This is a genomic window from Flavobacterium sufflavum (assembly GCF_004016525.1).
GTDB lineage: Bacteria > Bacteroidota > Bacteroidia > Flavobacteriales > Flavobacteriaceae > Flavobacterium > Flavobacterium sufflavum.
The window spans coordinates 1-57,671 of record NZ_SACJ01000010.1 but is presented as its reverse complement, the minus strand read 5'-3'; the positions used below and the strand labels follow the sequence as shown (position 1 = coordinate 57,671).

The 57,671-nt window shown below is 33.6% G+C and carries 52 protein-coding genes (1 of these 52 running past the window's edge); 27 read left to right on the top strand and 25 right to left on the bottom strand.

What is annotated here, in order from left to right:
* The 11 genes from dapA to EOD40_RS14110 form a co-directional block, all read left to right on the top strand.
* Nucleotides 1-521: the 3' portion of a 4-hydroxy-tetrahydrodipicolinate synthase gene (dapA, locus tag EOD40_RS14160; RefSeq protein WP_128196632.1), read on the top strand. It extends 361 nt beyond the left edge of the window; the window shows 521 of its 882 coding nt (coding positions 362-882); the start codon falls outside the window, past its left edge; the stop codon is at nt 519-521.
* A gap of 134 nt (nt 522-655) precedes the next feature.
* A complete protein-coding gene (locus EOD40_RS14155) occupies nt 656-1,450 on the top strand; it encodes an outer membrane protein assembly factor BamD (RefSeq protein ID WP_128196631.1) in 795 nt (264 codons plus the stop codon).
* An 8-nt stretch (nt 1,451-1,458) separates the two neighbouring features.
* Nucleotides 1,459-1,776 carry a DNA-directed RNA polymerase subunit omega gene (locus EOD40_RS14150; RefSeq protein WP_035657230.1) on the top strand — a complete coding sequence of 106 codons (318 nt, stop codon included), beginning with the start codon at nt 1,459-1,461 and terminating at the stop codon, nt 1,774-1,776.
* 6 nt (nt 1,777-1,782) lie between these two features.
* The gene (gene coaBC / locus EOD40_RS14145) at nt 1,783-2,994 is read left to right on the top strand and encodes a bifunctional phosphopantothenoylcysteine decarboxylase/phosphopantothenate--cysteine ligase CoaBC (protein ID WP_128196629.1); all 1,212 of its coding nucleotides are present in this window, start codon (nt 1,783-1,785) and stop codon (nt 2,992-2,994) included.
* Nucleotides 2,987-3,871, top strand: coding sequence for a type IX secretion system protein PorD (gene porD / locus EOD40_RS14140; protein ID WP_128196627.1), 885 nt, complete (start codon nt 2,987-2,989; stop codon nt 3,869-3,871). Before coaBC ends, porD begins: the two co-directional genes overlap by 8 nt.
* A 54-nt stretch (nt 3,872-3,925) precedes the next feature.
* Nucleotides 3,926-5,578, top strand: coding sequence for a DNA repair protein RecN (gene recN / locus EOD40_RS14135; RefSeq protein ID WP_128196625.1), 1,653 nt, complete (start codon nt 3,926-3,928; stop codon nt 5,576-5,578).
* Nucleotides 5,579-5,678: 100 nt separating this feature from the next.
* The gene (fabV, locus tag EOD40_RS14130) at nt 5,679-6,869 is read left to right on the top strand and encodes an enoyl-ACP reductase FabV (RefSeq protein ID WP_128196623.1); all 1,191 of its coding nucleotides are present in this window, start codon (nt 5,679-5,681) and stop codon (nt 6,867-6,869) included.
* 154 nt (nt 6,870-7,023) lie between these two features.
* Nucleotides 7,024-8,022 (top strand): glycosyltransferase, encoded by a 999-nt coding sequence (locus EOD40_RS14125; protein ID WP_128196621.1) that lies wholly within the window; start codon nt 7,024-7,026, stop codon nt 8,020-8,022.
* Between the two features lie 2 nt (nt 8,023-8,024).
* On the top strand, nt 8,025-8,612 hold the full coding sequence (coaE, locus tag EOD40_RS14120; RefSeq protein WP_128196619.1) for a dephospho-CoA kinase: 588 nt from the start codon (nt 8,025-8,027) through the stop codon (nt 8,610-8,612).
* 68 nt (nt 8,613-8,680) lie between these two features.
* Nucleotides 8,681-10,270, top strand: a complete 1,590-nt coding sequence (locus tag EOD40_RS14115; protein ID WP_128196617.1) for a sensor histidine kinase — start codon at nt 8,681-8,683, stop codon at nt 10,268-10,270.
* Nucleotides 10,271-10,273: 3 nt separating this feature from the next.
* Nucleotides 10,274-10,984, top strand: coding sequence for a response regulator transcription factor (locus EOD40_RS14110; RefSeq protein ID WP_071185897.1), 711 nt, complete (start codon nt 10,274-10,276; stop codon nt 10,982-10,984).
* A gap of 92 nt (nt 10,985-11,076) precedes the next feature.
* Here the strand turns inward: EOD40_RS14110 and EOD40_RS14105 are convergent, their stop codons facing one another.
* The 9 genes from EOD40_RS14105 to EOD40_RS14065 all read right to left on the bottom strand — a co-directional run bounded on the left by EOD40_RS14105 (nt 11,077) and on the right by EOD40_RS14065 (nt 25,740).
* A complete protein-coding gene (locus EOD40_RS14105; protein WP_128196615.1) occupies nt 11,077-13,485 on the bottom strand; it encodes an alpha-ketoacid dehydrogenase subunit alpha/beta in 2,409 nt (802 codons plus the stop codon).
* A 184-nt stretch (nt 13,486-13,669) separates the two neighbouring features.
* Entirely contained in the window at nt 13,670-16,501 is a 2,832-nt protein-coding gene (locus EOD40_RS14100; RefSeq protein ID WP_231129634.1) for a gluzincin family metallopeptidase, read from the bottom strand.
* 91 nt (nt 16,502-16,592) lie between these two features.
* On the bottom strand, nt 16,593-17,321 hold the full coding sequence (locus EOD40_RS14095) for an LOG family protein (RefSeq protein WP_128196756.1): 729 nt from the start codon (nt 17,319-17,321) through the stop codon (nt 16,593-16,595).
* 201 nt (nt 17,322-17,522) lie between these two features.
* Nucleotides 17,523-18,410: an alpha/beta hydrolase gene (locus tag EOD40_RS14090; RefSeq protein ID WP_128196613.1), complete on the bottom strand. Its 888-nt coding sequence runs from the start codon at nt 18,408-18,410 to the stop codon at nt 17,523-17,525.
* A gap of 199 nt (nt 18,411-18,609) precedes the next feature.
* Complete coding sequence (gene uvrA, locus EOD40_RS14085) at nt 18,610-21,441, bottom strand: excinuclease ABC subunit UvrA (protein WP_128196611.1); 2,832 nt, start codon at nt 21,439-21,441, stop codon at nt 18,610-18,612.
* 108 nt (nt 21,442-21,549) lie between these two features.
* Nucleotides 21,550-22,512 (bottom strand): tetratricopeptide repeat protein, encoded by a 963-nt coding sequence (locus tag EOD40_RS14080; RefSeq protein WP_128196610.1) that lies wholly within the window; start codon nt 22,510-22,512, stop codon nt 21,550-21,552.
* 147 nt (nt 22,513-22,659) lie between these two features.
* Entirely contained in the window at nt 22,660-24,444 is a 1,785-nt protein-coding gene (locus EOD40_RS14075; RefSeq protein ID WP_128196608.1) for a chloride channel protein, read from the bottom strand.
* A gap of 37 nt (nt 24,445-24,481) precedes the next feature.
* Nucleotides 24,482-25,153: a DNA alkylation repair protein gene (locus tag EOD40_RS14070; protein ID WP_128196606.1), complete on the bottom strand. Its 672-nt coding sequence runs from the start codon at nt 25,151-25,153 to the stop codon at nt 24,482-24,484.
* 2 nt (nt 25,154-25,155) lie between these two features.
* Entirely contained in the window at nt 25,156-25,740 is a 585-nt protein-coding gene (locus tag EOD40_RS14065) for an acyl carrier protein phosphodiesterase (RefSeq protein ID WP_128196604.1), read from the bottom strand.
* Between the two features lie 99 nt (nt 25,741-25,839).
* Between EOD40_RS14065 and glmM the strand changes: the two genes are divergently transcribed.
* Nucleotides 25,840-27,234, top strand: a complete 1,395-nt coding sequence (glmM, locus tag EOD40_RS14060; RefSeq protein WP_128196602.1) for a phosphoglucosamine mutase — start codon at nt 25,840-25,842, stop codon at nt 27,232-27,234.
* A gap of 318 nt (nt 27,235-27,552) precedes the next feature.
* On the opposite strand, the gene EOD40_RS14055 is transcribed toward glmM, so the two are convergent.
* Genes EOD40_RS14055 through EOD40_RS14045 form a run of 3 tightly spaced genes read right to left on the bottom strand, consistent with a single transcriptional unit; the run spans nt 27,553 to nt 31,562 of the window.
* Nucleotides 27,553-30,060 carry a TonB-dependent receptor domain-containing protein gene (locus tag EOD40_RS14055; RefSeq protein ID WP_231129633.1) on the bottom strand — a complete coding sequence of 836 codons (2,508 nt, stop codon included), beginning with the start codon at nt 30,058-30,060 and terminating at the stop codon, nt 27,553-27,555.
* Between the two features lie 13 nt (nt 30,061-30,073).
* On the bottom strand, nt 30,074-30,988 hold the full coding sequence (locus EOD40_RS14050; RefSeq protein WP_128196599.1) for a FecR family protein: 915 nt from the start codon (nt 30,986-30,988) through the stop codon (nt 30,074-30,076).
* A 58-nt stretch (nt 30,989-31,046) separates the two neighbouring features.
* Nucleotides 31,047-31,562 (bottom strand): RNA polymerase sigma factor, encoded by a 516-nt coding sequence (locus EOD40_RS14045; protein WP_128196597.1) that lies wholly within the window; start codon nt 31,560-31,562, stop codon nt 31,047-31,049.
* 240 nt (nt 31,563-31,802) lie between these two features.
* On the opposite strand from EOD40_RS14045, the gene EOD40_RS14040 reads away from it, so the two are divergent.
* From EOD40_RS14040 to EOD40_RS14030, 3 genes are read left to right on the top strand one after another with little or no spacing between them, the layout of a single operon-like run.
* On the top strand, nt 31,803-32,843 hold the full coding sequence (locus tag EOD40_RS14040) for a hypothetical protein (protein WP_128196595.1): 1,041 nt from the start codon (nt 31,803-31,805) through the stop codon (nt 32,841-32,843).
* A gap of 60 nt (nt 32,844-32,903) precedes the next feature.
* A complete protein-coding gene (locus EOD40_RS14035; protein WP_128196594.1) occupies nt 32,904-33,644 on the top strand; it encodes a membrane metalloprotease in 741 nt (246 codons plus the stop codon).
* Between the two features lie 15 nt (nt 33,645-33,659).
* Nucleotides 33,660-34,244, top strand: a complete 585-nt coding sequence (locus EOD40_RS14030) for a porin family protein (RefSeq protein ID WP_128196592.1) — start codon at nt 33,660-33,662, stop codon at nt 34,242-34,244.
* A 133-nt stretch (nt 34,245-34,377) separates the two neighbouring features.
* Here EOD40_RS14030 and EOD40_RS14025 read toward each other — a convergent pair whose 3' ends face one another.
* Nucleotides 34,378-35,499: a protein kinase family protein gene (locus EOD40_RS14025; RefSeq protein ID WP_128196590.1), complete on the bottom strand. Its 1,122-nt coding sequence runs from the start codon at nt 35,497-35,499 to the stop codon at nt 34,378-34,380.
* Between the two features lie 325 nt (nt 35,500-35,824).
* Here EOD40_RS14025 and EOD40_RS14020 point away from each other — a divergent pair, with 325 nt between their 5' ends.
* Both EOD40_RS14020 and EOD40_RS14015 read left to right on the top strand, forming a co-directional pair.
* On the top strand, nt 35,825-36,463 hold the full coding sequence (locus EOD40_RS14020; RefSeq protein WP_128196589.1) for a rhomboid family intramembrane serine protease: 639 nt from the start codon (nt 35,825-35,827) through the stop codon (nt 36,461-36,463).
* A 48-nt stretch (nt 36,464-36,511) separates the two neighbouring features.
* Nucleotides 36,512-37,198, top strand: a complete 687-nt coding sequence (locus EOD40_RS14015; protein WP_128196587.1) for an SIMPL domain-containing protein — start codon at nt 36,512-36,514, stop codon at nt 37,196-37,198.
* Nucleotides 37,199-37,402: 204 nt separating this feature from the next.
* Here EOD40_RS14015 and EOD40_RS14010 read toward each other — a convergent pair whose 3' ends face one another.
* Nucleotides 37,403-37,843, bottom strand: coding sequence for a KTSC domain-containing protein (locus EOD40_RS14010; RefSeq protein ID WP_128196585.1), 441 nt, complete (start codon nt 37,841-37,843; stop codon nt 37,403-37,405).
* A 161-nt stretch (nt 37,844-38,004) separates the two neighbouring features.
* On the bottom strand, nt 38,005-38,253 hold the full coding sequence (locus tag EOD40_RS14005) for a hypothetical protein (RefSeq protein WP_128196583.1): 249 nt from the start codon (nt 38,251-38,253) through the stop codon (nt 38,005-38,007).
* Between the two features lie 88 nt (nt 38,254-38,341).
* On the opposite strand from EOD40_RS14005, the gene EOD40_RS14000 reads away from it, so the two are divergent.
* Nucleotides 38,342-38,902: a hypothetical protein gene (locus EOD40_RS14000; RefSeq protein ID WP_128196581.1), complete on the top strand. Its 561-nt coding sequence runs from the start codon at nt 38,342-38,344 to the stop codon at nt 38,900-38,902.
* Here EOD40_RS14000 and EOD40_RS13995 read toward each other — a convergent pair.
* Together EOD40_RS13995 and EOD40_RS13990 are read right to left on the bottom strand one after the other, a co-directional pair.
* Complete coding sequence (locus EOD40_RS13995) at nt 38,899-39,291, bottom strand: response regulator (RefSeq protein WP_128196580.1); 393 nt, start codon at nt 39,289-39,291, stop codon at nt 38,899-38,901. The genes EOD40_RS14000 and EOD40_RS13995 overlap by 4 nt on opposite strands.
* On the bottom strand, nt 39,288-41,645 hold the full coding sequence (locus tag EOD40_RS13990) for a sensor histidine kinase (RefSeq protein ID WP_128196578.1): 2,358 nt from the start codon (nt 41,643-41,645) through the stop codon (nt 39,288-39,290). The genes EOD40_RS13995 and EOD40_RS13990 overlap by 4 nt, the downstream gene beginning before the upstream one ends.
* Nucleotides 41,646-41,999: 354 nt before the next feature.
* Between EOD40_RS13990 and EOD40_RS17980 the strand changes: the two genes are divergently transcribed.
* From EOD40_RS17980 to EOD40_RS13965, 6 genes are all read left to right on the top strand, one after another.
* The gene (locus EOD40_RS17980) at nt 42,000-42,152 is read left to right on the top strand and encodes a hypothetical protein (RefSeq protein WP_164905487.1); all 153 of its coding nucleotides are present in this window, start codon (nt 42,000-42,002) and stop codon (nt 42,150-42,152) included.
* Between the two features lie 10 nt (nt 42,153-42,162).
* Nucleotides 42,163-42,393 carry a hypothetical protein gene (locus tag EOD40_RS13985; protein WP_128196576.1) on the top strand — a complete coding sequence of 77 codons (231 nt, stop codon included), beginning with the start codon at nt 42,163-42,165 and terminating at the stop codon, nt 42,391-42,393.
* Nucleotides 42,394-42,405: 12 nt separating this feature from the next.
* The gene (locus EOD40_RS13980; RefSeq protein ID WP_128196575.1) at nt 42,406-42,780 is read left to right on the top strand and encodes a YchJ family protein; all 375 of its coding nucleotides are present in this window, start codon (nt 42,406-42,408) and stop codon (nt 42,778-42,780) included.
* 135 nt (nt 42,781-42,915) lie between these two features.
* The gene (locus EOD40_RS13975; RefSeq protein ID WP_128196573.1) at nt 42,916-44,034 is read left to right on the top strand and encodes a vWA domain-containing protein; all 1,119 of its coding nucleotides are present in this window, start codon (nt 42,916-42,918) and stop codon (nt 44,032-44,034) included.
* A gap of 131 nt (nt 44,035-44,165) precedes the next feature.
* Nucleotides 44,166-45,629 carry a sigma 54-interacting transcriptional regulator gene (locus tag EOD40_RS13970; RefSeq protein ID WP_128196571.1) on the top strand — a complete coding sequence of 488 codons (1,464 nt, stop codon included), beginning with the start codon at nt 44,166-44,168 and terminating at the stop codon, nt 45,627-45,629.
* Between the two features lie 140 nt (nt 45,630-45,769).
* Nucleotides 45,770-46,363 carry a 2OG-Fe(II) oxygenase gene (locus EOD40_RS13965; protein ID WP_128196569.1) on the top strand — a complete coding sequence of 198 codons (594 nt, stop codon included), beginning with the start codon at nt 45,770-45,772 and terminating at the stop codon, nt 46,361-46,363.
* A gap of 65 nt (nt 46,364-46,428) precedes the next feature.
* On the opposite strand, the gene EOD40_RS13960 is transcribed toward EOD40_RS13965, so the two are convergent.
* The 3 genes from EOD40_RS13960 to EOD40_RS13950 are packed head-to-tail and all read right to left on the bottom strand — an operon-like array spanning nt 46,429 to nt 49,069.
* The gene (locus EOD40_RS13960; protein ID WP_128196568.1) at nt 46,429-47,220 is read right to left on the bottom strand and encodes an SDR family oxidoreductase; all 792 of its coding nucleotides are present in this window, start codon (nt 47,218-47,220) and stop codon (nt 46,429-46,431) included.
* 3 nt (nt 47,221-47,223) lie between these two features.
* Nucleotides 47,224-48,051: an amidohydrolase family protein gene (locus EOD40_RS13955; protein ID WP_128196566.1), complete on the bottom strand. Its 828-nt coding sequence runs from the start codon at nt 48,049-48,051 to the stop codon at nt 47,224-47,226.
* Between the two features lies 1 nt (nt 48,052).
* Nucleotides 48,053-49,069 carry a zinc-binding alcohol dehydrogenase family protein gene (locus tag EOD40_RS13950; RefSeq protein WP_128196565.1) on the bottom strand — a complete coding sequence of 339 codons (1,017 nt, stop codon included), beginning with the start codon at nt 49,067-49,069 and terminating at the stop codon, nt 48,053-48,055.
* Nucleotides 49,070-49,200: 131 nt separating this feature from the next.
* Here EOD40_RS13950 and EOD40_RS13945 point away from each other — a divergent pair, with 131 nt between their 5' ends.
* Nucleotides 49,201-50,229 carry a LacI family DNA-binding transcriptional regulator gene (locus tag EOD40_RS13945; protein WP_128196563.1) on the top strand — a complete coding sequence of 343 codons (1,029 nt, stop codon included), beginning with the start codon at nt 49,201-49,203 and terminating at the stop codon, nt 50,227-50,229.
* 105 nt (nt 50,230-50,334) lie between these two features.
* Here EOD40_RS13945 and EOD40_RS13940 read toward each other — a convergent pair whose 3' ends face one another.
* From EOD40_RS13940 to EOD40_RS13920, 5 genes are all read right to left on the bottom strand, one after another.
* Complete coding sequence (locus EOD40_RS13940; protein WP_128196561.1) at nt 50,335-51,480, bottom strand: saccharopine dehydrogenase family protein; 1,146 nt, start codon at nt 51,478-51,480, stop codon at nt 50,335-50,337.
* A 78-nt stretch (nt 51,481-51,558) separates the two neighbouring features.
* Complete coding sequence (locus EOD40_RS13935; RefSeq protein WP_128196559.1) at nt 51,559-52,122, bottom strand: 2'-5' RNA ligase family protein; 564 nt, start codon at nt 52,120-52,122, stop codon at nt 51,559-51,561.
* A gap of 53 nt (nt 52,123-52,175) precedes the next feature.
* Complete coding sequence (locus EOD40_RS13930) at nt 52,176-52,934, bottom strand: DUF4339 domain-containing protein (protein ID WP_128196558.1); 759 nt, start codon at nt 52,932-52,934, stop codon at nt 52,176-52,178.
* 120 nt (nt 52,935-53,054) lie between these two features.
* The gene (locus EOD40_RS13925; protein ID WP_128196754.1) at nt 53,055-53,618 is read right to left on the bottom strand and encodes a DUF6642 family protein; all 564 of its coding nucleotides are present in this window, start codon (nt 53,616-53,618) and stop codon (nt 53,055-53,057) included.
* 77 nt (nt 53,619-53,695) lie between these two features.
* Nucleotides 53,696-54,574, bottom strand: coding sequence for an AraC family transcriptional regulator (locus EOD40_RS13920; protein WP_128196556.1), 879 nt, complete (start codon nt 54,572-54,574; stop codon nt 53,696-53,698).
* 245 nt (nt 54,575-54,819) lie between these two features.
* Here EOD40_RS13920 and EOD40_RS13915 point away from each other — a divergent pair, with 245 nt between their 5' ends.
* The gene (locus tag EOD40_RS13915; RefSeq protein ID WP_128196554.1) at nt 54,820-57,258 is read left to right on the top strand and encodes a beta-galactosidase; all 2,439 of its coding nucleotides are present in this window, start codon (nt 54,820-54,822) and stop codon (nt 57,256-57,258) included.
* Between the two features lie 24 nt (nt 57,259-57,282).
* A partial coding sequence (locus EOD40_RS13910; RefSeq protein WP_196781454.1) for a beta-galactosidase occupies nt 57,283-57,671 on the top strand: 389 nt, incomplete at its 3' end.

Below are 57,671 nucleotides of genomic sequence, written 5' to 3'. Positions count from 1 at the left end.
TTAAAGCTGTTGCTGAGGCTTCTCCAATTCCGGTAATTGTTTATAATGTTCCTGGAAGAACATCAAGTAATATGTTGCCAAAAACAGTTTTGCGTTTAGCAAATGATTTCAAAAACATTGTTGCTATTAAAGAAGCAGCCGGCGATATTGTTCAGGCAATGCAATTGTTGAAAGACAAACCAAAAGATTTTCATGTAATTTCTGGGGATGATATGACTGCATTGGCAACTGTATTAGCAGGAGGTTCTGGTGTGATTTCGGTTATTGCGCAAGGTTTTCCAAAAGAATTTTCAGAGATGATTCGTTTAGGATTGAATCGCAAAGTTGATGAAGCATTCAAATCACAATATTTATTGTTTGATTGTATTGATATGATTTTTGAACAGGGGAATCCTGCCGGAATCAAACAAGTTTTTCAGGCTTTGGGAATTGCTGATAATACCGTGCGTTTGCCATTGGTAAGTGTAGATGAAGATTTACAAAATAGAATAAGCGAATTTGTAAAGAAAATAGATAAATAAAGGCTTTTGCAAGTATTTTTTAAGCTAAGAAATATTTTGTAGTCGCTAAATTAATAACTAAATTTGCCACCGAAACTTCGGTATGATTTTTTATAGGCTGAAAAGGTCTGTATTTTAAAGACAAAAATAAAAAAATGAAGAAAATTGTATCCTTATTGCTTCTTGTTGCTCTTTTTAGTTCATGTAATGAATATCAAAAAGCATTAAAAAGCGAAGATGTTTCGAAAAAATTTGCTATGGCCGATACGTTATATGCACAGGCTAAATATACTAAAGCACTGCGTCTTTTTGAGCAAATTGCTCCTGAATACAGGGGGAAACCTCAGGCAGAAAAACTGTTTTATATGTATGCACAGTCTTATTACAAGACTAAACAATACCATTTGGCAGCTTATCAGTTTGAAAGTTTTGTTTCAGGATATCCAAAAAGTGTAAAAGCGGAAGAAGGAGCGTTTTTAGGAGCTAAAAGTTATGCTATTTTATCGCCAACATATAGTTTAGATCAGGCAGATACTTTTAAAGCCATTGAAAAAATGCAATCTTTTATTGATAGATATCCAAATTCACAATATTTGGCAGAGGCAAATGGATTGACTAAGTTGTTATCTGAAAAAATAGAACAAAAAGTATACGAGAACGCAAAAGGTTATAATACTATTTCTGATTTCAAATCGGCATTAGTTGCTTTTGATAATTTTATTGCTGATTATCCGGGGACTAAATTCAAAGAAGATGCGTTGTTTTATAAATTTGATTCAGCTTATCAGTTAGGAATTAATAGTGTACCTGCAAAAATGCAAGAACGATTGAATGTTGCTAAAATCTCGTATCAAAATTTGATTAAATTTAAAGCAGATACAAAATATAAAGAGCAGGCAAGCGATATGTATGCTCGTGTTGAACAAGAATTACAAAAATATACTAAATAAATAAAGTCATGGATTTAAAAAAGACGAATGCTCCAGTAAATACAATAACGTACAACAAAACGCTTATTGAACAACCTACTGGAAATGTGTATGAAGCAATTACCATTATGGCTAAAAGAGCGAACCAAATTAATTCTGAAATCAAAAAAGAATTGACAGAGAAATTGGAAGAGTTTGCTACATATAATGACAGTCTTGAAGAAGTTTTTGAAAATAAAGAGCAAATTGAGGTTTCTAAATTCTATGAAAAATTACCAAAACCACACGCTTTAGCTGTTCAGGAATGGTTAGATGGTAAAATTTATCACAGAGAATCAAATAAATAAAATACTATGTCAGTTTTAAGCGGTAAAAAGATTTTGCTAGGAGTTTCTGGCGGAATTGCCGCCTATAAAACAGCGTCTTTAGTACGACTTTTTATAAAAGCAGGTGCACATGTCCAAGTGATAATGACACCTGCTTCTAAGGATTTTGTAACCCCACTTACTTTATCCACCTTATCTAAAAATCCGGTTTATTCCACTTTCTTTAATCAGGATGATGAGGATGAAAAATGGAATAATCATGTGGAATTAGGTCTTTGGGCTGATTTAATGATTGTTGCACCCGCAACCGCAAATACCTTGTCCAAGATGGCAAATGGTACTTGTGATAATCTGCTTATTGCAACCTATTTATCGGCAAAATGTCCCGTTTATTTTGCACCTGCAATGGATTTGGATATGTACAAGCATCCTTCTACAATTACCAGTTTTAAAGCCTTAGAACAATTTGGTAATACCATAATTCCTGCCGAAAGTGGTGAGTTAGCTAGTGGTTTGTCAGGCGAAGGCAGAATGGCTGAACCCGAAAATATTATTGCTTTTCTGGAAGCTGATTTAGAGAGCAAATTACCCCTAAAAGGAAAAAAAATATTAATCACAGCCGGACCTACTTATGAGGCAATTGATCCGGTACGTTTTATTGGGAATCATTCTTCAGGTAAAATGGGTTTTGATATTGCTAAAAGTGCCGCTAATTTAGGTGCTTCGGTTATTTTGGTAACTGGTCCTACGTATTGTGTAGCGAATCATTCTTTGATAAAAGTTGTTAAAGTTGTTTCGGCGCAAGAGATGTATGATGCCTGTCATCAATATTATGCTGATGTAGATGTGGCAATTGCTGCAGCAGCGGTAGCTGATTACAGGCCTAAAATGGTAGCTGACCAAAAGATTAAAAAAGCGGCTGATAATTTTGTCATCGAACTCGAAAAAACAAAAGATATCCTGTCTTCATTGGGGGAAAATAAAAAACAGCAGTTTTTAATTGGCTTTGCCTTAGAAACTGAAAATGAAATTGAGAATGCTAAGGCTAAAATTCAGAAAAAAAACTTAGATTTGATTGTTTTAAATTCTTTACAGGATGAAGGGGCTGGTTTTCAAAAATCGACCAATAAAATTACTTTTATCGACAAGGAATTTAAGATCGAACCGATGGAGTTAAAATCCAAAGAAGCGGTTGCTGATGATATTTTAAATAAAGTAATAGCTCATTTTCATGAATAAGATAATTGTCTTTTTTTTAGTATTAAGCTTTGGTTTTGTTCAAGGACAACAATTGAATTGTACGGTTACGGTTAATGCTCAAAAAATGGGTAATCCTAATCAACAGATTTATAAAACGTTGGAAACTTCGTTAAATGAGTTTGTCAATAAAACCGATTGGACTACACAAAATTACAAACAGCAGGAAAAGATCAATTGTTCGATGTACATTACCTTGCTTTCGCATAGTTCCGATCAGTTTACCGCAACAATTCAGGTGCAATCTTCCCGTCCTGTTTTTGATTCGTCTTATGAAACACCAGTATTAAATATTAATGATAAGGATTTTAGTTTTTCATATACTGAATTTGAAAATTTAGCTTTTAATGTTAATTCCTTTCAATCGAATCTTATTTCGGTTATTTCTTTTTACAGTTATGTAATTATTGGAATGGACAAGGACACTTTTGAATTCAAAGCAGGTGATCCAAATTATCAGACAGCACAAACTATAGCAACAGTGGCACAACAAAGCGCTTATAAAGGCTGGAGTCAGATTGATGGGAACCAAAATCGTTATTTTTTAATCAACGATTTGTTATCACCTACCTATGCTGAAATTAGAAAAACCTTATTCGATTATCACCAGGCCTTGGATGCAATGACAGCTGATTCTAAATCGGCAAAGGAGAAGGTAAAGAATTCTTTAATAGCTTTGAATAAATTGAATAATTCAAAACCAAATGCTTTTTTGACCCGTGTTTTTTTTGATGCAAAATCAGACGAAATTCTATCTGTTTTTTCAGGTGGACCTACTATAAATATTACAGATTTAGCGGATAATTTAAATAGAATTTCGCCTATGAATTCAGGAAAATGGGCAGGATTTAAATATTAGTTATTATTGCCTTTTTAAAATTATTCCACACAACTTTCATAATAAATACAATTAATGATTACTGCACTATCAATAAAAAACTATGCTTTAATTGAGAAATTAGCTATTGATTTTTCTAAAGGATTTTCGATTATTACAGGAGAAACTGGTGCGGGAAAATCCATTATTTTAGGGGCTTTAGGTCTAGTTTTAGGAAAACGTGCCGATTTGACTTCTTTAAAAAATAAGGAAGAAAAATGTATTATTGAAGCCCAATTTGATATTTCGAAATACAATTTAGCAGCTTTTTTTGAGGCCAATGATTTGGATTACGAAGACGAAACGATCATTAGAAGAGAAATTTTGCCTTCGGGAAAATCGCGTGCTTTTATTAATGATAGTCCGGTAAATCTTCAGGAATTGCAAGATTTAGGATTGTTTTTGATTGATATTCATTCGCAGCAACAAACCAGAGAACTTACCGATGAAAATGTGCAGTTTGATATAATTGACGCCATTGCTGCTAATCAGGAAATCATTACCGATTATCAATCGCTTCTTAAAAGTTATAAATCAGATAAGACTCAATTAAATTCGCTTATCAAAAAACAAAGTGAATCCAATAAAGAACAGGAATACCATACTTTTTTATTGAATGAATTGCTTGCAGCCCAACTAAAATCGGGTGAACAAGAAGAGCTGGAAAGTGTTTTTGAGCAACTTAATAATGTTGAAATTATTAAAGAAGCTATAGATAAATCTTTGGCTATTGCCAATGAAGAGCAATTTGGTGTTTTAAATAATCTGAAAGAAATTAAAATAGCCATTCAAAAGATTGCTTCTTTTTCTACTGAGTACAAAGAATTACTGGAAAGAATAGATAGTTTGACTATTGAATTTGATGATATTTCGGCTGAAATGAATCGTTGTTCTGAAAAAATAACTCACGATCCGGAACAATTAGAGCAAATTAATCAAAAGTTACAGTTGATTTATAATTTGCAAAAAAAGCATCAGGTAACAACGGTAGAGGACTTACTGGCTATTCAGGCTAAATTAGAAAATGAAGTTGTTGAATTAGGAAATATTGAAGAAGAAATTGCTCTTTTGAATACTGCTATTCAGGAAAAAGCTTCAAAATTAAATGCTTTAGCTACTACTATTCATGATAATAGAATTCAGGCTATTCCGGTTTTATCTAAAAAAATGATTGAAATATTAGCGACTTTGGGAATGCCAAATACGCGTTTTAATATAGAAGTTACTCAAGGCGAAAGTTATTTTGCCAATGGAAAAGACGAATTACAGTTTTTGTTCTCGGCTAATAAAGGAACTGATTTTGGATTGTTGAAAAAAGTAGCTTCAGGAGGAGAAATGTCCCGAATTATGCTGGCTGTAAAAGCTATTTTGGCACAATATTCAAAATTACCAACCTTGATTTTTGATGAGATTGATACCGGGGTTTCCGGAGAAATTGCTATCAAAATGGGAGAAATTATGAAGGAAATGAGTAGAACAATGCAAATTTTTGCAATTACCCATTTACCGCAAATAGCCGCTAAAGGAGAAGCCCATTTTAAAGTGTTTAAATCAACTATTGAAGAGGATACCCAATCAGAATTAAAATTACTGTCAGAAGAAGAGCGCGTTGTTGAAATTGCGCAAATGTTGTCGGGAGCTATTGTTTCAGATTCGGCTCTAAATCATGCAAAAGCCTTGTTGAACTAAAAAAATGCTCTATATTTGCCATCCAAAAACGATAGCTTTTTCTTGATAAAGTCATTGTTTTATTCGCTTAAAAAAAATAAAAATATAATATTGATACCCTATGATCATAGAACCTAGAATGAGAGGATTTATTTGCTTGACAGCACACCCGGTGGGATGCGAGCAAAGTGTTAAAAATCAAATTGAGTATGTTAAATCAAAAGGAGCCATTGATGGTGCTAAAAAAGTATTGGTAATCGGTGCTTCTACAGGTTTTGGTTTGGCTTCAAGAATTTCAAGTGCTTTTGGTTCTGATGCGGCAACTATTGGAGTGTTTTTTGAAAAACCACCATTGGCTGGAAAAACGGCTTCACCAGGTTGGTACAATTCTGCTGCTTTTGAAAAAGAGGCTCATAAAGCAGGTTTGTATGCAAAAAGTATCAATGGAGATGCTTTTTCGAATGAAGTAAAAAGAGAAACTTTAGATTTAATAAAAGCCGATTTAGGTCAGGTGGATTTGATTATTTACAGTTTGGCTTCTCCTGTTCGTACAAATCCAAATACAGGTGTAACACATCGTTCAGTTTTAAAACCTATTGGAGCTACTTTTTCAAACAAAACAGTAGATTTTCATACAGGAAAAGTTTCTGAAGTTTCTATCGAACCATGCAGTGGTGATGATATCGAAAATACAATAGCCGTTATGGGAGGTGAAGACTGGGCTATGTGGATTGATGCTTTGAAAGCTGAGAATTTATTGGCTCCTGGCGCAACAACTGTGGCTTATTCTTATATTGGGCCATCAGTTACTGAGGCGGTTTATAGAAAAGGAACAATCGGACGTGCAAAAGATCATTTAGAAGCTACCGCTTTCACAATTTCAGATAGTTTAGCTGATATTAACGGAAAAGCGTATGTTTCGGTAAATAAAGCATTAGTTACTCAAGCGAGTTCGGCAATTCCGGTAATTCCGTTGTATATTTCTTTATTGTATAAAATAATGAAAGCGGAAGGAGTTCATGAAGGTTGTATTGAACAAATTCAACGTTTATACCAACAAAGATTGTTTACAGGAGCTGAAGTTCCAGTAGATGAAAAAGGTAGAATCAGAATTGACGACTGGGAAATGCGTGAAGATATTCAGGCTCAGGTGGCTCAATTGTGGGAACAGGCAACTACTGAAAATTTATCTGAAATAGGAGATTTAGAAGGATACAGAAAAGATTTTTATAATTTATTCGGTTTTGATTTAGCCGGAGTAGATTATAAAGCAGAGGCTGACGAATTGGTTCAAGTTGAAAGTATCGCTTAATTTTATTTCGAATAAAAATAAAATATAATTATTGATAATGCGTCTTAATTTTAAATGTATAAAAGCATTTAAAATTAAGGCGCATTATTGATTAAAGGTTATCTTTGTTAAAATATTACATTTATATTGTATAATTAATACCGCTTTTAAGAATATGTATTTTTCTTTGATTATTCCCGTTTATAATCGTCCGGACGAAGTAGATGAACTTTTAGAAAGTTTATCAAAATCAGATTATAAAGAAGATTTTGAAATTGTAATTGTGGAAGATGGTTCTATAATTAGATGTGAAGATGTTGTCAATCAGTATGTAAGCAAATTGACGATTTCTTATTATTTCAAAGAAAATTCAGGCCCAGGAGATTCCAGAAACTATGGAATGAGAAAAGCCAAAGGTGATTATTTTATCATATTTGATTCGGATTGTATTATTCCAGCCGAATATTTGACGGAAGTAGATAAGGCATTAAAAGAAGATTATGTAGATTGTTTTGGTGGTCCGGATAGGGCATTAGATAGTTTTTCGGATATTCAAAAGGCAATTAATTTTGCGATGACTTCTTTTCTTACTACTGGAGGAATAAGAGGAGGTTCGGAAAAAATAGGGAAATTTCAACCTCGAAGTTTTAACATGGGGATTTCCCGTAAAGCATTTGAAGCTTCTAATGGTTTTGGGAATATTCATCCTGGTGAAGATCCTGATTTGTCTATTCGATTATGGAATTTAGGTTTTGAAACAAAACTTTTTTCAAAAGCTTACGTATATCATAAAAGGAGAATTGATTGGGATAAATTTTCGATTCAGGTAAATAAATTTGGTAAAGCGCGACCAATTTTGAATAGTTGGTATCCACAATATAGTAAACTCACGTTCTTTTTTCCATCGTTATTTATTATAGGTTTAGCACTTGCAATTGCGATGTTGATTTTTACTTATGATTTCTTAGCACAATTGTATTGTGTTTACTTTTTTGTAATATTTTTAATATCGAGTTTTCAAAATAGAAGTATTAAAATAGGTTATCTTTCGGTAACTGCAGTTTGGAAGCAATTTTCAGGTTATGGTTTAGGATTTTTAGAATCCTACATTAAGATAATTATCTTGAAGAAAAAGCCGGAAGAAGCTTTTCCTCAATTGTTTTTTAAAGTATAAGTATGCCAAAAGTTATTGGTTTAACAGGAGGAATTGGAAGTGGTAAAACTACTATTGCTAATTATTTAGCTTCATTGGGTATTCCTGTCTATATAGCTGATGATGCGGGCAAAAAAGTAATGCAAACCCAAGAAATTCTTGAGGCTATAAAACAAGAGTTTGGTACGGCTGTTTTTGACGAAAATCAATTAAACAGAGCTAAACTGGCTGAAATTGTCTTTGATAATCCTGATAGATTAAAAGCATTAAATGCCATTGTGCATCCTGCTGTTAGGAATGACTATAAAAACTGGTTGTCTCAGCATCAAAAAGCTCCTATTGTTGTTTATGAATCGGCAATTTTATTTGAAAGTGGAAGATATACCGATTTTGATTATATTTTAACAATTACAGTGCCTTTAGAAACCAGGATTGAACGCATTTTAAAAAGAGAGACAATAAGCCGTGATCAGGTACTGAATAGAATTAATTCGCAATGGACAGACGAACAACGAGTGTTAAAAAGTGATTTTGTTGTAGATAATATTGATATTGACTTGGCTAAGCTTAAAATCGATGAAATTCTTAAAATTTTGTCGATTAATCAATAGTGGGTACAGATGTTAATGTTTGGTTAATGCATTATCAACTATAGTGTTAAAAAGTTAATTTTGTTTTGATGAATAAATTGTTTTTTAGATTTCTTGTTTTGTTGATGAGTTTATCTCTAATAGGGATAATACTCGTTCAGGTATATTGGTTTAATACTTCATTTAAAAATAATGATGAACAATTTAAGTATCATGTTACTCAGGTAATTAGTAATGTTGCGGATAAATTAGAACAACAGGAAGAGTATAGTTTTTATGATAAAATTAACCATATAAAAGACAGTACAGGTAAGATTCCTCAAAAAGAAGATTTACTGGAAATTTTATTCGTTCAGAGAAATACGAAAACCAATAAAACTATAATTTATAAAAATAGTATTAGTTCTGAAAAATACGACATTAATAGTTCTTTGTTTAGTAAAAAATTTAATTCTGATGGTTTTAGGAGTTTTACTTCTAAAAGACAAACTGAAGTATATAACAATAATAACAATATTATTGATAATTCAGCTTTAAACAAGAGTTTAATTCCAGATGATATATTTAAAAAAGAAGGGAATCTGGATGTTTTGAATAAAGCTCAATTGCAAATTTCATATAAAGATTATGCTTCGGCATTGCCTATCGAAGAAAGGATTTCAAAAGAAAAATTGAGAAATCTTTTGAAAAAAGAACTTGTTGAACATGGAGTGAAAACTAAGTTTGAATTTGGAATTTTTAGCAACGGAATTCAAACAAAAATTAAATCGGATGGATTTCATTTTGATAAAGATGCTACTTATTCAATTCCAATTCTAGCCGATAATGAAGGAAATGAAAAGTATAAATTATCAGTTACTTTTCCGCATAAAAAGAGATTTTTATTTTCAGAATTAGTAAGCATTACAATCTTATCAATAGTATTTACGTTAATCATTTTAATTGCTTATACAAGTGCATTGAATCAATTAATTCGTCAACGTCAGATTTCAGAGATTAAGACCGATTTTATAAACAACATGACGCATGAGTTTAAAACACCTATCGCTACTATTAATTTAGCTTTAGATGCGATAAAAAACCCTAAAATAATTGAAGACAAAGAGAAAGTTTTCAGGTATTTGCAGATGATTAGAGATGAAAATAAGCGAATGCATGCCCAGGTGGAGAATGTATTGCGAATCTCGAAATTAGAGAAAAAAGAACTGGATATAGAGAAAGGTTCCAGTAATGTTGAAGAAGTGATTTATGATGCTATTGACCATGTAAATTTAATTTTGCAGGATAGAGGAGGAGAGATAAATAAACATTTTGAAGCAGTAAGAACGACTGTTTTAATTAATGAAGTGCATTTTACAAATGTGATTGTAAACATATTAGAAAATGCAATAAAATATTCACCTGATACGCCAAAAATTGACATTTATACCGAGAATATTAAGGATATGATTCTGATAAAGGTTAAAGATCAAGGTTTAGGAATGAGTAAGGTGGCTCAAAAGAGAGTTTTTGAAAAATTTTACAGAGAGCATACAGGAGATTTGCATAATGTAAAAGGTCATGGTCTGGGCTTAGCTTATGTAAAAAGAATTGTAGAAGACCATAACGGACAAGTATTTGTAGAAAGCGAAAAGGGAAAAGGAAGTACCTTCATTATAAAATTACCTCTAATAAATTAGAATATGGAAAATATAAATAAAAAAATTCTCTTAGTAGAAGACGACTTAAATTTTGGAGCTGTTCTAAAAGATTATTTAATGTTGAATGACTTTGACGTTACTTTAGCAAAGAACGGAATGGAAGGTTTTGAGAAATTTAAAAAAGATTCTTATGACTTATGTATTCTGGATGTAATGATGCCTTACAAGGATGGTTATACATTAGCTAAAGAAATAAGAGAGAAAAATGCCGAGGTGCCTATTATCTTTCTTACAGCTAAATCAATGAAAGAGGACGTTTTAAAAGGGTATAAAGCCGGAGCTGATGATTATTTAAATAAACCTTTTGATTCAGAAGTTCTATTGATGAAAATCAAAGCTATCATTCAAAGAAAAGCTTCTGATGTAAAAGCAGAACAAGTTCCTTTTGAATTTACAATTGGAAAATTTCATTTGAATTCAAAATTAAGATTCTTAAGTTATGCGGGTGAAGAACCGGTAAAATTGTCTCCAAAAGAGAATGAATTATTGAAAATGTTGATTCTTCACGAAAATGATTTAATGCCAAGAGAGTTGGCCTTAACAAAAATCTGGAGAGACGACAACTATTTTACTTCAAGAAGTATGGATGTTTATATCGCTAAATTGAGAAAGTATCTTAAACTGGATGAAGATGTTGAGATTTTAAATATTCACGGTGAAGGTTTCCGATTGGTAATTAAAAATAAAGCCTAAATAAAAAAGTCCTGTCCTGATAGCTATCGGAATGGGACTTTTTTGTGATTTATAGAATCCCATCTCTTTTTTTTGAAACGAGATGGGATTTTTTAGTATAATTTTGGATATACAGCTGGATTAGCTTCAGAAAGTATGCCGTATACTTTTTCGTAAATATCTTCGATAGAAGGTTTTGAAAAATAATCACCATCGGTTCCATAAGATGGTCGGTGTTCCTTAGCTGATAAGGTTTGTGGTTTGCTATCAAGAAATTTATAAGCGTCTTGCTGCTCAATAATTTGTTGTAAAATATAAGCAGAAGCTCCACCAGGAACATCTTCATCAATTACTAAAAGACGATTGGTTTTTTCGATACTTTTAGCAATATCGTGATTGATGTCAAATGGCAGTAGTGATTGAATGTCGATTACTTCGCAATCAATACCAGTTTCTGCTAATTCTTTTGCAGCCAATTCTACTAATCTAAGAGTTGAACCATAAGAAACAAGCGTGATATCGGTACCTTCTTTTATGGTCTCTACAACACCTATTGGAGTTTTAAATTCGCCATAATTCAAAGGCATTTTTTCTTTTAAACGGTATCCGTTTAAGCATTCGACAACTAAGGCAGGCTCGTCACATTCTAACAAAGTATTGTAAAAACCGGCAGCTTTAGTCATGTTTCTAGGAACCAAAACATGGATTCCTCTAATGGCATTAATAATCATCCCCATAGGAGAACCAGAATGCCAAATGCCTTCTAAACGGTGTCCACGTGTTCTGATAATTAATGGTGCTTTCTGTTTCCCTACCGTTCGATATTGCAATGAAGCTAAATCGTCGCTTAGAATCTGGATAGCATAAAGTAGATAATCAAGGTATTGTATTTCGGCTATAGGGCGTAGTCCTCTCAAAGCAAGTCCTATTCCTTGACCGATAATGGTCGCTTCACGAATACCGGCATCGGCAACACGGGTTTCTCCGTATTTTTCCTGCATTCCTTCTAGACCTTGGTTAACGTCACCAATGTTTCCTGAGTCTTCTCCAAAAATGAGAACTTCAGGATATTTAGCAAATAAGGCGTCAAAGTTATCACGGATAATCATCCTTCCGTCAGTATCTTTTCGTGCGTCTACAGGATAAGTAGGCAGTACTTCTTTAACAGAAAAGATATTATTTTTTGATTCTGAATAGAGGTGGTTGCTAAAAGTAGCTTGATTTATCTGGGTGTATTTTTGTATCCAAAGAGACAATTCGGAAGCAACATCTTCATTTACAACTAAACGTAAAGATTTCCTGGCTGTAACAAGGATTTCCTTTTTTAAAGGATCTTTAATTCCTTTAAGCGTATTTGAATGTCTCAGGATTTGATCCTTGTTTTTACTTGAAACAGCTATCTTTTGCAATAAACTAACTAGTTCTTCTTTTTCTTCAACAATAGGAGTTATAAACGAATTCCAGGCAGCTTTTTTACCTTCTAAAACTTCTTTTCTTATGGCATCATCAATCTCAGCCAGTTCTTCGGCAGAAGCAATATTTATGGCAATCATCCACAATCGCATCTGTCTGAGGCAGTCAAATTCTTTTTCCCAGTTAAGGCGCTCGGTACTTTTGTATCTTTCATGAGAGCCTGAACTTGAATGACCTTGAGGTTGTGTTAATTCAGTTACGTGAACTAAAACAGGGACATGTTGTTCCCTGGCTATTCTGGATGCTTTTTCGTAAGTTGTAATCAAATCAGAATAATCCCAGCCTTTTACGGTTAGTATCTCGATTCCTTTATTGTCTTTATCGCGTTGAAAACCGGATAGGATTTCAGAAATATTTTCTTTTGTAGTTTGGTGTTTTGCATGTACTGAAATGCCATATTCGTCATCCCAAATACTGATTAACATGGGTACTTGCAATACTCCGGCAGCATTTATGGTTTCAAAAAATACTCCTTCAGATGTGCTGGCATTGCCAATGGTTCCCCAGGCAATTTCTGTTCCGTTGTTAGAGAAATTACGTTGATTAGGAATATTATCTATTTCGCGGTAAACCTTAGAAGCTTGAGCCAAACCTAACAGACGAGGCATTTGAGCTGCTGTAGGTGAAATATCGGAACTGGAATTTTTTTGTTTTGTTAGGTTTTTCCAACTTCCATCTTCATTTAAACTATGGGTAACAAAATGACCTCCCATTTGCCTTCCAGCCGACATGGGTTCTTGTTTGATATCAGTATTACCATACAATCCAGCAAAGAAATTTGCTATTGTGAATTCGCCAATAGCCATCATAAAAGTTTGATCACGATAATAACCTGAGCGAAAATCTCCATTTTTGAAAAATTTTGCCATTGCTATTTGTGGCACTTCTTTTCCGTCTCCAAAAATTCCGAATTTTGCTTTACCAGTCAATACTTCTCGGCGTCCTAACAGACTACACTCTCGACTTGTCATGGCTATCTTATAATCATTCAATACTTCAGTCTTGAAATCCTCAAAAGTCAATGTAGTATTGTTTTTTTCTTTTATCATAATTGAAAGATTATAATTCATGGCGCAAATTTACTTAAAAACTAGCTATTATCATAATCGTACAAAATAAAAACCAGATGTAAATTGATGTTTTTCATCAAAAAAAATCTTGTTTTTTTAACAAAAAATAAATTTTAATATAAATATTTGATTATTGTGTAATGCGGAATTTTAAGTAGTTTGTTTAGAACCACTTTCTATTAAATAAATTGATTAATATTTTAGGCGAAAGTGTGATAACAAATCTGATTTTCTCATTGTAATTGTTTTGACTTATTTCCCATCCATTTGAGGAATAGATAGGTAGGTACATTTCAAAATAGTCAGTTACTAAATTTAGTCGAATACCACTATCGAAAACAAAAGCTGGATTTTGATATTTGTTTTTAAGGACTCCCACATCGCCATACATTTCGATCCAGTTCCAAATTGTGTACCCTGCGTTTATCGTACTAATCCATTGATTGGCGTAAGGAGTTTTTAATTTAGATTTAAATCCGCCTTCTGCTATAATCAATTGTTGGCTATAAAAACCGGTACTTTCTGATCGGCCATAGTAGCCATAATCAAATAAATAATCGCTAGGTCGGTCTAAAGCAAAACTGAAAAAATCAGAGTTACTGTTGTTGTATAAAAAACTCCCTGCATAAAAGCGAAAATTAATTTGGCGGTTGCTTTCAAAGAGTTTTCTGTATTCAATTTGTGCAGCAAGTTTTCCAAATTTATCAGAAAACTGAATGTCACCCATCAAGTTGAAATGTTTAGCAACTTCTGTTTTTGTATTGAAATATTTGGCATTAAAAACCGAATAATTTTCAGTTGTATTTTCTGTAATAATTTCGCTCTTTTCCCTTTTTACGAGTATTTGACGTAAGGAAATAAGTTGCTTTCTATTGTCTCTAAAATCGTCTTCTCTGATTTTTATCTGTACGTTTGGAGTCAGTTTTGTGTAAGAAGCGTCGGGAGCATAATGAAAATAGGAGCCTGACATAGCGTATCTTACATTGTATAATCTGCTGTTTCTGTAATTTTGATTGATAGAAAAAGAACCAGAGCCTGAAAACGTTTTAGCATTGGTTGAATAGGCTGGATTAATATCAAAAATAAAAGGTTTGTCTAATATTGTTTTGTTGTGAAGGCGCATACCTGAAATAAGCCCATCGTATAAGTTGTATTCTATTGTAGGGACATATAAAATTTGATTGTAATAAGGATCTTCTAAATCCTTCATGAATACAAATTTTATAGGACGGTTGTTAGGAAAAAAGGGTTTTAATGATTTCCAGTTGTTTCTAAGATTGTATTCAGGGACTTCATTTTTATAGTTCAAAACAATCTTGCTGGCATTGTTTCTTTCCACCCTAAAAATACTATCGTTTGTTTTGGGTTCCAGCCATTTTTTAAATACAATTTTCCCTTTGTTTATTCCGTAAACAGGAACAGGAACATTAATTCCTGTTTTGTTTTTTAATGAAAAATAGATGCTATCATTGGTTTTAACAACATTGCTAAACTTATAATCGATAAGATTTCTGGAATAGATTACTGTTTTGAAAAACCAATCGATATCTTTATTTGTTTGCCCTTTCAGATTGTTCTCAAAATCGATTGCTGTTGTTTGTTTAGCTCTATTGTTGCTGTAAAAATCATGGATACTTTTAGTTACAACCTGGTTTTCGAGATAATCATCTAAGAAGCGTAAACTTAAACCAGCGCGATATTTACTGGCAATTTGTTCGTTGAATTTAATTAAAGTGTTTTTAGGCGCGCCAAGTGCCTGATCTAAATTTTTTCGGGCCATTAACATATAAAAATAGCTGTATTGCTCGTTAAAATCTAAATTGGTCAGATTGAAGCTTTTTAATAATTTGAAATTAGAAACATTCCCCATCATCTTAGTGTTAGGGTGATTTTGTTCAATATATTTCATCATGGTATATATCTGGATACCATCATGAACCCAACTTTCTTTTCTATTATCAATAAAAAGAGTATTGTTAAGATAAACGTTAAGATAGGTTTTTAAGAATTTTAATTCGTATGTAAATTCATCTGTAAAAGGTCTGATAAATGAAGGCAACTGATTGAGACCGTAAAAAGGATTTCTTTCGTAATCCGTTTGAGAAATTACAATTTTTTTAAAAGGATATTCACCTATTAAGTTTTTTACAAAGCGAACCACGCAGTCAATGGCTTCAGCTTGAGCTATAGGTGTTACTTTCTCTCCATCTAAATTAGTTATTACTTCAAAACTTTCGCTTTTAAAGTTCGTAAAACTAGATCTGGACTCTATAAAAAGACTAAAATTTACTCTGCTTTTTCCGTTTAATCTGTAAATGGAATAATCATCATTGTTGATTTCTTCGGTGGTGTCTAAATCAGTATTGACTTCAAATCCGTTAGCGACTTTCATTTCAATATCAAAATCAGAAATAGCATTGGCTATATCGTCTAAATTTTCGTTGCTGTATTTTACAAAAGCATGATTTTCATAACGGGCAGGAGTGAGAAACCAATTTTTCAGATTCATATTGCCAAAGTCATCATAACCAAATTTGGTAAACTTACTGTTTGGGATTTTTACAGTATAGCTAAGTTGAAGACTGATTTTTTGATTTGGAGCCAGTTTTTTAGGTAGGCTTATTATAACAAGATCAGGATTTTCTTCAGTTCTTTTCCAGGGAAGAAAGAAATATTCTTTGCTAGCAATGTTAATGTTTGATGTTTTTCCTCTTTCTTCTTCATTTGCCAAATGAAATCCGCGATAAAATTCATCTGAAAATCGTTCTGCCAATGGTGTTTTTACTTCAGAATAGGCGTTGTTCCAATCATTTAAAACAATTTCCGAAATACTATCAGTCGAAGTATTAAAATAATCTATTTCCTGCTTGATGTTCAGCACATGCGTTTCGGTATCTACATCCACAAAAAGCCGATTGCTGTGTTGCGCAAAACTGCTATTTATGGAAGTAAAAACCACAACAAGGAAGAATGAAATTTTAATAATAGTATTCAACGGTAGTTAGGGGTTTAAAGAACAATTAGATATCCATTTTTTATTTTATGAAAGCGAATTAGATAAAAAAAAGCTGTAAAATAACAGCTCCTTAAAAGTTGGGTTTCAAGGTGTACTTTTTGTAGAAAGTATCCAAAACTTCGACTACTTCATCTTCGTTGTCTACAATTTTAATTAATTTCAAATCATCAGCACCCACTGTTTGTTCTTGCTCTACCAATACCGCTTTTATCCAGTCCATTAATCCCGACCAATAGCTGCTTCCAACCAGAATAATAGGAAAACGGGCAATTTTTTTGGTTTGGATTAAAGTTATTGCTTCAAACATTTCATCCAAAGTACCAAAGCCTCCCGGCATAACCACAAAACCTTGTGAGTACTTTACAAACATTACTTTTCGAACAAAAAAGTAGTCGAAATTCAAGTTTTTATCAGGGTCGATATAAGGGTTGAAATGTTGCTCAAAAGGCAATTCGATGTTTAGACCTACCGAAGTTCCTCCGCCCAAATGGGCGCCTTTGTTTCCGGCTTCCATAATTCCTGGCCCACCACCTGTAATGACTCCATAACCCGCTTTACTGATTTTAAACGCAATTTTCTCGGCAAGTTGGTAATATTTGTCTTCAGGTTTGGTACGTGCCGATCCAAAAATAGAAACACAAGGACCAATACGCCCCATGTTTTCATAACCATTTACAAACTCCGACATGATTTTGAAAATTGCCCAACTGTCATTGGTACGAATCTCATTCCATGTTTTTTGTTTCAAACTATCCTGGATTATTTTTTCGTCGTCATTGTCAAAATCTTCTAATCTCATCTTCTTATTCATTTTAGGACTATTTTAATTTGGAGCTTTAATCACTTTCAAAAGCCTTAGAGTGGCTTTATTACTAAAGTAAGATTTTTTACGTACAAAATGTGTAAAATAGTTTTATATTTTTCCTAAAAAATAGCTAAAGTGGCTAATAAAAAGGTAAGCCCAATTTATTAGCCACTGCTTTGTCAGTTTGAATTTTGTTTATTTTTTGTAAATATCTAATAGCCAGTTGTTAAAGCTGTTTTTCCACATTTCAACCGAGTGTCCTTCGTTATAAGCTAATCCAAATCCGTGGTCTCCTTTAGAGTAAACATGTAATTCAGATTTATCGACTTGTTCAACAACAGCAGATAAAAATGGGAGAGCACGCTTTAATGTCCATTTTTTATCATCTCTGGCTATAGCCATAAAAAATGGAGGTAAAGTTGATTTGTCTTTTATATTTTCAAGTAATTTTAATTTATCTCCCGCATAAATTAAACCGACAAAAGCTGGTTTCCAAGGCATTTTTTCGCTAACCGTTGTAAAAGTCAACCATTCCGATATAAATCCACCTGCTGAAAAACCAAGTATGCCTATTTTGTCTTTGTCAAATTTTAATTTATCGGCTAATCCTATCATTGTCATTACACTCGCATTTACATCCTTTTTAAGTTCCTCAAAATAGACTTTTTCCATCGGGATGATAAACTTACCATTTGCATCTTTTTTGTTGGTTCGATATTTCACAACCATACAAGTTATTCCTTGACTGGAAAGCCATAAAGCTAAATCGGTTCCTTCTTTGTCAACCCAATTAGTAACAAAACCACCACCGGGGAAAATGATTGTTGCTATGTTTTTGTTATTTGTTTCGGCTGCCGGGAAAATCATATAGGTAGGTTCGGAGATATTGCTAAAAACACGATTTTTTTGTGATAGAGAGCCTGGTTTTACAAGAGAATCGACATAGCTTTCTTTTTGCTCATGAGTAATTGGATTGTCTTTTATTCCATTTGGAAATAAAGGGATTTCTTTAGGTATCTGACCTAATGCTAAAATGCTTTGTAATAAAATAAATAAGTACAGAGAGGATTTAATTTTGTTCATGGTTAATTGGTTTGTTGAATCGTTTATTGTTTGATATACATTGTTTTATAGAATTTAAATTTCAAATATATTGAAAATAATTGTAGATAAAACATAAATAATTAATACTCTTTTTACGATAAAAAAAGCTGCCAGTTAAAAACGGGCAGCTCAATTTATTTTCTAAAAAAGACTGAATTTTCCTTTCTTTGGAAGTAAATTAAACCAATTCTTTCTTCAAAAACTTGGCGGTATAACTTTTCTTGTTGTTCATAACTTCTTCGGGAGTTCCTTTGGCAACTACAGTTCCACCACCTTTTCCTCCTTCGGGACCAATGTCAATGATGTAATCAGCTAGTTTGATAACGTCCATATTATGTTCGATAATCAGGATGGTATTCCCTTTATCTACTAATTTATTGATAACTTCCATTAATACCCGAATGTCTTCAAAGTGCAAACCTGTAGTAGGTTCGTCCAGAATATAAAAAGTATTTCCAGTATCTTTTTTAGACAATTCACCCGCCAGTTTGATGCGTTGTGCTTCACCACCGGACAGAGTAGTACTTTGCTGTCCTAATGTAATATAACCTAAACCTACATCCTGAATGGTTTTTACTTTGCGGTGAATTTTTGGAATATTTTCGAAAAAAGGAACAGCTTCGTCTACAGTCATATCCAGTACATCTGAAATAGATTTTCCTTTGTATCTAATTTCCAAAGTTTCGCGGTTAAAGCGTTTTCCCTGACAAGTTTCACATTCGACATAAACATCGGGTAAAAAGTTCATTTCGATTGTTCGCACTCCAGATCCCTGACAGGTTTCGCAGCGTCCGCCTTTGACATTAAAGCTAAAACGACCAGCTTTGTAACCTCTAATCATACTTTCGGAAGTCATGGTAAACAAGTTTCTGATTTCCGAAAAAACATCAGTATAAGTTGCAGGATTAGAACGTGGTGTTCTTCCTATCGGGCTTTGGTCAATATCAATTACTTTGTCGATATGTTCCAGTCCTTCAATTTTTTTGTATGGCTGTGGTTTTTTTACACCGTTGAAATAATAAGCATTCAAAATAGGATAAAGGGTTTCGTTAATTAAAGTTGATTTTCCACTTCCTGAAACTCCGGTCACACAAATCATTTTTCCCAGAGGAATTTCTATCGAAACATTTTTTAGATTGTTTCCTGTAGCTCCGCTTAATTTCAAGGATTTTCCATTCCCTTCACGACGCTTTTTCGGAATTTCAAATTTCATTTTCCCATTAAGATATTGTGCTGTAATGGTATTGGATTTCAGGGTTTCGGCAGGAGTTCCCTTGCTGATGATTTCTCCTCCATATTTTCCTGCTTTCGGACCAATATCAATCACATAATCGGCACGTTCAATCATGTCTTTATCGTGTTCAACTACGATTACCGAGTTCCCAATATCACGCAATTGTTCGAGAGAATGTATTAGTTTTTCATTGTCTCTTTGATGCAAACCAATACTTGGTTCATCCAAAATATAAAGAACACCCACTAATTGCGAACCAATTTGAGTAGCTAATCGAATGCGTTGCGCTTCACCACCTGAAAGTGATTTGGAGCTTCGACTTAAAGCTAAATAATCCAAACCTACATTCATTAAGAAGTCTAATCGATCCTTAATTTCTTTGATTACTTCTGAAGCGATGCGGCGTTGTTTATCAGACAAATGTGAATTTAAACTATGAAACCATTTCGTTAAATCAGAAATATCCATATCGCACAATTCGGAAATGTTTTTTTCGTCTATTTTAAAGAATAGGGCTTCTTTTTTTAAACGAGAACCTTCGCAAACGGGACAGCGTATTTCGTCCATGAAATCTTTTGCCCAACGTTTAATAGTTGTTGAACCGCTTTCGTCGTGCTGGTTTTTAATAAAATGAGCAATCCCTTCAAAGTCTATTTTGTAATCACGGGCAACACCCAGATCTTTAGAGTTGATGGTGAATTTTTCTTTACCGCCGTTCAAAATCATTTCCATCGCTTCTTCTGGAATGGTTTCTATGGCATCGGTAATTTTAAAATCATATTTCTGTCCAATGATTTCCAACTGTTTAAAAATCCAGGATGATTTGTATTCGCCCAATGGCGCAAAACCACCCGCTTTGATGGATAATTTAGGATTTGGAATAATCTTTTTGACATTGATTTGGTTAACAGTTCCCAGTCCGTTACAATGTTCGCAAGCTCCTTTAGGGGAATTGAAAGAAAATAAGTTGGGTTCCGGATTTTGATAGGATATTCCAGTACTTGGACACATTAAATTCCTACTGAAATAACGCACTTCATTAGAATCCTGATCTAAAATCATTAATACATTTTCGCCGTGATGCATGGCGGTATTGATGCTTTCGCTCAAGCGTTTTTCGTTATCCGGTGTTGGGTCAACTACAATGCGGTCAACCACAATTTCGATATCGTGGGTTTTGTAACGGTCCAGTTTCATTCCTGGAGTAATATCCAGAATGTCTCCATTAACACGTACTTTTAAGAAACCTTGTTTGGTAATTTGTTGAAATAATTCGCCATAATGTCCTTTTCTGGCTCTAATGACAGGAGCTAGGATATTGATGCGTTTATTGGTGAAATCCTGTATAATCAGGTCTTTGATTTGCTCGTCAGAATAGGAAACCATTTTTTCTCCCGTATTGTAGCTGTAGGCATCGGCGCCACGGGCATAAAGCAATCGCAGGAAATCGTAAATTTCGGTAATGGTTCCCACGGTAGAACGCGGACTTTTAGATGTTGTTTTTTGTTCGATGGCAATAACAGGCGAAAGTCCGTCAATTTTATCCACATCAGGACGTTCTAAACCTCCCAGGAACTGTCGGGCATAAGCCGAGAAAGTTTCCACATAACGACGTTGTCCTTCAGCATAAACAGTGTCGAATGCCAAAGATGATTTTCCGGAGCCGGAAAGACCTGTGATTACAACTAATTGTTCCCTTGGAATGGAGATATCTATATTTTTAAGATTGTGAACTCTAGCGCCTAAAACGTCAATGGTGTTGTCTTTTTCTAACATAATTTTAGCAAAAAAGCAAAGTTACCATTTTGGTTTGTTCTTTCGATACAACAGTTTAGAAGTTTTTGTTAAATCAAGGATCTTAATTGAGGTTTTGAATTTTAATAGTTATTTATTAACGTTGATATTGTTATTTTTTAAAATTTCGAAAAATTTATCTTCTTTACCTTCTTTTTTTAAGTTAGCATAGATTCTTTGAATTAAAGTTTGTGCATCAGTTCTATAAGGCGATTTCATATCAGAATATATATTGTAAGCTTTGCATAAATTATCCAATCCATTTTCAAGATCATTAAGGCTAAAAGCATATACATTTCCTATTCCATAATAAATTTCAGGATCTTTAGAATCTAATTCTGCTAGTTTTTTATAAGTTTCAATAGCCTTATGATACTCTTTTTTATATTGATAAACAACTGCAATATTTTGCAGAGGCATGGTTCCGTTAGGATCAATTTCTAATGATTTTTGGTAGGCGATAAAGGCATTGTCATAATCTTCTAATTTGCGATATGCTAATCCCATGTTGTCATAAGCAAATGCAAATTCAGGGTCTATAGCGATTGCTTTTTTGTAATGCTCAATGGCTTCTTTGTTGTTTTCTTTTTTAGCAGCAGCAATTCCAAGATGATAAGCTTTCATTGCTTCTTCATTTTTAGAAACCGATTTCTCTCTTAAAACATCATTAACGGCAAGTGTTTCTTTTAAAGCATTGCAATTAGCCATTAAGTATTCTTCAATGGTTGCGTAGTTTTTTTTGTATTCAGCTGAATTTTTATCGGTATTGAGGTTAATGTTTAGCTGTTTACTTTTGTCTTTATCTGAAAGATTGATGTTTTTAAGACTTAAGCCTAATTGATAAACTCCAACCACATTATCGATGCATCTATTGATTTTAGAAGCTATAATTTTCGTTCTAAGATCTCTTGTTGGAATAGAATCAATGCAAAGACAAGCTTGATCTGATAACTCCTTTAAAAATTCATTACTATCAAAAGTTGTGTTTTTATTTTGAGAATAAATAAAAGAATAAAAGAAAATGAACAAGTAGGTAAGTGTGTGTTTTTTCATGTTAAAAATATTTAAACTCAAATCTAATATTTTTTTTGATATAAAACACAATTACTTATAAACTTCAGAAGTTTTGTAATATATAAACAATAAAGAGAAAACGCCAACCGAAGTTAGCGTTTTTTCTTTCTTAAAATGATATCAAATTTATTCGATAGTCATCGATTTTAATTTGGCCCGATAGGCTTCTAGTGCTTCCGATTTTGAGATAAAACCAAAGTATTTTTCGTCTTTGATAACGGGTAGAAAAGTTCTTTTTGTTTTTTCAAATTTGTCCATAACCACTTCCATGCTATGAAATGGATAAATAATATCGGCTGGTGGGGTCATAATATCTTTGACCAAAGTGTATTTTACACGGTATTTATTAAAAATGATTTCGCGAATATCATTAAAATGAATTACGCCTAATAAATGTTGTTCTTTGTCAACGACTGCAAAAACGGATTGATTGGAATGCGATATCAAATCGACCAATTTTTCAAGGTTTTCGTCAGGTGAAAGGGTTAAAAAATCAGTATGAATAATCGAATTGGTATTTAATGTTGCTAGTACATTAGTGTCTTTATTATTGGTAAAAGCATGCCCTTTTTGTACTAAGCTTTTTACATCCATCGAATGTTTTTCGAATGTTTTTGAAATCGCAAAACTAATTGAAGCTACAATCATTAATGGAAGCATGAGACTGTAACCGCCTGTGATTTCAGCTATAAGGAAAATGGCCGTTAGCGGTGCATGAAACAATCCGCTCAAGATTCCGGCCATACCTATCATTGTAAAATTACTGATAGGTAAATGGGTTAATCCTGTTAGATTGAACGCTTTTGCAAAAACATAGCCTACATAAGAACCCATAAAAAGGGAAGGAGCAAAATTACCTCCATTTCCTCCAGAGCCCAAAGTAATGGAGGTAGCAAAAACTTTCATCATCATCGTTGCAGCCACAAAAAGTAGAATAATCCATCTGTTGTTCTGAAATGAACTAAACAAGGTGTTTTCCAGTAATTCCCCGGCATTGTTATCGGCAAGTGTTCGGATGCTTTCGTATCCTTCGCCAAAAAGTGTTGGGAAAATAAAAATAAGCACGGCTAATATCGAAGCTCCTAAAAGTGCTTTTTTGTATGGATTTAACCTGAGATGAGAGAAAAAATGTTCGGTTCTTTGGAAATTTCGGGTGTAATAAATCGATATAAATCCGGTGCAAACTCCAAGTAAAACATAAAAAGGGATGTTATGGTAATCAAATTCCTTTTGCTGTTTTACGTTTAATAAAATGGTTTCATCAAGAGTAATTACAGAAACCAAAGCTCCGGTTGCTGCGGCAATCATGATAGGAGTAAAGGCTGAAATACTAACATCAACCAATAAAAATTCAATGGCAAATAAAACTCCTGCAATTGGGGCGTTAAAAGCCGCACCAATACCTGCAGCTACGCCACAACCTATAAGTAAGGTTCGGTCTTTATAGCCTAGTTTGTAATTTTGTGCAAAATTAGAACCAAAGGCAGCACCAGTTATTACAATTGGGCTTTCTAATCCGGCGGAACCACCTAAGCCTACTGTTAAGGAGCTGGTTACAATTTGTGCATACATTTGTTTTCGGGGAATAATACTCGCTTTTTTTGCAACTCCATATAAAATTTGCGAAGTCCCTTTTTCGATAGTACCTCCCAGTAAACGCTTAATGACTAAAGCTGTCAATAAAAGTCCGGCAATGGGCAAAATACTGTTGATGAAACTGAGTTTTAGAATTTTATTAATATTGGTAGCAAAAATAAATACCCAGTGTGCAAAGGATTTTAAAACAATTACGGCAATGGCCGAGCTAATACCCACTAATACACTCGAAAGGAAAATAAATTGTTTTTCAGTTAACAACGATTGCGCTAAACCAATTATACTTTCTAATTTTGAAATATATTTTTTGAACATTATTGTGTTTTTTTGAAAGTGCTAAATTACTATTATTTCAGGCATCGGTTAAATTTTTGAGTGCTTCTTTTCGGCTTAAAGGCTTTAAGTTATTAACCAAAACAAAATTTTTAACTGCTTCAGAATCTGTTTTTGCATATTCTCGCAAAGCCCATCCAATGGCTTTTTGGATGAAAAATTCTGTAGAAGATTGATGCTGAATGCAAATGGTTTTTAGTAATTCAAAATCGGTTTCTTTTTTGTAACCCAATTGGAATAAAATAGCACTTCGGTTGAGCCACATATTATTCGAATTAGAAAATTTCTCAACAGTTGTTTCTATGCAATCAGGAAATTCAATTAAATATTGGCCTAAAATATATTTGGCAATTGTGTCCACGCTATCCCACCAGGAATTTGTGATAATCAGTTTCTCAATGAATTCAATATCGTCTTTTTGGTAATTTCCTTTGAGTTCTTTTATTAGAATTTCAATGGCGCAATAGTGTAATTCCCTTTGCCCTTTTGCGTAGAGCGCTGAAGCAATTGCTCTGGTATTTTCAGTAACTTCTTGTTTGTTTTGTTTCCAAATTTCTTTAAATAATTCTCTCCTTTCGTTGGTTTTAATACCATAAAAAGGAAATTTATTTTTCATGTATTTTGCCATTGGCAATGCGTTTTCGGGATTAGTATTTTCCTGGAAAGCATTTTCTAATTGATTTATAAACATGTTTAGAGTGACATTAATTTTTGTTTACTGTAAGTTCTCAGTTCTTCGAAAAAAGTGATGAATTCCTGTTCAAATTGAGAATAGTACTCTTTTAGTTCTTCTGAAGCAAAACGCATGTTGGATTCGTTTCCGGTTCGGCGATCCATTCGGGTTAAAATCTCATGGATTCCCTCAATGCTTTGATAGCTCGAAAGCCAATTTTGTGTTTCCATATACGGCAGAATTCCTTTAGCCCTTTCGCTAAGTAAATCATGGTTTATCCGCATTGATTGGTAAAAACGGGCTATATATTCTTCTAAATCTTCCTCCGAATAATTCGTCCAGTTTTTAGCTAAGAAATGATCGTAAAAAATATCTACAATTACGCCTGCATAATGGTGGTAACGTTCGTGCAAACGTTTTGTGCTTTCTCTGAAAACAGGATGTGCATCGGTAAAAGTATCAATGGCTCTATGCAGTAAAATTCCTTTTTGAATTTCTTCGGAGAAATTTTCAAATTGTTTTCCACGGATACCATCGGCCATAAAATTGCCAATTTTAATAAAATCATTGTCTCCCGAAAGGTAGATGTGTGCTAGAAAATTCATTCGTCTAAAATATGAATTCTAAATGACTTTTGTAAGCAGTCAATTATTATATTTGTGTCCAATTTATATTAAATTACTTAAAATTTTAAAAATAAGAGGATGACTTTAATAAAATCGATATCAGGAATTCGTGGAACTATTGGCGGAAAAGTAGGGGATAACCTGACTCCGGTAGATGCAGTGAAATTTGCTTCGGCTTATGGAACCTGGTTGAAAAACACTAATGGGAAGGATAATAAGAATTTAAAGGTTGTGGTAGGGCGTGATGCCAGAATTTCAGGACCTATGATTCATAATTTGGTAGTCAATACTTTAGTAGGTTTAGGAATTGATGTGATTGATTTAGGGCTTTCTACAACGCCTACGGTTGAAATTGCTGTTCCTTTAGAAAGTGCCGATGGTGGAATTATTTTGACAGCTTCCCACAATCCAAAACAATGGAATGCCTTGAAATTGCTGAATGAAAAAGGAGAATTCCTTAATGGTGTTGAAGGAGAAAAGATTCTTCAAATAGCCGAAGCGGAAGCGTTTGATTTTTCGGATGTGGATAATTTGGGTGAAATCATCGAAAATGATGCTTATATGGATATTCATATCGATGAAGTATTAAACTTGGAATTGGTAGATGTTGATGCAGTGAAAGCGGCTAAATTTAAAGTAGTTGTTGACGGTGTGAATTCATCCGGAGGGATTATTATTCCGAAATTGTTAGAATTAATGGGGGTTGAAGTTGTAAAATTATACTGCGAACCAAACGGACATTTTCCTCATAATCCGGAACCATTGAAAGAGCATCTTAAGGATATTTGCGATTTAGTAGTTGAGGAAAAGGCACATCTTGGAATCGTTGTTGATCCTGATGTGGATCGTTTGGCATTTATTAGTGACGACGGTGAAATGTTTGGTGAAGAATATACTTTGGTAGCTGTTGCCGATTATGTATTGAGCAAAACTCCCGGGAATACAGTTTCTAATATGTCTTCTTCGCGTGCTTTGCGCGATGTGACTAATGCACACAGCGGAAGTTACGAAGCGAGCGCAGTTGGAGAGGTGAATGTAGTGGAATTGATGAAGAAAAACAATGCAGTCATTGGTGGTGAAGGAAACGGAGGAATCATCTATCCTGAGTCACATTATGGTCGTGATAGTTTGGTAGGAGTGGCTTTGTTTTTAACACATTTGGCAAACAAGAACATGAGTGTTGCTGCTTTGCGTGCTTCGTATCCTGAATACTACATGAGCAAAAATAAAATTGAATTGACTCCACAAATTGATGTTGATGCGATTTTAGTTGCCATGACTGAGAAATACAAGAACGAAGATATTACCACTATTGATGGTGTGAAAATTGATTTCGCTAACGAATGGGTTCATTTAAGAAAATCAAATACAGAACCGATTATTCGTATTTATACCGAAGCACCTTTGCAATCACAGGCAGATGCTTTAGCTTTAAGAATTATTGACGAAATTAAAGCGATAGCAGGAATTTAATTGCTGTTTATATAAATTTAAAAGCCCTTTCAAATTTGATTTTGAAAGGGCTTTTCGTTTTATTTATTGTCCATCTTTTTGATGATTTCTTTTAATAAGTCATTGTGTTCCTGTTTTAAAATTAGAAATTTATTTACCCATTTGTAGATAACATAGAGAATTCCGGTAATTATCCCGATGTAAATAAATAATATTAAAAATGGAAAGAAAGCAAAAATACCCATAGTGAAAAAATTAAGTTGGTTAAAGGTTGATTTTAGGAAAATAATCCTATTCTCAAATGTAGCTTATTTTTTTGTAATAAGTTTCTGAATACAATTAAAAATTAACCCTAAAACTCACATTTGGCGTAAAGCCTAAAGATTGATTGCTGACTTCGATTGCTTTTTCGGTGTTATTTGGATCCACTTTGTAGTATCTGTTGATATAGTTTTTTTCGTTGGTCAAATTTATAATTCCGGCACGAAGACTTGCTTTTAATTTTTGGGTAAAATTAAGAGTATAGCTTAATGAAGTATCTATACGAAGGAAATTATCTAAGTTTTGGCTATTGGGAGCATCATAATTTACAAAAGTATTATTTCCGTTTTGTACGGTTTCATCTCCTTCGACCGGTTTGGTATAAGGTAATCCTTTGTGCCAAATTCCTCCAATCGAGATTTTTAAATTATCCAGAATATTATAATTAAATCCCAGTGTAAACGAATGACGGATATCTACATTGTTAGGGAAAGTTGATGGAATAAAACTTTCAAAATTATAGTTATTGATGCTATATGTATAACTCAACCAGCTGCTGTATTTTTTAGTTGTTTTGTTTATCAAAAATTCCACGCCATTATCGGTATAACTTCCGTGGGCTTTTTTGTATTGGAAATTATTGTAAAAGCCCTGGTTTGAAGCTGTAATTCCGTCAACCATTTTATAAAATCCTGTAAGTTCAATATTCCAGTCGTTTTGACTGAATTCCAGTCCTAACGAAGCCTGTTTGCTTTTTGCAATTGGAATGTCTTTGTTGTTGACTAATTGCCAGCGTCTTTTTTCAACACCCAGAAAATCATCTTCAAAATCGATGATTTGTGTCGTGGTTTGGTTCTTAAATTCGCCTTCTATTTTTAATGCCAGTTGGTCAGAAAATTTTTGTCTGAAATTAATTCTTGGTTCGAACAGCAATTTTTCGAATTTTTGAAAATAGTTCAAACGCATTCCTAATCTTAAATAGGTATTGTTTTTATTGTATTCCGTTTCCAGAAATAGGGCATGGTTTAGCAAAACATCTTTTTTGGTGCTTGAATAGAACGGAGTACTTACACGTGTTTGGTTGAGCATTCCTGTTTCGGTGATTTGATAACCCGCTAAGAATTTCATATTTTGATTCCTGTCATAATATAAATTCAGCTTAGTACCTGTTTCTAAAACTTCGTTAGCTTCGGTTAAAAGCTGGTCGGTAGCCACACGATAATCGCTGGCATCGATATTATATCTTGAAAAATAGGTACTAAGTTGGCTGCTGAATTTATTAGTCCATTGTGCTTTCCAGTTTCCACCGTAGCCCAGGTTTTTTTGCGAAAGCGTACTTGCTTTAGATTGGCTTTGGTTGTTGTTATTGTTTTCAGAATAATTCAATTCATTATTAATCCCGATGATATTGGCTCTAAATTGATGTTTATCGTTCAAATCATAAAGGATTTTAGCCGTGTAATCGTAAAAATAAAAATCAGAATTGGTGTTTTTATCCAAATTGTTAGCGTTGATTTCGCTATCCTGAAAGCTTTTTTTGTAATATCTGGTATAAGTTGGCGTGTTGACCATATCGGTTATCGAATGTCGGGTTGAAAGGTCTATTTCCAGATTTTTTGCTAGCGGAATTTCTACAAAGGCATCTCCGCTAATAAGATTGATGCCAGCTCCGCCTGATATGTTATTTCTTATTTCGTTATTGGTAGTCATGTTAACCGTACTGGAAACGCCATCGCTGTATTCGGCACTTGTTCCATTTTTAGTAACAATTACTTTGTTAGTCAAATTGGGATTGTAAGCCGAAATCAATCCAAAAAAATGTCCTGAATGATACATTTTGATGTTATCCCAAAGCATTAGATTTTGATCGTTAGTTCCTCCGCGCACATTAATATTGGCAATGCTTTCGTTACTGCTTTCAACACCCGGTAGTGTTTGAATGGATTGAAGAATATCAGGTTCGGTTAGTCCCGGAAGGATTCCGAATTTCTTAGTGTTTAAAACAGTACTTCCGTCAATGTTTTTTTGCAAACCAGAGGTTAGGAATACATTAATTAAAACGGGGTTTAATTCTTCTTTTGTGGATTTTAAAAAGATGTTTTTGCAATTATTTTTATCCGTCGAAAAGAACTCCTTGGCGTTAAATTCTTTGGTTTCGTAACCCAAATAAGAAATTATAATTGTAGCATCAATAGCGACATCTTTTAAATTGAAACTGCCGTTGTTTGAAGAAATAGCTCCAGCCGGACTGTTTTTGATTCGGATAGTTGCGCCGGGAAGTGTTGTGTTAGAATCTTCGGTAAGCACAACTCCGCAAATACTAATGTTTTTGTCTAATCTGGAAATGGTAATGTACCGACTGTCTAGTGCTTTGAAATTAAGTGGTACATTGGCATTTAAATAATCAATAGTTTCCTGAAGATTTAAGGAGGTTGATGGTCTTTCAATAGCAATATTGGCAATATCCTCTACAGCATAAGAAAATTTTATATTGTATTGTTGTTCAATGGTTTTTATAATAGTTGCCAAAGGAGTTTTGTTAGTGCTTTTTTGTGCCCAACAAATACTCCCAACAAATAAAAACATATAAAAAATCCATTTATTGACCTTCATATTTATAAAATATTACGGTTTTACCTTTTATCTTATAGCTTAATTGTAACGGAATGGTAATGGCTTCTAAGGCTATTTTTTGATTGGTATGAGTAAAACTTCCGGTAAAAAGTTTAGAAGTATCAACATCCTGAGCTTCTATTTTGATATCATATTGACGCTCTAATTCGGCAATAACCTGATTTAAAGGAATGCGTGTAAAACTGGATTCTTTTTGTAACCAGGATGGAGTTTCGGCATCAAAATCATCCGTTTTTTCAATTTGTTTGTTGATTACCCTAAAGGTTTTTCCTGGAGGTAATTTTACGGTATTGGCATTGTAAGTTACGCTTACTAAACCTTCGTAACAACTTACTTCATAATAATTGTTGCGTTGTTTGACATCAAAATGTGTTCCCAGTACTTTTACGACACCATCAGCAGTTTTTACACTAAAGGTTTTTCCTTTTTGAACCTGAAAATAAGCTTCTCCTTCTAAGGTTAAATCTCTTTTTTTGTCCCAATTTTTTTCATTGAAAGTGATTTTGGACGAAGCATTCAATAATACTTCCGAATTATCCGGAAGTTGAAAGCTTTCTGTTTGTGCAATTCCGGTTTGAAAAGATTGGTTGGTATTATAAAATAAAAAATAAGCCGAAGTTAAAAGCACAGTGATAACAGCCGCAACTCTAAAGATGGTTCTAAAGTGTAAAGTTCTAACCTTAGATTCTTTTTTAGTAAGCTTTCTGTTTTTTAATGCAGCCAAAGCCTGTTGCGCATCTACTTTTGGAGTTGCCAGGTGGGCAGAATAATGGGCTATCTTTTCAAGTGTTTCAAAATCTTCCGATTGTTTTAAATCCTCGATTTCTTTACTGGAAAGTTCGCCGTTAAGCCATTTTAATATTTCTTTTTCCTTTTTCATTAGTTCTCGCTATAGTGATAAGACAACTCAACTGTTTTTTACCCTACTATTCAGTTAATTAAATATTTTCGATTTGCTCTTTTAGAATTTTTAAGGCGCCCGACATTCTTTTTTCGACTGCTTTCTGGCTGATACCTAATAAATCGGCAATTTCTCGGTATTTTTTTCCGTCAATCCTGTTCATTAAAAAAACCTCTCTTTGCGCTTCACTTAAAGAGGCAATTGCTTTTTGCAGTGCATGTTTGAATTCTTCTTCTTCTAAAAGGTATTCGGGACTTTGATTGGTTCTGTCTAAATAAGGTGTTTCTTTCGCAAAATCCATAACCACCTTTTGATGTTTAATGGTATTGAGAAATAAATTATTTACGGTGGTAAACAAATAGGTTTTTACTTTAGTAAAGTCAATTTGGGAGCAATTTTCCCAAATTTTAGCAAAGGCATCCTGGACTAAATCTAAAGCGGCATCACTGTCGCCCGATTTGTAGTAGGCAAAATTAGTAGCCGATTGCACATTTTTTATATAAAATTCGCTAAAATAAGATTCTTCGCAAAGATTGTTGTTTTCCTTACTCATTCTTGTTGTAGGATTGGTTTAGGGGTTTTGTAAAATTAGATTATTTTTTTGAAATTGGAACTATTTGAAAAAATGTGTTTTTTTAATGTGTTTAAAGTAGTTGTAAATCAGTTTTTTACAAAATATTTGATATTTTTATTTTTTTTAGGGTAGGGAAAAAATGTTTTCTGTTGTCTTACTAATAGAAATGCGAATAAATCGTCATTATAAACTATTAATAAAATATTAAATTTGTAAGTTATGAAAACATTAAAATTGATTGCCGGAATTGCATTGATGGGAATTTTTAGTTTAACATCATGCCAAAGCGAAGTTGAAGAGGTTCAGGGAGATAATCCTAATACGAACACATCTAATTCAACTACAGCTAATAGTATTAAGAGAGTTTCCATGTATGATGGATCATCAGATGATGCTTTAGATGGTTCTTCCTGTTCTTCTATTCTATTCCCTTTTAGTGCTACAGTAAATGGTGTAAGCCTTGTAAACCAATTGAGTTATGAACAAGCGATTACTATTCTTGGACAACTTAATAATGATACAGATACCGTAGTACTTCAGTTTCCTTTAAGAATCAGAATGAGTGATTATACTGAGGTTACTGTAAACAGTCAATCAGAATATAATGCTATAGTAAATAATTGTACACAGGCAGAAAATAATGGTCAGGATGCTATTTCTTCGTTAAATATTAACTTCCCAATTACAATATTAACCTATGATGCGAGTTTAGTACAAACAGGAAGTGTGGTGATTACAACAGAAAGACAATTGTACAACTATATGATTAATTTGAGTAGCACTCAATATTTTTCTGTAAAATACCCTATAACCGTAACTCTTACTGGTGGTTCTGCTGAAGTTGTTAACAGTGATGCCGAATTAAAAGCGAATGTAGAGGCAGCCTTAAATATAGAATCGAAAATGAAAGTAGCAGCTGAAAACAAGAAAAAATTAGAGACTATATTAGTAAATGGTACTTTTAAAGTGAGCTCATATATTGTTGGAGGAGTGGAATCGGCTTCTAGTTATTATTTGAATAAGACTATTGATTTTACAAACGACTGGAAAGTGAAGTCTATGGAAGCTTTGACTACTGTTGCTTCAGGTACTTATAGTATGACATCAGACACCGATGTGTATTTACAATTAGGTTTTACCGGAAATACTAATTTTACCGTATTCAATAATACATGGAAAGTAATCAGTTTTACTGCTTCAACCATTACATTGCAAAGTAAAACCAATAGTGCTGTAACATTAGTGTTGAAACAAATTTAATTGGCAATTGTTAACTTGCAATTAATTTGTTTATAAATTTGGACTTTTAAAATTTAGAAAATGAAGAAAATTATTGCTGTAATCACCTTATGCTTTTTAGTATTCACCTCTTGTTCCAAGGATGACAATGATGTAAAATCGAATAATAAAAAAACATTAGGAGCCTCAGCACATGATTTATTATCAGAAGATAAGTTTGATAGTATGGTTATCGAGGTGGTTTATGTGGAAGGTTTTGAACCTTCGGCTACAGCAATTAATAACTTTGTTTCTTTTTTAAGCAGTCGAATTAATAAATCAGGAGGAATTAGTGTAGAAAAAAGGTCTATTCCTGTACCGGGCAATACAACTTATACTAATGCGCAAATTATTGCCATAGAAGATGCTAACCGTATTCATTATAATGATGGGAGTCAAATTGCAGTTTGGGCCTTTTTTGCTGATGCTAAATCTTCTACAGATACCAGTACCTCGGTTGTTTTAGGAACGGCTTATAGAAACACTTCATTTGTTATTTATGAAAATACAGTTAAAAAACTAAGTGGTGGTTTGTATAAACCGAGCACAGCAGTTTTAGAATCTACAGTAATCGAGCATGAATTTGGTCATATTTTAGGATTGACTAATTCAGGTACCACTATGTTATCAGCCCATGAAGATCCGGATCACAAAAGACATTGCAACGTAAGCAGTTGTTTGATGTATTGGGAATCAGAATCAGGTAGTAATATACTTGGAGGCACAATTCCGCAATTAGATCCTCAATGTATTGCTGATCTTCAGGCTAATGGTGGAAAATAATTTAAAAGAAAAAAGATGAAAAAAGTTTATTTATTGATGTTGTTGTTAGGAATGATAACATCTATCAGTGCACAAAGAAGATTTTCACATCAATCTCATGGAGGGATAAAAGGAGGTTATAATTTAGCATCGGTAAGTTTTGATGGTGGTAATTATGGAGATACCGATCAACGTCATGGTTTTCATATTGGAGTATATGGAGAATCGTTTATTGATCGAAATTTCTCTGTCCAACCCGAATTGTTGTTTTCTCAACAAGGTTATGAGATTACAGATAACTCAGGAAAATTTACCCAAAAATTGAATTATATCAACGTTCCCGTGATGTTTAAAGCTTATCCGTCTAATAATTTTTTCTTAGAAATAGGACCTCAAATTGGCTGGGCTATTACTCATAAAGAAATTTACGATGGTTTTTATAGCAGTACTACAGAATATGATCCTGACAGTATTGACTGGGGAATGAACTTTGGAGCCGGAATAAAATCAAATTCAGGTGTCAGTTTAGGAGTTCGATACCATTTGGGATTAGGAGATTTATACGATGCTCAAAAAGCTCAAAATAGAGTCTGGATGTTTTCTCTGGGATTTGATTTGTAAAATATAAAATTGCCCCAAACCCTAAATAGTAAAAGCTTAGTTGGAAATTTTCAATTAAGCTTTTTTTTTGATTAAAACTTTCCATTAAGCCAATTACCCAAATCAGTTGTTGTAGCTGTTGGCAGATGTTTTTTTAGAACGGCAAGTCGTCTCGCATTGTTTCATATTTTTTCTCAATAGTGTCAAATCTTTCCCATAAATTATTTAAAATAACTTTTCTTTTATCTTCAGATACAGACTTTAATAAGTGTATAAATTGAAATAACAATTCTACTTTAAATACTTTTTTTGAAAAAAAACTGTATTTGCCAAGCATAAATATTGAAATTAATTTATTGTTATTTTGAATTTCATTTTCTAAAATTGAATTTTTATGTAATTCTTCTAATTTTCTTATTATTATATCTATTTGGTTTCGATACTCGTTTTTTTCAGAAACTGAACTTATTATTCCTGTGAGATTATTTGCAAAATTTTGATAAATCATTTTTTGAAGATCAATAAATTCTAATTCATTAGATGTTTCGCTTAAAATATCTCTGTAAACTTCAAAAAATGTAGAAATTCTATTTTCATAGTTTGGTGAAATCATTTTTGAAATTGTTTTTGAATATTTGAATTTTATATTCTCAATTTCTGTGATTATTTCTTCAAACATTTTTCCAATAAAATATATTTCAGTTTTAGTGTCGTATATTTCTTTTTTGAATTCATCTGGTGTTGTATATCTCCAATTAAGAGTAATACTTTTATTCTTTGTTTTGAAATCAATAAATTTTCCAAAACCAAAATCTATTATTTTTACAATACCATCGTCTGATATAAGTATATTTTCAGGTCTAATATCTCTATGCAAAATATTGTTATCCTCTAAATATCCAAATCCATCTATAATTTGAATAAAGATATCGTTAATTTTATTTGGGTTTAATAAAAGATATTCAATGATAGTTTTACCTTTTATATGTTCCATTAAAATATATCCGGTTTTTTGTTCAGGATATAAGTAGTAATTAAAAATTCGGACTATATTTTTATGATAAATTGTATGAAGTATTTTTATTTCTCCTTTAAAATAATCATAATAACTATCAATATCATCTTCATAATAAGGTGAGTATTTTTTGCAAACAAAATTTTCATCTATAATTTCATCTCTTATTAGAATTGTTCTGCCTGTTCCTCCTTGTCCAATTTCTTCGACATATTTATAATCTTTAGTTCTTATAAATTCAATTGGACTATTTTTTTGCATAATTTTTATCGTTCTGTTTTTTTAAAATATCAGCCAACTTGTATATACTCGCTACAAAATAGCGACAATCTACTCTATATTAGATGTATAGTCGCTACTTGATTAGCGTATTCGTTTCAAATATATAAATAATATTTTTATTACAAATGATTAAATAAACTTTTTAATTATTAGGACAATTCATAAAAATATGTTTTAAAAAGAAACGGTTTTCTAATTCTGAGCCGATTCTTTTGGATGGAATTATAATCAAAAAAATAGCTTTAATAAGCCGCATCAACGCTGTAGGAATTATTATATTTACCAATCACAATAAAAACAAGGTATGAATACTTTTTTGATAGCAATAATAATTGCTAATGCACTTTTTAGTTATAAGGGATTTAAGGATTATTCTTTTTTTAGAAAATATGAATTTCATATTGGAAGTATTCGTGCGGGAGAACAAATAAGAATGCTCACTTCCGGCTTTCTTCATGTCGATTTAGGGCATTTAGCATTCAATATGATAACGCTTTATTTTTTCGCTCCCGTTGTCATAGCTTATTTAGGGAGTTGGGTATTTCTTATCATCTATTTTGCAAGCTTGATTTTCGGGAGTTTGTTAACCTTCGTTTTGCATAAAAACGATTATGGTTATAGAGCCATTGGAGCATCGGGGGCTGTTACCGGAATTTTGTATTCATCGATATTATTACAGCCTGATATGATGTTGGGGATCTTTTTTATTATTCCTATGCCTGCTTATGTATTCGGAATATTGTATCTGTTGTATTCCATTTATGGCATGAAGGCAAAAAATGATGGCATAGGTCATACGGCACATTTTGGCGGAGCTATTGGTGGCTATTTAATTACATTATTAGTTTATCCGGATTTGATTTCCCTACATCCGTTGATGGTCAGTTTGTTAACTATTCCTATAATACTTCTTTTTATTTTAATAAAGCAGAAGAAGATTTAATGGCACAGCTTTTGAATATTGTCTAAAAAATTATTAAAAAGTATAAAAATGAAAAAAGCAGTAGTATTTCTATCGGTAATGTTTATGACCTTATCTTATGGTCAGGAAATAAAACAAGTTCCACAAATAACGGTATCAGGCGAAGGAAAAGTAAAGGTTGTTCCTGATCAGGCTACCATCACGGCAACTGTTGAAACAAAAGGTAATGTTGCTAAAGACGTTAAAAAACTGAATGACGACCAAATGGACGCCGTTCTAAAATTGATTAAAAAAATGAATTTGGCACCAGCCGATTACAGAACCCAACGCGTGGCTTTAAATCCGCAGTATGATTACGAAAAAAAGAAAACTACTTATAATGCTACCCAAACGGTAGAAATCATAGTTAGGGATTTAAACAAGTATGATGAGTTGATGGAAGGTTTAGTAAGCCAGGGCATTAATCGAATTGATAATGTGGTTTTTCAATCGTCTAAATTAGCGCAATATGAATCAGATGCCCGAAAACTGGCTATGAAAGAAGCTAAACACAAAGCAGAAGATTATGTATCGGTTTTAGGGCAAAAAATAGGCAAAGCAATAACAATCAATGATAATTCTCAAACCTATTATCCGCAACCCGTATATGCAATGAGAAAAATGGAAATGAGTGATAGCGGAGCTTCAAAAGAAACTCTGGCAGTAGGGGAGATTACTATTACAGCTAATGTGAGTGTGAATTTTATTTTAGAATAATATCATTTAGAAATATGTATAAGTCTAATTATTTTTGGTCACATCGAGCGCAGTCGAGATGCCAAAATAGTTCTCGACTGTGCTCGAACTGACAACTGGGCTAATTTATATTTCTAAATGGTATAAATCCTGATTTATAAAAACTAAAAAGCCTGTAAACTCAATGTTTACAGGCTTTTTTTATATCATTAAGATTAATGAAAATTAATCTTGGTTTGTTACTTTTCTGTATGGAAATGCATTAAAGATATGTCTTTTTGCAAATCGAGCAGGAGAATCAGCGTTTACCATTTTTACGTAAGTTGCTTTAGGAACACTGATGTATTCGTAAACACTTCCGTTAGAAAAATTGATAATCAATCTACCTTCAACAAATTTGTAATCAGTAACAGTTGCAGTAGCAATAGTTTCATTATACTCAGGTAAATTAGCTTTAATAGTTTCAGGATTGATGCTTACTAAAAAGTGGTAAGCTTCAATAATTTTTTTACTGTTTTCTTCAGCTTCTTTTAAACCAGCTTCGTCACCTTGAAATTTATCAGGATGCGCTTCTTTCATCGCATTGCGATAAATGGTTTTCAAATCTTTTAGCTGTGCAGTTTTATCTACATTTAGGAGCTTGCGGTATTCAACTATTTTTTTCATAAATAAAAGGTAACTACTTGTCTGTTAGTGTGAAACCAATCTTGTGGCAGTTTCAAATTCGACAATTTTTTTGCAAAGGTACACTTTTTTTTAAGTTTTCAATTTATCAGTCAAAAAAAAGCAAAAACTTTTTTTTGACTTAATATTCTGATTTACAATGATTATTGTTGGGGTTTGTTGTTAGCCTTATCAAAGTTTTTAGACTTTTTAGGATACTTGTTATAACTAATATCACTTGGATTTTCTATAACCGACTTGATAGTAATCCAATCACCTACAGCGTGTTTAGCTATAACCATTTTGTAATCTAATAGATATTCACCACAAAAAAAGTTGTTATTTTCATCTTTTTCAATAATTCCTGTAAATACTCCTTTTTGTAACATCTTTTCTTCTGAAGCCTTGGTCATGGTGTTTTATTTAAAAATTTTCAGGGCAAAGTTAGTCAATTATTCCCGGCTTTAGGCAGTTTTATGCTTTCTGAGTATATTTGCGCCTATGCAAAAAAACTTTAAACCACATCCAAACTCCTTTAAAAACACCTTTTGTGTCTTTCACGAAGTACTTCCAGACGCCATTGAAGGATTAAAAATCCAATTTGAAAGCAAGGCGGGGAGTAGTTATTATTATACAACTGAGGGTATGTATCGGCTTTCTAATCATTGGGGAAGATTAGCCAACAGTAAGTGGCGATTAGTTGCGATGGAACCAGAAACGGCTTCTAAATATAAAATAGGTTTTGCAAAATGGGATTGTTTTTATCCTGATAACGCAACTGAGAAGTTGTATTATTTAGAAATGGATTATGCTAAGAATACGGTGAATTATCAGCATAAAATGAATCCTGATTACAATCAAAAAGCGGTGCTTCGCAACAGCGTAGAAACGACTAAAAGAATTAAGCAAATTAGGAATTTAATAGAATTGACTTCCTGGGCCAGACATTTTGAATGTGATGATATTGCTCTTTTACGCTCTTTAATCATTGAAGAACTAATTTATACCAATAAAACGTTGGAAGAAATCAAAAAAGAGGTTGCTGAAAAATGTACTGATTAAACAGAGGCTATTTTTATTAAATCGTTCAGACTTATAGGTTTGCTCATATATCCTAAAATTCCTGAATTATTTTGGGCACGTTCTTTGTCTTCAACAGCTATTGATGAACTGGAGATATAGATTTGAATTTCATTATTAATTCGTGATTTTAAGATATCCATTTCCTCCATAAAACCCCATCCGTCCAGTATTGGCATTTCAATATCTAACAGGATAATATCTGGAAATTTTCCGTTACTTATTATGATTTTCTTTAAGGAATCTATGGCTTCTTTCCCATTTGGAAAAGAAAAATTTGAAGAAAAAAACCCCGATTTAAGGATTATTTTTTTCATAATGATTTGATAAATAGGATCGTCATCTACAACCCAAATCGTTTTTTCTTTCATGATATGTATACTTTAAAAGTTGTGCCTTGGTTGGGTTCACTTTCAACGGTTATATTTCCTCCCATGGCATCAATTTGATTTTTGGTTATAAATAATCCAATACCTTTTGATTCCTTATGGTTGCTGAATTTTTTATACATTCCAAAAATTTTATGTCCGTTTCTTTTTAGGTCTATTCCAATTCCGTTATCAGAAACTTGCAATATTTTTTTGTTTTTTTCTGTAAAAAAATCAATGCTAATGGTAGGATTTCTTTCCAAGTGACTGTAACGGATAGCATTTGATATTAAATTGTATAAGATGCTTTGTAGATAGGCAGGGTTGTAATTGACTTCTATATCATTTTCGACAGAAGAAATTACATGAACACCTTTCAATTCAATTTGATCAGAAAGTATCGCAATGGTATTGTCAATATACTGCTTTAAATTTAGATTTTCGGTTATTAAACCAACATTAGTTTGAATGTTTACAACTTCGTTGAGGTTTAGCATCGTTTCGTTTAAAGAATCAGAAACTGATTTCAATAATTGTATCATTTCTTCTTTTTCTTCTTCCGAATCAGAAGTTGTTATTAAATCCACAATGGAAGTAATATTGCTGGTATGCGATCTTAAATTATGAGAAACAATATATGAAAAGTTTAAAAGTCGCTTGTTTTGTTCGCTTACCAGATTGAATGAGTTGTTTAAATCTTTTTCAATTTCTTTGTTTTTAGTTACGTCAATCATGATTCCTCTTAGGGTTTTTACCTCTTCGTTTTCAATGATTACGTTTACAATATCTCTAAGCCAAACAATAGAACCATCTTTTGCAATCATTCGGTATTCAAAATCATGATCTAATTTTAGGGCTGTTTGCTCTTCGCAAAATTGTAGTGCAAAGCCTTTGTCTTCATAGTAAATATGGTCTGTCCAAAATGTGGGGCTGCTCATCCATTCTTCAGCGGTGTATCCTAAAATATTTTCTACTTTTTTACTGACAAAGGTAAATTCTAAGGTTTGGGCATCACATTCCCATACAATCCCGTCAATAGTATTGATAAGGGATTCTATTTTTTGTTGTGAGTCAATAATGATTTCATCTGCTTTTTTTCTTTTTGTAATATCTTCTATAATTACAACATGCTTTGAGGGAGCTTCGTTTTCTTTCCAAAGTGCTGAAACAGTTATATTGGCCCAAATTATTTCCCCGGATTTATTAATGTATCTTTTTTCCATAGTGTATTCCTGAATTTCCTCTTTGTAGAGTTTTTTTAGAAAATCCACTGATTTTTCTATGTCATCAGGATGAGTAATGGCTTTTATGTCTAATAGCTTTAATTCTTCACTGCTGTATCCTGTTAATTCACAGAATTTTTTATTTACCTCAGAGAATCTCCCTGTAATAGAATCCAGATAAGTGATTCCTATTGCGGCTTGTTCGAAGATACTTTCAAATCTAATTTCATTTTTTAAAAGTTTATCGGATTGTTTGCGAAGTAAAATTTCTAATTCGGCTGGTTTTTTAAAAAAAGAGGTTGTCAAAAAACCAATTAAGGAAGCTAAAATTAAAGCTAAAATTGAGCGTATTACAAAAGGGAATATTAGCTCATAGGGATTTTTATCTACCAAATATAGTTTCCAGTCGCCATCAGGTACAATAGAAGTAACCGCATTTTTAGGGTCAAGCTTTGTTTTTGTGTCTAAAAAAAAGGTCTCTTTTTTTGTAATAGGATTTATTTTAGAAAATTGGAAATAATATTTAGACTGATCCAAATTTTTTATTTCTGGTTTTTCTATTAGCGTATTTAATCGAATTAGAATTGCTGAAAATCCCCAAAACTTATTGTTTTTATAAATAGCTAATCGACCTAAAATTCCCAGTCCTCCCTGATTCAATTCGAAAGGTCCGGCAAAATACATTTTTCGGGTTTGTATGGCTTTTAAAGCTTCTGATCGATATTTTTTATTGGCCAAAATATTAATTCCTGTTGCCGCTTCATTTCCTTTTAATGGATAAGTATAGCGGATAATTCCATTTGGCACGAGTTGTACCGCATCAATATTAGTATCGGAGGCAAGGATTTTTTTTCCCACTGATTCAAAATGCTCAGGTACACCTTTGTCGTTAATAGTTAATGCCAACGTTAATGCATCAACATAATTTTTTTTCAAAGATTGTTCGATACTTTTATGGATAGCCTGAAGATTGGTATGCATAGCATCATTCTTGGCTTTTTTTAAAATATGGTACTGTTGCGAAATAATCAGTGAAAAAATAATGCAAAAAAATAAAAAAACTAATATCCCTATCAACTTGGGTTTTAGCAGAAACCATTTGTTATGATTTAAAGAAGATTTTGTTAATTTCATTTTTTTTTAAGTTGATAGTCGATGTTCTTTGGATTATTTATTGATAAATTCGTGGAAAAACATAAAATGTAATGATTTTAGCTCAAATCTATGGAAATCATTTAAAAAAGCAATAAAACAATCTGTGTTTTTTTATAATTTATAAATAAAATCTGATTTCGTTTACATACAAATATAATAGGTATGACTTACGATTCAAAATTTAATTATTTGATAAGCTAAGATTTAGCTGCTATTAATTTGAATATTCTATTTAAAAATGATAAACTTTGTACCAGATAAAATATAATCGAGTTACATTTGGCTTTGTTTTGAAAAAAAGACAGCTTATTATTGTTGATTAAAAAGAAGGTTATGGGAAGAAATAATGAGAGGAACATAAAGAAACACAACGACAAGCTGCATAAAGCGCAAGCTAAAGCCAAGCAAGCCGAAATGCTTAGAAAAGAAAAGCTAAAAGAGATTGTGAAAAAGTTTAACGAGAACAATACCGAAGAGAATAAATAATAAAATACAAATGGGAGAAGATAAATACACTGCGTTAAAAGCCGAAGTTCAGGAAATAATTGATTTAATAGCAGCTAAAAATGCCAAAGATGCCAATAATAAACTAGTAGATGTAAGTGAATTATTGGATGAGATGTTAGACACCACCGATGAAGACGAGGATTTAATCGAGATTAGTAAATACCAGGTTTTATTGAATCAATTGTATCAAAAAATTGTGACACTTAACGGTCACGTATAAGTTTTTAATAGTATGAGTCTCTGTTATTGTAATTCTCAAAAATCATTTAAAGATTGCTGTGAACCTTATATCAAAGGATTAAAAAACGCACCAACAGCCGAAGCTTTGATGCGCTCCCGTTATAGTGCTTATGCAACCCATCAGGCCGATTATTTAGTTGCGACAACTCATTTGTCACAAAGGGCTTTATATCCTAAAGAAGATATTTTGCTTTGGGCTACTTCTAATCAATGGCAAAAATTAGAAGTGCTAAAATCCACGCCAACTACAGTCGAATTTAAAGCTTATTATTTGGATCAAAATAAAATCCCACAAATACACCATGAATTCTCCACCTTTGTTCAGGAAGAGGGAATATGGTATTATGTAGATGGCGAATATCGCTAATTTAAAATCTTAATTAACTTTTGTTATAATGTTGCCATTGGTATTGAAATTGCCATTTTCATTGAATTCTTTTTAACTTAAAATTAATAGCTCTTTGCTTGAAGTACATTTTAAAATGATGTAATTTTAAGGACTATGGAAAAGAGCAATAAAAAAGGATTCTATTTTAAACAGTATCAGGCTCCTAATCAATCTCCATTTGATAAACTTTTTGAGATATTCAAAGAGTTAATCACGCATACTTCGGGAGATTTTGATGAGGCTATCGATTGGTTGCGCGAATTAGACAAGGAATACAAACTGACTGATGAACGCTATACGATTGATGACTTTATTGAAGATTTAAAGAAAAAAGGCTATCTCAAAGAAGAATTAAAAGACGATGGAACTTCAGGGCTTGGCATTACTGCAAAAACTGAAAGAGCAATTCGGCAACAAGCCTTAGACCAGATATTTGGTAAATTAAAACGTTCCGGAAACGGCAATCACAAAACAAAATACGCTGGAAACGGCGATGAACATACGGGTGAATTCAGGGAATTTCATTTTGGCGACAGTCTGGAACGAATTTCATTGACTGAGAGTTTGCGGAATGCCCAAATTAATAATGGTGTGGATAACTTCATGCTAACCGAAAATGATTTGGTTGTTGAGGATACAAGGTTCAAGGCCCAAATGAGTACTGTTTTGATGATTGATATCAGTCACAGTATGATTTTGTACGGCGAAGACCGTATTACGCCTGCAAAGAAAGTAGCTATGGCACTGGCCGAATTAATTACTACCCGATACCCAAAAGATACTTTAGATATTTTGGTTTTTGGAAATGATGCCTGGCCAATTGCCATCAAAGATTTACCTTATTTAAAAGTTGGACCATTTCATACTAATACCGTTGCCGGTTTGCAATTGGCAATGGATATGCTTCGAAGAAAACGAAATACCAACAAACAAATTTTCATGATTACTGACGGGAAACCCAGTTGTGTAAGGGAACGTGATGGTTCTTATTATATGAACAGCAATGGACTTGATGAATATATTGTTGACAAATGTTATACTCAGGCACAACAGGCTAGAAAATTACACATTCCAATCACGACTTTTATGATTGCCAGCGACCCGTATTTGCAAAAGTTTGTCAATAAATTTACCGAAGCCAATCAGGGAAAAGCTTTTTATACCGGTTTAAAAGGTTTGGGCGAAATGATTTTTGAAGATTATGAAATGAATCGTAAAAAGAGATTAAAGTAGATTCAAGGTTAGAAATTAGAAATGAGAAGGCAGAAATCAGCTTAATGAATAAAAAGAAACTTAGTGAACTTTGCGTAAAACTTTGCATTCTTAGCGGTAGAAAAATATAATTAGCGGTTAAATAAAAAAACATGAAAATAGAAAACATAAATACCTTAGGTGAATTAAAAGCATCGGCTTATAAAACTAAAACCATAAAAGACGAATTGCGAAACAATTTGCGGGAAAAAATCAAATTAGGTGTTCCTACATTCGAAGGCGTTCATGGTTTTGAAAACACCGTAATTCCTGAGTTGGAAAGGGCTATTCTTTCGCGGCATAATATCAATTTATTAGGGCTTCGTGGTCAGGCAAAAACCAGATTGGCTCGTAAAATGGTCGAATTGCTGGATGAGTATATTCCCTATGTGAGTGGTTCTGAAATAAATGATGATCCTTTCAATCCTATTTCTCGTTTTGCTAAAAATTTAATTGATGAAAAAGGCGATGAAACTCCCATTTCCTGGTTGCACAGAAGTGAGCGTTTTTTTGAAAAACTAGCTACTCCCGATGTAACAGTTGCCGATTTGATAGGTGATGTCGATCCGATAAAAGCGGCTCATTTGAAACTATCTTATGCCGATGATCGTGTGATTCATTTTGGGATGATTCCGCGTGCCAATCGTTGTATTTTTGTGATAAACGAATTACCCGATTTACAAGCCCGAATTCAGGTTGCTTTATTTAATATTTTGCAGGAAGGCGATATTCAAATTCGCGGGTTTAAGGTGCGAATGCCACTCGATATGCAATTTGTATTTACGGCAAATCCCGAAGATTATACCAATCGTGGAAGTATTGTAACGCCATTGAAAGACAGGATAGGTTCTCAAATTTTGACACATTATCCTGAAAATCTAAAGATTGCCAGAAAGATTACCGAGCAGGAAGCCAAATTAGATACTACCCAAAATGATACCGTTTATGTTCCGTCATTAGCCAAAGATTTATTGGAACAAATTAGTTTTGAAGCCAGAGAAAGCGAATTTATAGACCATAAAAGTGGGGTGAGCGCCAGAATGAGTATCACGGCTTATGAGAATTTGCTAAGTACTGCCGAACGCCGTGTTTTAAAATCTGGTGTGGATAAAACTACCTTGCGATTGTCTGATTTTATGGGAATTATTCCTTCCATAACTGGGAAAGTTGAATTGGTTTACGAAGGAGAGCAGGAGGGAGCGGCTGCGGTTGCTGAGCGTTTAATAGCCTCGGCGGTGCGTACCATTTTTCCAACTTATTTTCCTAAAATTGAGAAACTGGAAAAACCAAATGAAAGAACTCCTTATTCGGATTTAATAGAATGGTTTTTTGCCGAAAGTGGTTTTGAATTGTTGGATGATTGTTCAGATGCCGAATACCAAAACATTTTAGGAGCTATTGTGCCATTGGAAATCTTACTCAAAGAATATCAGGCTGATTTAGCAAAAGAAGATAAATTTTTCATGAAAGAATTCATTCTTTGGGGCTTAGTAGAATATCGAAAACTGAGTAAAGACCGAATTGTTGAAGGCTATCAGTTTAAAGATATTTACGGAAGTTATATTAGCAAATTGTAGTTTTTTATAAATTTGAAATACAAGGATTTAGATTAGTTTCTAAATCCTTTTTTATTTGTTGCAATTAAAAGTTATAAATGTAATTGGTAGCTCTTTTTAGCCTACTTTCGCTTGCTAACCCTATTTTGGGTTATTACAAAATGGAAAAAAACTTTGAGGCTTTAATAGCTTCGTATATTGAAAACAAAGTAGGTATATCAGAACACTTTTTAACTGATGAATTAGCCAATAATTTAAAACAAAATCTATATTCCTTAAACGAGCAAAGTTTGTTGAAAGAGGCAGGAACTGGAAATTCTGAAAGTATTGCTTACGATAGCGCCGTTCGTAGCGATTCCATTTATTGGTTGGATAAAAAGCATAATAATGCGTTCGAAAATGAATTTTTCAAACATATTGAGAGTTTTATTCGCTATCTGAATCAAAGCTGTTATACTGGAATTACTGGCTATGAGTTCCATTATTCCTTATATGAAAAAGGCGATTTTTATCTGAAACACTTAGACCAATTTCAAAATAATTCGCGTAGAAAATTCTCGATGATTAGTTATTTAAACAGCAATTGGCAAACTGCGGATGGTGGAGAATTGTTGATTCATCAGGAAAATAACAATCAAAAAATAAGTCCAACACAGGGAAAAACCGTTTTCTTTAAAAGTGACGAATTGCTTCACGAAGTTTTACTCACTCAAAATACCAGAATGAGTATTACAGGTTGGTTAAAATGTGATTAAATTATATAAAAAAAGGACAAATCATAAAGTCATATGATTTGTCCTTTTTTATGTTGAAACCGTTTTTATTCCGTTAATAAAGAACGGTCTAAGTGAACGTAACCTCCATCACAAAAGATAAATTGTCCTGTAGTATGTGATGATCTCTCAGAAATGGTGAACAAACAAGTATCAGCAATTTCGTCAGGAGTTGTCATTCTGTTTTCCAAAGGAATTTTCTTGACAATAGATTTTAATTTTTCTTCTCCGTTTTCCAATGTTTTAATCCAGGTATCGTAAGCAGGAGTCCAGCTTTCAGCAATGATAATAGCATTCACTCTTATCGAATGTTTGATTAAATCCACAGCCCATTCGCGGGTTAATCCTAAAACACCACCTTTGGCAGCAGCATAACCCGAAGTTCCTCCTTGGCCTGTTAATCCAACTTTCGAACCAATATTCAAAATAGGACCTTTAGAAGCTTTTAGGTAAGGAAGTGCACTTTTTACAGTTACAAAATAGCTTACCATGTTCAGTTTCAAAGAATCCATGAATTCTTCGTAAGAAGCGTCTAATCCGGCACCATCATTAACCCCAACATTGTTGATTAAAGCATCAATACGACCGTATTTAGCAACGATTTTAGCGATTGCTTCTTCTATTTGCACAGGATTGGTTACGTCAGTTTTGCAAAACAAACCATCAATTCCTTGCTTCTGAATTTCTTCGATATAAGCAAATCCGCGGTCGTTTCTGTCAATCACTGCAGGAATAGCACCTTCGGCAGCCAGATGTTGCAAGATAGTTTCTCCAATACTTCCTTTAAGTCCAGCCGCACCTGTAATTACGACTACTTTTCCTTTTAATCCTAAATCCATAATTTATAAGTTATAAAATTGCATTGCATTGCCGCCCATAATGGCAGCTTGCTCTTCGGAGCTTAATTTCGCAATGAAATTGGTTACTAATTCTTTTGTTTTTGTATAATTTCCAGCCACTAAACACACCGGCCAATCGGAACCAAAAAGGATTCGGTTAGCACCAAAAGCGTCCAAAACCAATTGCATATATGGTTCAATTTGCTCTGGAGTCCAGTTGTTATAATCTGCTTCGGTGGTCATTCCGGATAGTTTGCAGTACACATTTTTATGTTCACCAATCGCTTTCATTAAAATTGCCCAACCATCATAAAATCCGTCTTTTAAATAGGGTTTTGCAATATGATCGATAACAAATTTCTGATTTGGAAAACGTCTTACTAATTCTAATGCAGCTCCTAATTGATGTGGAAAAATAAGAATATCATAAGTGAAATTGTATTTTTCTAAAGCGGCAATTCCGTTCAGGAAATCAGGACGCAACATGAAGTTGTGATCGGCTTCGCCTTGAACCACATGTCTGAAACCTTTCAGTTTTGGAAATGTGCTGTAATGTTTTAAAACAGTATCAATATCAGAAGCTCTTAAATCAACCCAACCTATAATTCCTTTGATGAAGTCGTTTTTTTCGGCTAAATCCAAAAGGAAATCGGTTTCTGCAAGGGTTTGATCCGCCTGTACAGCCACACAGCCACCGACACCATTAGCTTGATAAACTAATTTTAAATCCTCAGGCAGGAAATTCTTTCGAATGACTTTCATGTCATCGTCTATCCAGGCGTGTTTTTCCGCTTCGTAGATCCAAAAATGCTGATGCGAATCTATTGTCATACTATTTTAATTTAAAATCTACAGTAGCTTTAATTACGCCTGTTGCAGGATTTAACCAGCTGTCAAAATTGGCAATCATTTCAGTATAAGGAACATTGTGGCTAATGTACGATTCTGTTGGGAATTGGTCTAAAATGCTAATTACGTGTTCGAAATCTTCGGTAGTAGCATTACGGCTGCACATCAAAGTCATTTCTTTGGCGTGAATCGCTGGATGGCTGTATGTTAATTCTCCTTTGGATAAACCAACAAGTACAAAACGACCACCGTGAGACATATAATTTGGACAAGTTTCCAGAGCGCCTTTGTGTCCTGAAGCGTCAAAAACAGCCGTACATAAATCGCCATTAGTGATTTTTGTAATTTCTTCAACCGTATTTTCGCCTGCTTTCACCGTATAATCAACACCAATTTTTTCTTTGGCGTAAGCCAATCGCTGTTCATTCATATCAATCGCGATTACTTTGGCACCAGCAATTTGAGCCAGTTTCATAATTCCAATTCCGATAGGGCCGCAACCTACAACAGCAACAGTTTCTCCTGGAACAATTGCCGCTCTACGAATAGCATGCGCTCCAATTGCCAAAGGTTCTACGATAGCCATTTGGTCATCAGATAAATTATTTGCAGGCAAAAGGATAGAAGTAGGGACAGTAATTTGTTCCTGCATTCCACCATCAGTGTGAACACCCAACACTTTGATGTTTGTACAACAGTTGGTTTTTCCGTTTCTGCATGCAATACAAGTTCCACAGCTTACATAAGGCATAATCACAACGTTGTCTCCCGCTTTGATTCCTCTAGGGTTTTCCCCAATTTCGAGTACAGTAGAAGCTAATTCGTGTCCTAAGATTCTAGGATAGCTAAAGAAAGCCTGGTTTCCGCCATAAGCGTGTAAATCGGTTCCGCAAATACCTACTTTGTTGATTTGTAATAAGGCTTCATTTTCTTTTCTTACAGGCGCTTCTTTTTCTTTCAAGATAAATTCACCTGGTTTTTCGCAAACAATATATTTCATCTTTTTTTAATTATTTTTTTGTTCCAACGTTTGAACAGTCCGAAAAATAAAAAACACAAATAGAGATATCTTGTGTTTTCAGTTTAAAGTAGCTATTTTTGTTCAATCGATTGAACAAATATAAAAACTAATTGGAGAATAAAAAAAAATCTACGATAAAAGATATTGCTGCTGTATTAGGTTTAACACCTTCGGCGGTTTCTAAAGCCTTGAATGATCACCCCAGAATTAGTGAAAAGACTAAAATTGCGGTGAAAGAAGCGGCAATTCAATTGGATTATCAGCCTAATTATTTGTCGAGTGCTTTACGCAAAGGAAAAAGCAATTTGGTTGGTGTGATTATTCCCCGTGTCAACAGCCATTTTTTTTCTTCTGTAGTCGAAAATATCGAAAAAGTGCTCAATCTCAATGGTTATAATATCATCATGACCCAGTCTAATGAATTGTACGCCAAAGAATGCCAGGAAATAGATACCTTATTGAAAATTCAGGTGGACGGAATTATAGCTTCTATGGCAAATGAAACCACCGATTTAGAATATTACAAAAAGATAAAATCCAAAGGGACAGAACTCGTATTGTTTGATAGAGGTGAGGAGGAGTTAAACGTTGATTATGTAGGGATTGATGATTATAAAAGTAGTCATTTGGTTGTGGATCATTTGGTTTCTCAAAATTGCAAACGCATTGCGCATATTGCCGGTTTTAAACACATTCGAATTTATAAAGAGCGTATTCGAGGCTACAAAGATGCATTGGAGAAATCAGGATTGGCAGCTCCTGAAAATTGGATTATCGAAAGTAATTTACGTTTAGAAGACGGACGTCGTATCATGCAGCAATTATTGGATTCGCCCGAAAGACCCGATGCGGTTTATGTAGCTGGAGATATTGCGGCACTTGGCGCTTTGCAGGTGCTCTTGGAAAACAATATTAAAGTTCCTGAAGAAATGGCGCTGATTGGTTTTAGTGATGAGCCTTTTACTTCGCTTACGCAGCCTTCTATTTCAACCGTGAATCAGCATAGTGACCAAATTGGGAAATTAACTGCCGAAGCTTTTTTGGAACGAATAAATAACCCTAAGAAAAAAATGATTAACAGAATTATTCTAGAGCCGGAATTGATTATCAGGCAATCTTCGAATAGGAATTTGAAATAGGTTAGAAGCTCAGATTGAAATTTATATAAATACCGCAGATTCGCAGATTTTATTTTTAATCGATGGTGAAAAAAAAGATAAAAATCTGTGGTAAAAAATAATTGACTATTTGATCTTCCCATAAACAGGAACGATGAAATTTCCATTCAAAAAAGACTCGGTTTCAATTTGACTTTGAAGAATAACTCCTTTGAAATTGTTTTCCAGTAAAAGTTGAGCTGATTGTACTAAAGGAGTTGCAGTTGTTGCTTGTATGGCTCTTAATTGATGATTGCCTACTTTTTGCGGTAGGATACATTTGGAAATTTCTCTTCTTCTTAAAATACCTTCTTGATCTTTGCCTTCTACTGCTGCATATAATATAATTTGGTCGTTCTCAATTAGTGGAATTTCTTTTTCCATGATTTGCTGTAATTCTTTGAGGGTATTTTCAGAATTGCCAATTGTCATTAATTGTTGCTGTATCCAGTCATAATGTCCCGGAAAACGAAAGGTTTTATAATCTAAATTGCGCACTTTTCCAGCTAAGGCATCTGGTAAATCGGCGGCACCTCCCGAAGTCAGATCGGCTTCATAAGTAATTCCGTCAATGACAATCGAAGTTCTTTCGGATAAGGCAGGAAGTTCGGTTTTATTAAAATCCCGGATTGTAATGGCTTTTTTAAGATATTCGGTCGCTACGCCTATAGGACTCCAGGTAAATCCATAATAGTGGGGGGCAACGGCATTTTTAGTCAATGCGCCCACTTTTAATTCTAATTTATCGACTGTGTTTACTTTAAAATCAATGCAGAATTGTTGGAAAAGCGCATTGGCAAGTACATCAATATAGCCCGGAGCAATTCCTGTTTGCAATATAAAACCAGTTGTAGCATCTTTTGCCAAAGCAATAATTTCATCGGTTTCGGCTACACATTCAGTCAGATTGGCGTAATGTAAATGAAATTCCTGGGCCAGTTTTGCTATTCTTGGAGCCTGACTTCCGGGCAAACAATCCAGAATAATATCGGCTTCGTCGAAAATTATTTTCATTTCCTCAGTCAATTCCTGTTCAGGAAGGAGAAAAGGTTCAACAGAACAATGTTTTGTTGTTCCTTCTTCAATCCATTGCGCTACCGACTGGGCTTTTGCGAGCGTTCTATTTCCAATAAATAGAGAAGGAGTGACCTCGCTCCATTCTGCCAGAATCAAGCCTGCCGCTTCAGCAATGCCGCCCGCTCCCGCTATGATTATGTTGAAATGACTTTTCATATCTTAAAGTTACGATTTTTGATTTTTATCAAAAAACATTTAAGATTTTTTTGATTTGTTTTTTAGGCGTTGATGAAGCTAAAAAAGCGTCCCTTGCTCAAGGCTAGATTTTGGATTATTCTTGAATTCAAAATGGCTAATTATTTCGAATTGTTTGATGTTAGGGTTAAACAAACGAAGTGAAATACTGTCGCAAACAAAATTCAGGGCTATCGGTTTGGAAAACAGACGATAGCTTGTTGCAATATGTTCAGGACTCAATTGACGGGCTATAGACAGATGGGGTTCGTTATTTTTAAAAAGTGTTTTTGCCTGAAAAGATTGATTGACGTGTTTCATGATTTGTTTCAAATCTATTTTTGAAACAGCATCGGGAGCTATGAAAAAAGCACCATTGGGATAGCTGTCAAATGCATTTAGCTGAACATGAATTGGTTTCAGGCTTTCGCAAATAGTATTGAGTTGTTTCTTGATAATCTCAATTTCATTTTCAGCAGCCATAAATTCGTTGATGGTAATGTGTGCCAATGAATTTTTGCTGTGAAACCAGCCAATTTCTTTCGCTAATTCCTCCTTCATGGTTTTTACCAAAGCGATAATTTCTTCAGAAGGGCTGATGACTAAGGAATAGCGGTTTTGCATTTTTTAGATTTGGATTAAAAAACAAAAAGAACAAGTAGTTGGTTTTAAGTGTGCTAATTTTTTTGAGATTGCATTCGCTCTAATTCTAAACTCAGCTGATTACGCTCATTTTCCAGTGATTCAATATCCTTTTTCAAACGGCTGATGTCTGCTTGAATGGCATTTATTTCTTTATCTTTTTCATCTGCTGTTCTGAAAAACTGAAATTGGCTTGCTCTGGTCAATTCGTTTTTTGCTTCTTCTAAAAAGGTTTGGTTTTCTATTTGCTTGATTTGAATTTCAGATAGTCTTTTATTAATAGTTTCTTTTCTTTCTTTGGCAATTCGTTCCGCTTCTAATCGTTCCTGTTCTTCAATTTGTTTTTTCTGCTCTTCAATTTCTTTTTGTTGCAGTTGGTATTGACGATTTTCTCTTTCGGTTTTTGCGTTTTGTTCCTCTAATTGAGCACTTCTGTTCTCTTCTAAAAAGTTTAAAAAAAAAGTTCCGATTAGCAATACCAACAGGAAGGAAATCAGGTAAAAAGTGCTTTTTTTTAATCCCAAGATTTTGGGTTTTTTTTCTTCAATTTCCTCTTCAATTTCTTCTTCCTCTAGTTCCATTTCTATTTTTTTCGGTATTGACGGGATAGGATTAAAAGGAGGCGGGGCGATTTGCAAGACAGGTTTTAATTCCTCTATTTCCCCGGCAGTTTTCCAATCGGGCATTCCGGAAAACCACACCGGTGTTGTTGCTTTAATTTGTTTCATTTGCAATTCGGCTAAATCAAAAGGACCACTGCTTTCGATGCCGTTATGTAAATAATATTTTTTCATTATTGTTAGTTTTTGTAAAATGGTGTAGATTAAACAGAAAACTTTTAAAAAAAGTATGCTATCTGATTATTTTAGCTCTACGAAGTTATTAAAGTTTAATGAGTTCACGAAATTGATTTTTTAGTAATACAATCTAAAATCGAGCAATTTGCAGGCTTCATAATGTTTTTGATGTAATTTTTCGACAATCTCTACTAAATCATCTTCTTCCTGACATAAGTTGAAAAAAGCGATGTCAAGCTTGATACTGCTCATTTTTGGAGGTAATGCTATTCCATAACCCGAAATAGCTTTAGCTCTGGTAACGTCAAGAAAATATTGGGCTTCATCTGAAGTTAAATCCAAGGCTTTCATATTGGCAAAATGAATAATTTTACCTTTCAGTTTTCCTTCAAATAGTTCGGCTATTTCTTCCAGGCTATAGTAATACTCATGTAGGCAAATATTGTTTTCCTGCCCGGGCATGACTAAATAGATGATTTCGTAATCTTTAAAATTATGATCATCATAAAGCAAGGCACCCAGACTTTCTTCCAGTCCTTCGATAGTGTCACAATTTTTGTAAATACTGGTAATTTGATGTTCAAACGCCAGATGTTCTAAATTTTTAAGAACTTCAGTGCTAATGTAAGTTTCTACATCAGGAACGCCTTCGAGACAAAAAATAAAGTTTTCATAAACCATGCAAGTCTGTTTTGAATTTGCTTTAGGGTTCACAAATATATACTTTATTGGAATGATTTTTAGTTCGAATGTGCCAATTAATTATGTGTTTTTTTATACTGCATTGGTGATAAACCAATTTGTTTTTTAAACATTCTGGAAAAGTAGTAAGGATCGTCAAAACCCACTTCTTTGCATATTTCTTTGATATTTAGATTTGTAAAATTGAGGTATTCACAGGATTTCTGTATTTTTAATCGAATGAAGAATTGGATAGGAGAATATCCCGTTTTTTGTTTGAAGAGTTCAGAGTATCTTGAAACTGAATAAAAAGCCTGATTAGCCAATGTTTCAATGCTTAAAACTTGTTTCAAATGGGTTTTCATAAAAGCTATGGAATGGCTTATTTTATCCTCGATGGTATTGTTTAAAGTATTCGAATAACATAAAGAACTTAAAAAGGCGATTAATTTAAAGTGTGTCAGTTCTATTTTTTCATCGCTAAAATCGTTTTCCAAAAGTTTAATTATTTCGTTCAATAAGTTAATCCTACTTTCATCAAATGCAATCTTGATGGCTTCATCGCCGGGTGTCGAAAAACGTTTGTAAAGGGTAGCTGCATAATTTCCTGAGAAATGAATCCAATAAATACTCCAGGCATCTTTTAAGGAACTACCATATTTATGTGCAGTATTTTCAGGAATGATAAAAGCTGTGTTAGGTTTTAGATTAATGGTTTTTCCATTGATTTTAATCCAGCCCTCACCTTCAAGACAGTAGAGGAAAATGTATTCTTTGATACCGTTTTTTCTCGAACGGCTGTGGTGTTTTGCATTAGGGAAATAGCCTATGGCATCGGGAAACAGATTATGAAAAAAAGGCTGTTGCTGTGCTTTTTCTTTCTGTTCAGGCGATATAACCACCATGGTTTGCCCCAGAAAGCCTTCTTTTATTTTTGGTTTCGGCAGATTATTCATTATAAACTCACTATTGCTATGTAAATTGATTTAGAGTCGTAAGATTGTCCATTTATTTCAATTAATAATCCATTTGTAAATAGATTCGTAAACGTATTTTTGTTTTACTATTAATTTAACCACAAAATAATTTCCATAATTTATATTATGGGAGGATTTTTTACGGTTTTGACTAATTAGAAAGAGTAATTTTGGATTGGTTAAAATTTCGTAGATAATCTATAAGAAACATTAAATTTATATTAATGAAAAAAAATAAATTCGTTACCGTATTATCACTGATACTATTCTTGTTTTGTACTGTATACATGGATTTAGTAGCTCAAAATAATTATTCGATTGATATTACAGGCGCTAAATACGAAGTGCAACGCGGTCATCTTGATTTGGGTGGAAGCAATACTAAAGGAGAAACTATTGGTTTAAACAGTTTTTATCTGGAACGAAACGGTAAGCCTTTTATTCCGGTTATCGGGGAATTTCATTTTAGTCGTTATCCGCATCAATATTGGGATGAGCAGCTGAAAAAAATGAAAGCCGGAGGAATTACGGTGGTCGCCACTTATGTGTTTTGGAACATGCACGAATTCAAAGAAGGTAAATTTGATTGGTCTGGTGATCTCGATGTTCGTCGTTTTACCGAATTGTGTGCCAAAAACGGTTTGGAAGTACTTATGCGTATTGGACCTTTTGCTCATGGCGAAATCCGTAACGGTGGTTTACCCGATTGGTTGTACGGTCGTCCTATTGATGTGCGTAGCAACGACCAGGTTTATTTGTATTATGTTAACCGATTGTATCAGCAGATTGGTCAACAGTTGAAAGGCTTACTATTTAAAGACGGTGGTCCTGTAGTTGGGGTGCAATTGGAAAACGAATATCAGCATTCGACAGCACCTTGGGGATTTACCTATCAGGATGCTCCTAAAGAGCGCACTGTTGCAGGACGAGATAAAAAGATTATTCAGGATGGTGTTGGTATCAATAATATGGGCAATGAGTTTGCCGATGTGGGACGCGACCACATGAAAACACTTAAAAAACTCGCTATTGATGCAGGCTTGGTTGCACCTATTTATACTGCTACCGGCTGGGGGTTTGCCACAATTGTCGAAAAAGGTTCTATTCCGGTTATGGCAGGTTATGCTTATCCGTTTTGGACAGCTGGAAACAGCCCGTCACCGTTTTATTTGTTTAAGAATATCCATCAAAAACCGGATTATTCACCTGTGAGTTATGATGTTAATTTATATCCGTCATTGGCTGCCGAATTGGGAACAGGAATGGCGGTTACTTATTCCCGTCGTCCGAGGGTTAGAGGCGAAAGTTTTCTTCCTATGATGGTTCGTACCGTGGGAAGCGGAACTAATGGACTGGGATTTTATATGTACCACGGTGGTACCACGCCATCCATTGGTAATTATTTCTTTACCGAAGGTGCGGGACTTCACAATAAATCTTACGATTATCAGGCTCCTATTGGCGAATTTGGTAATGTCAGCAGTGGTTATTATCCGTTAAAATTGATGAATTATTTTTTGAAATCTTATGGTAATGATTTAGCACCGCTGTATCCAATATTGCCTTTGACTAATGATAATATAAAAGAAACCAATACGACCACTTTGCGTTATTCAGTAAGGGGAGATGGTGATAAAGGTTATTTGTTCATGCATAATTTTCAGGATCATTTAGATATGAAGGATTTACCGGGCTTGAAAATTAATGTTGTTACTAAATCAGGAATGATAACATTTCCGGAAACTGGAATTTTTACGCTTAAAGCGGGTAGTTCTGCTATTTTTCCTTTTAATGTGAATTATGATGGGATAGCCATTCGCATGGCAACGGTGCAGCCTTTTTGTAGTTTTAGCAACAATAACAAAAAGTACAATGTGATGTTGTCAGTAGATGGGATTGCTCCCGAAATCATACTTAAAGGTAAGATGAAAGTTAACGGAATTAAAACTCTAATGCGAGAGGGGAATACTGTGATTATTTGTAGCGCTGAAAAAATCAATGAGTTCGAGATAAATGGTGTTTTATTTTTAGTTTTGCCGGATAGCGAAGCCAAAAAAGCGTATCTGATTGGTGAAAGTAATAATCAAAAGTTGGTGGTGAGTAATGCTCTGGTATTGGATAATGGCGAAAAAACAACATTGGTCAGTAATAATCAGGAACAAATTGATTTTTATACTTTTCCGGCTTCCACCAATGTAACTTCGGTTGAAGGAAAGTTGACGAAAAGCAAATTGGTTTTTAAAAATAGCAGTGCCTGGCGTGTGTCTGTGCCAAAAGTGGACACTGGAATCAAATTGGTTCAGGCAGATAACAGCCATTTTGTAATAAAGGCGGGTACTATGGATTTATCAAAAGTAAACGACCTTTTCATTACTTTTGATTATCGTGGTGATCGTGGTATTTGTATGATGAATGGTGAGTTGCAAACAGATGACCTTTATACCAGCAAGCCATGGACTATTGGATTAAAACGCTATCAGGAAGTTTTAAAAACAACTGATATGTATTTCTATTTCATGCCGATGCAAAAAGATGCCCCGTATCTGAGTTATCTTGATAAGGAAGTACTGCCTGATTTTGGAGATAAAAAAAGCTTTTTGGAAATTAAACAGCCACAGCTTTCAGTGGAATATAAGGTAAATGTTGTGTTGAGTAATAAATAAGAATATTAAAATATTAAAATATACATGAGAATATCAAAACTAATTCTTGCGATTGTACTTTTTATGGGTTTGGCAACCCAGGCACAAACTTTTGGGAAAGCCGGAACTTTTGAGGCTGGAGAAAAAACTTTTCTGTTGAATGGAAAACCATTTGTGGTACGTGCTGGGGAAATACATTTTCCGAGAATTCCAAAAGAATATTGGGAACACCGCATCCAGATGTGTAAAGCCATGGGGATGAATACCATTTGTATTTATCTTTTTTGGAATTTTCACGAGCAACAACCTGATCAATTTGATTTTACGGGACAAAAAGATGTAGCCGAATTTGTAAAACTCGTTCAAAAAAACGGAATGTATTGTATTGTTCGTCCCGGTCCTTATGCTTGTGCTGAGTGGGATATGGGAGGTTT

What these genes read in the sequence shown, in the direction of transcription:
- EOD40_RS14155 (WP_128196631.1), top strand. Translation starts at nt 656, where the DNA reads ATGAAGAAAATTGTATCCTTATTGCTTCTTGTTGCTCTTTTTAGTTCA.
- EOD40_RS14150 (WP_035657230.1), top strand. Translation starts at nt 1,459, where the DNA reads ATGGATTTAAAAAAGACGAATGCTCCAGTAAATACAATAACGTACAAC.
- coaBC (WP_128196629.1), top strand. Translation starts at nt 1,783, where the DNA reads ATGTCAGTTTTAAGCGGTAAAAAGATTTTGCTAGGAGTTTCTGGCGGA.
- porD (WP_128196627.1), top strand. Translation starts at nt 2,987, where the DNA reads ATGAATAAGATAATTGTCTTTTTTTTAGTATTAAGCTTTGGTTTTGTT.
- recN (WP_128196625.1), top strand. Translation starts at nt 3,926, where the DNA reads ATGATTACTGCACTATCAATAAAAAACTATGCTTTAATTGAGAAATTA.
- fabV (WP_128196623.1), top strand. Translation starts at nt 5,679, where the DNA reads ATGATCATAGAACCTAGAATGAGAGGATTTATTTGCTTGACAGCACAC.
- EOD40_RS14125 (WP_128196621.1), top strand. Translation starts at nt 7,024, where the DNA reads ATGTATTTTTCTTTGATTATTCCCGTTTATAATCGTCCGGACGAAGTA.
- coaE (WP_128196619.1), top strand. Translation starts at nt 8,025, where the DNA reads ATGCCAAAAGTTATTGGTTTAACAGGAGGAATTGGAAGTGGTAAAACT.
- EOD40_RS14115 (WP_128196617.1), top strand. Translation starts at nt 8,681, where the DNA reads ATGAATAAATTGTTTTTTAGATTTCTTGTTTTGTTGATGAGTTTATCT.
- EOD40_RS14110 (WP_071185897.1), top strand. Translation starts at nt 10,274, where the DNA reads ATGGAAAATATAAATAAAAAAATTCTCTTAGTAGAAGACGACTTAAAT.
- EOD40_RS14105 (WP_128196615.1), bottom strand. Translation starts at nt 13,485, where the DNA reads ATGATAAAAGAAAAAAACAATACTACATTGACTTTTGAGGATTTCAAG.
- EOD40_RS14095 (WP_128196756.1), bottom strand. Translation starts at nt 17,321, where the DNA reads ATGAGATTAGAAGATTTTGACAATGACGACGAAAAAATAATCCAGGAT.
- EOD40_RS14090 (WP_128196613.1), bottom strand. Translation starts at nt 18,410, where the DNA reads ATGAACAAAATTAAATCCTCTCTGTACTTATTTATTTTATTACAAAGC.
- uvrA (WP_128196611.1), bottom strand. Translation starts at nt 21,441, where the DNA reads ATGTTAGAAAAAGACAACACCATTGACGTTTTAGGCGCTAGAGTTCAC.
- EOD40_RS14080 (WP_128196610.1), bottom strand. Translation starts at nt 22,512, where the DNA reads ATGAAAAAACACACACTTACCTACTTGTTCATTTTCTTTTATTCTTTT.
- EOD40_RS14075 (WP_128196608.1), bottom strand. Translation starts at nt 24,444, where the DNA reads ATGTTCAAAAAATATATTTCAAAATTAGAAAGTATAATTGGTTTAGCG.
- EOD40_RS14070 (WP_128196606.1), bottom strand. Translation starts at nt 25,153, where the DNA reads ATGTTTATAAATCAATTAGAAAATGCTTTCCAGGAAAATACTAATCCC.
- EOD40_RS14065 (WP_128196604.1), bottom strand. Translation starts at nt 25,740, where the DNA reads ATGAATTTTCTAGCACACATCTACCTTTCGGGAGACAATGATTTTATT.
- glmM (WP_128196602.1), top strand. Translation starts at nt 25,840, where the DNA reads ATGACTTTAATAAAATCGATATCAGGAATTCGTGGAACTATTGGCGGA.
- EOD40_RS14055 (WP_231129633.1), bottom strand. Translation starts at nt 30,060, where the DNA reads ATGTTTTTATTTGTTGGGAGTATTTGTTGGGCACAAAAAAGCACTAAC.
- EOD40_RS14050 (WP_128196599.1), bottom strand. Translation starts at nt 30,988, where the DNA reads ATGAAAAAGGAAAAAGAAATATTAAAATGGCTTAACGGCGAACTTTCC.
- EOD40_RS14045 (WP_128196597.1), bottom strand. Translation starts at nt 31,562, where the DNA reads ATGAGTAAGGAAAACAACAATCTTTGCGAAGAATCTTATTTTAGCGAA.
- EOD40_RS14040 (WP_128196595.1), top strand. Translation starts at nt 31,803, where the DNA reads ATGAAAACATTAAAATTGATTGCCGGAATTGCATTGATGGGAATTTTT.
- EOD40_RS14035 (WP_128196594.1), top strand. Translation starts at nt 32,904, where the DNA reads ATGAAGAAAATTATTGCTGTAATCACCTTATGCTTTTTAGTATTCACC.
- EOD40_RS14030 (WP_128196592.1), top strand. Translation starts at nt 33,660, where the DNA reads ATGAAAAAAGTTTATTTATTGATGTTGTTGTTAGGAATGATAACATCT.
- EOD40_RS14025 (WP_128196590.1), bottom strand. Translation starts at nt 35,499, where the DNA reads ATGCAAAAAAATAGTCCAATTGAATTTATAAGAACTAAAGATTATAAA.
- EOD40_RS14020 (WP_128196589.1), top strand. Translation starts at nt 35,825, where the DNA reads ATGAATACTTTTTTGATAGCAATAATAATTGCTAATGCACTTTTTAGT.
- EOD40_RS14015 (WP_128196587.1), top strand. Translation starts at nt 36,512, where the DNA reads ATGAAAAAAGCAGTAGTATTTCTATCGGTAATGTTTATGACCTTATCT.
- EOD40_RS14010 (WP_128196585.1), bottom strand. Translation starts at nt 37,843, where the DNA reads ATGAAAAAAATAGTTGAATACCGCAAGCTCCTAAATGTAGATAAAACT.
- EOD40_RS14005 (WP_128196583.1), bottom strand. Translation starts at nt 38,253, where the DNA reads ATGACCAAGGCTTCAGAAGAAAAGATGTTACAAAAAGGAGTATTTACA.
- EOD40_RS14000 (WP_128196581.1), top strand. Translation starts at nt 38,342, where the DNA reads ATGCAAAAAAACTTTAAACCACATCCAAACTCCTTTAAAAACACCTTT.
- EOD40_RS13995 (WP_128196580.1), bottom strand. Translation starts at nt 39,291, where the DNA reads ATGAAAGAAAAAACGATTTGGGTTGTAGATGACGATCCTATTTATCAA.
- EOD40_RS13990 (WP_128196578.1), bottom strand. Translation starts at nt 41,645, where the DNA reads ATGAAATTAACAAAATCTTCTTTAAATCATAACAAATGGTTTCTGCTA.
- EOD40_RS17980 (WP_164905487.1), top strand. Translation starts at nt 42,000, where the DNA reads ATGGGAAGAAATAATGAGAGGAACATAAAGAAACACAACGACAAGCTG.
- EOD40_RS13985 (WP_128196576.1), top strand. Translation starts at nt 42,163, where the DNA reads ATGGGAGAAGATAAATACACTGCGTTAAAAGCCGAAGTTCAGGAAATA.
- EOD40_RS13980 (WP_128196575.1), top strand. Translation starts at nt 42,406, where the DNA reads ATGAGTCTCTGTTATTGTAATTCTCAAAAATCATTTAAAGATTGCTGT.
- EOD40_RS13975 (WP_128196573.1), top strand. Translation starts at nt 42,916, where the DNA reads ATGGAAAAGAGCAATAAAAAAGGATTCTATTTTAAACAGTATCAGGCT.
- EOD40_RS13970 (WP_128196571.1), top strand. Translation starts at nt 44,166, where the DNA reads ATGAAAATAGAAAACATAAATACCTTAGGTGAATTAAAAGCATCGGCT.
- EOD40_RS13965 (WP_128196569.1), top strand. Translation starts at nt 45,770, where the DNA reads ATGGAAAAAAACTTTGAGGCTTTAATAGCTTCGTATATTGAAAACAAA.
- EOD40_RS13960 (WP_128196568.1), bottom strand. Translation starts at nt 47,220, where the DNA reads ATGGATTTAGGATTAAAAGGAAAAGTAGTCGTAATTACAGGTGCGGCT.
- EOD40_RS13955 (WP_128196566.1), bottom strand. Translation starts at nt 48,051, where the DNA reads ATGACAATAGATTCGCATCAGCATTTTTGGATCTACGAAGCGGAAAAA.
- EOD40_RS13950 (WP_128196565.1), bottom strand. Translation starts at nt 49,069, where the DNA reads ATGAAATATATTGTTTGCGAAAAACCAGGTGAATTTATCTTGAAAGAA.
- EOD40_RS13940 (WP_128196561.1), bottom strand. Translation starts at nt 51,480, where the DNA reads ATGAAAAGTCATTTCAACATAATCATAGCGGGAGCGGGCGGCATTGCT.
- EOD40_RS13935 (WP_128196559.1), bottom strand. Translation starts at nt 52,122, where the DNA reads ATGCAAAACCGCTATTCCTTAGTCATCAGCCCTTCTGAAGAAATTATC.
- EOD40_RS13930 (WP_128196558.1), bottom strand. Translation starts at nt 52,934, where the DNA reads ATGAAAAAATATTATTTACATAACGGCATCGAAAGCAGTGGTCCTTTT.
- EOD40_RS13925 (WP_128196754.1), bottom strand. Translation starts at nt 53,618, where the DNA reads ATGGTTTATGAAAACTTTATTTTTTGTCTCGAAGGCGTTCCTGATGTA.
- EOD40_RS13920 (WP_128196556.1), bottom strand. Translation starts at nt 54,574, where the DNA reads ATGAATAATCTGCCGAAACCAAAAATAAAAGAAGGCTTTCTGGGGCAA.
- EOD40_RS13915 (WP_128196554.1), top strand. Translation starts at nt 54,820, where the DNA reads ATGAAAAAAAATAAATTCGTTACCGTATTATCACTGATACTATTCTTG.